Raw genomic sequence first — 57,284 nt, forward strand, 5'->3', positions numbered from 1 at the left:
CAGCCCGTCCAACAATTCCTCGGTCAGGTCCGTGTCATTGCTCACGCCGCCATCGTGGCCACTGAGGACCCTGGAAACTCTTTCACTTGAGCGAGAGTCCCAGCGGCCCCTACATGCCGATCCAGCCCGCCATGTTCCGCAACGGCTCCGGTGTCCGGCGGGAGAGGTGAACGAGCCCGCGGATCGTCTCCCTGGCACCAGGGTGATAGCGGGTCTGCTCCGGCGCTGCCCGCCGCGCCGCCCAGAGCGACCTCAACGACGCTTCTGCTTTGCCCAGTTCCATCTCGACGCGGGCCCGGTCGATGAAGAAGTGCGCGCGGCGGGACGTCGCGACCGAGGCCGGCAGCTTGATCGCCTTGGCTTGCCGCAGTGCCTCGTCATACTGACGCATCTCCATCGCCACAGTCATCTCGTGCAAGGCCACGTTCACCGGACCGAAATTGAGCCAGTGCACCTTGCTGGCGTCTCCGACCCGCCCCGCGTACTCGCGGGCCCGTGCGATGTGGTCGGCGGCCGCGCTAGCGTCCTCCGCCCGCGCGGCAAGCACGGAGCCGCCGAGGTGAAGCTGGCCGGCGACGGTGAGGGCTTCGCGGGTCGCGTCGCCCGGGCCAAGCAGCCTGTGGCCAGAGCCGACCAGGCGCAGGCCGATGCCATACTCCCCTTCGCGGAAGTAGACCAACCCCCGGAAGTACTGCCGCATGGCCGCCAGGCAGGGGTCCGAGGCCCGCTCCGCGGCCCAGCCGAGCCGGTCGAGGGCGACGCTGGCAAGATCGAAGTACCCCAGCTTCACCGTGACGTCGTGCGCGGTGCGGTAGGCGGAACCAAGGGCCCGCCACAGCTCCGTCGTCGGCGAGCGCCAGCACAGGACGGTCAGCTCCGTAATGACGTCCGGAAGGGCTGCCGCCGCCGCGTGCAGGTGGGTGGCGCGGACGTGGGCGCACAATTCCTCGGTGGCGGTGATGAGCTCACCGCCAGTGCGCGTGGTGACCCGAGGGTCATCGCCGAGGTCGTACAGATCGAGGGACTCACGGATCGGCCGGATCAGCTCCGCCAGTCGGTCCTCCTGCATCTGGGTCACGTACGGTTGGCCCGTCAGCACCGTGACGTCGATCCGCAGCGCCCGTGCGACCGCCGCGATGAAGTCCACAGACGCTGGCCTCGCCCCGCACTCGACTTGGGTGAGCCAGCTGTACGAGTACGGAATCCGGTCGGACAGCTCCCGCTGCGTCAGTCCCGCCAGCCTCCGCTGCTCCTTGATCCGCGTACCGGTGTGGTCGTCGTCCCGCGTCGGCATGCCGGCCTCCCGTCTCTGACCCGTCACCCGGAACGCTACGCGCTGCTCTATGCCGCGACAGGTGGATTCACAAGGGGCGCCGCCAAGTTGGTGGCCGCCTGACTGTGATCGGATACCCTCATGACCACTCCGACCCTGTACCTGTTCAGTAGCGCGGCCCCGCCCGTCTTCGACGTTGCACGCGTCATCGAGGAGGCGCAGGCCGACGGCTGGGACGTATGCCTCGGTCTCACCCCGACGGCCGCCCGCTGGCTTGCCGACTCCCTCGACGGCCTCGCCGCCCTCACCGGCCACCCCGTCCGCTGGGACTACCGCCTCCCCGGACAGCCGGACGTGTGGCCGAAGCCGGACGCCGTCATCGTCGCGCCGGCGACCTTCAACACGATCAACCAGTGGGCGCTCGGGATCACGGACAAGTGGCTCGTCGGCGTAGTTGCCGAGGGCATCGGCAAGGGCATCCCCATGGCGATGATGCCGTGCGTGAACCGGGCATACGTTGCGCACCCGCAGTTCGAGCGCTCGATCGACGCCCTCCGGAGCGCTGGGGTCCGGGTGCTGTATGGCGAAGGCGGCTTCATCCCGAACGAACCGGGCCAGGGTAATCCCGCCACGTACCCGTGGCGGGCAGCCCTGGACGCCGTCGTCGACAGCCTTGGCCCGACCTCCATTGCATAGAGCCTGTCCAGCCGATCACGTACGGAGCCAGATGGACAGGGCCGCTGCGGTGAGGGTGCTGAGGTAGACGTCGACACGCGTGTCGTATCGGGTGGTGATCAGCCAGACAGGTCCTATCCGTCCGTGCTCGTGACGAACGGGTCAGTCTGGTCCGAGGCGCACATGATGAGCGGCTGGCAGGCGATCGAGTGGCGGGCGATCGCCCCCAGTGCGCGCGATCGGATCACGCGAACAAGGGCACATCCTCCCGCTCGGAGGGCCCTAGACGGCGTCTCATCTCTTCGCCTGATTGCAGCAGGGTGTTGATGTGTTGTTTGGCGAGCTCCTTGTGCCCTTCATCGATCAGCTCTTGTACGACATCTACCGCAGCCTGGTCGTGGCGAACCCACTGGTAGAGAGGACTGTTGGCTCTGCGGACGATGCAGCTGGCCGCTCGAGCGACTGCCACGAGGAGATCACTGTCAAGGTCTACGAGGTGGGTATGTGCGACTGTCTCCATACAACCGTCTTGAGGTCTCCCTCTGGGGCAGTCGATCGGTGGCTCCGCCTCAGCGATGGCGGAGTCGATCTCGGGGATGTGTGTGTCGAGCAGCTCACGGACGGTTGCGCATGGCGGTATCCCACCGTCAGGACGGCCGGCACGTCGTAGAGCTCGTCCTCGCCGCACAGCTGTTTAGCAAGCCTGTGTCCGCTCGACGGCGGGCAGCTTCGATTCGCCGACGAGGGTGATGGACGCGACCCACGGCCGCTCGCCGGCAGTCCCGCCGAGCGGCACCACTCGTGACTCGTCAGTCACCATCTGCAGGCATCAGGAAACCGTCCGCTTCACGGACCGCCCCCTTCGCGACGAGCTCGTCCACATCGCGCGTGAGCGCATCCCTGATATCAGGACCCAGCCGTGTCCACCCGAAGAAGCGTGCGACCTCGCGGAGCAGCTCCTCTCGGTGGACGCCCGGACTTTCCTCGACCACATGTCCCACGACGAGCCGCCGCTCGACCGACGGGACCTGCCCGACCTTGCGCGCCACGGTTGCTGTCGGAGTACGAGCGAAGGCCAGCTCCCGGCCAGGAACGTCGTACGCCTCGCCGACTCGCACGATCTGCCCCGCGGAGGAGACCCTCCGCAGCGCTCGACGAACCGAGTCCCGGACCACCGCGCCCGCCCTTGAGATGCCCCAGGCCGAACGGACCCGGGTGAAGATCAGGTCCTCCGTCATCGGGCCCTCAGCCTTGATCACGGAGAGGGCAACGTCGGCGACGACTCCCACGGCGTCCGGGTCTTGCAGCTCCGCATCCCGCATGCCGCGACGCTTGGCGGACGTGACCCGCAGGTTGATCAGTTGAACGTCGACGACCTCCTCATACACCCGGCTCCACGCGGGGGGCCCGTCGTCCACCGCCACGAACGTCACCGACGGCCCCATGTCCACCGTCGTGTCCGGCGCGGCAGATCCCTCTGCAGGAGCCTCCTCGCTGACCAGCTCCTCCGGTCTCACCCGAAACGGGTACCGCGCGCACGCCTCCTCTACCGCGGCGCGCAGGCGGGCCATCGCGTCCCGGCGGTTGCGGTACCAATCCGTGCCCCAGATGCGGTGCAGATTCCAGCCGAGGTCGCGCAGTACGGCCTCCCGCAGCCGGTCGCGGTCGCGGGCCGCGCGCGAGGAGTGGTACATGACACCGTCGCATTCGATGCCGAGGGCGTAGCTGCCTGGGGCGGCAGGGTGCCGTACCGCCATGTCGATGCGGAAACCGGCGACGCCGACCTGGGGCTGTACGGAGTAGCCCCAGTCGCGCAGGACGCCCAGGACTTCTTCCTCGAACGGGCTCTCCGGCACGGCGTCCGGGTCGGCCGCGGCCGTCTCCAGGATGTGGGGGCCGTGCTCGGCGTACTGGAGGTAGCGCTTCAGGTGCTGGACGCTCTTATTGCTACTGTCGGCCAGCTCGGAACCATGGAAGGAGGCGACGACCTCCATACGTCGCCGGGCGCGGGTCACGGCGACGTTGAGACGGCGCCAGCCACCGTCCCTGTTGATGGGGCCGAATGCCGAGAGCAGCTTGCCTCGGTGGTCCGGACCGTAGCCGACGGACAGGATGATGACGTCGCGCTCGTCGCCCTGGACGGTTTCCAAGTTTTTGACGAAGAAGCCGTCGAGACGATCTTCGGTGAAGAAGCGATCGAGGTCGGGTCGGGTGGTTCGTGCCTTCTGGACGGCTTCCTCGATGGCCTCGGCCTGTGCCTTGGACAGGGCGACCACGCCCAGACTGAGCCCCGGCCTGGTGGCGAAGTGGTGGATCACGCGCTGTGCGACCGCCGCCGCCTCGCCTGGGTTGTTGCTTCGACCACCCCGGTCGTAGACACCGTCGGCCTTGAAGAACTCGACGCCGAGGTCCGGGCTCTGCTCATACGCACCCGGGAAGGTCACCATGGTGTTGTCGTAGAAATCGTTGTTGCTGAAGGCGATGAGGTTCTCGTGGCGGCTCCGGTAGTGCCATCGCAGCGGCAGGCCACGCAGCACGCCGCTGGCCTTGCAGGCGTCGAGCACGGATTCGAAGTTGTCCGCGCCCTCCTCGTCCCATTCGTCATCGCCGTCGCCGTCGCCGCCGGCGCTGAAGAACGAGGTCGGCGGGAGCTGCTTTTGGTCGCCCGCCACGATGAGCGCGCTGCCGCGGTAGACGGAGTTCACCGCGTCCTGCGGCAGCACCTGGGACGCCTCGTCGAAGATGACGACGTCGAAGCGGAAGTCCGGCGGCAGGAACTGGCTTACCGTCAGGGGGCTCATCATGAAGCAGGGCTTGATGAGTCGCACGACATCCCGCGTCTCACCCAGCAGCTGCCGTACCGGCTTGTGACGGCGTTTCAATTGCGACTGTCGGCGCAACTCAGCCGCGGGGCCGATGTTGGTCCTCCGGGGGCGGCGGGCATTACACGCCGCGATGACCTCAGCGTGAGCAGCCTCCACAAGGGCGCGATCCGCGTCTCGGAATCGCTCGACGAGCTGATCACGGTCCGCCGCGCGCATGGGCTTGAGCCGGGCGTCGAGCCCGAGGCGTCGCTCGATCCAGGCGGTAAGGACGGCGCGTTCGACGGAGGCGGGGAAGTCGGCCGCGGACACGCCGCGCTGCGCGAGCTGGGAGGGCAGCCCGTCCAGGCCGTACCGTCGCAACTGCTTGAGAGCCTCGGAGCACGTGGTCCATGCCTCGGGGCCGAAGGGGTCGTTATCCAGCTGGGACAGACAGGTCGCGGCAGCGGGCAGCGACTCCCGGAGCTCGCGCTGCAGAAGACGGCTGCGTTGCGCGTCGAAGTGGGCGACGAGGTTGTCCCGCTGGCGCTGCCAGTCGTCGTGGCGGTCGGCCACGGACGTGTCGGCGGGGGCATCCAGCATCAGCCGGGCTGCCGGGGCGGACAGCGGAGCTCCGTGGCCTCCATGTGCTGTCCTGCGTACCTGCTGGGCCCAGTCCAGGGCGTCGAGCACAGCTCCCTTGTCGGTCGCCGCCCCCTGGTAGAGGTCACCGAGCAGCTCCTCGTGGCGTGGGGCGTCCTCGGTGAACCGCGCAACGACCGCCCGCGCGTCGACCACCGCCGTCACTGCCTGGCGAGCCCGTGAGAGGGACAGCCCGCTGTCGGCGTCGGCGACGCGCCCCACAGAGCGGAGGAGGTCGGCCGCGTCCTCGAAGGGTTCGACGTGGGCGCGTAGCCAGCGCGCCGCGTCGTGCAACGGTCCGGCCAGCAGCTGCGCGCCTGCGGCTGCCAGGTGCGGCTGACCGGCGTACTCCTGCCAGGCGCGCAGGTCGGTACGGAGCTGTGGCTCCGTCCGTCGCACAACGGCGTGCGGAACGGGCCGTTCGTCCGCTAGGAAGCCGATAAGACGTGCCCGTCGGGCGGGGTCGGCGAGCGTGTCCGGCGCCAGCCGCTCAACGGTGTGCGCGGCTTCCAGGGCGTCCTGCAGTGCGGCAGTGTCGACGCCGCTGTCGGGTGCGTACCGACCGAGCAGCCTGCGCTGCTCCTCGTCGGCGCGGGTGCCCGGGGTGGATTCGTGGATGGTCCAGGCGCGGTGCAGGAGTTCGAGGATGCCGCTCGGCCCCTGTTCTGCACCGAAAGAAAGTGCACGCAGTTCGGCGGGATCGGTGTCCAGCCCCTGGTACCAGGAACCGCAAAGACGACGGTGAGTGTCCTCCTCGGAAGCGAACCTGACGGTCTCTCGCCGGCTCTCCTGTGCGGCGCCGACCGCCGCCCGGGCGCCTGCGAGCGTGTACGCGAAGTCAGGTCCGTCGTCGCGACGGCCGACGGAAGCGACCGTGTCGATGACGTCGACGGCCCGAGCGAGTGGATCCAGGTGGGCGCGCAGCCAGCGGGCGGCGTCGGACAGAGAGCACTTGGCGAGCTCGTCCGCGACGGCCGCCAGGCGGGGACGTGCCAAATCCTGCCGCCAGGTGTCCAGATCCTCGCTCAGGGCCCCGCAGTGCTCCAGCAGTTCCGGGGCAGGAGTACGACCGTCCGCGACCTGGGCGGCCATCAGGCCGCGACTATGCGGGTCCAGGACCGTGTCCGGCGCGAGCCGGTGCACGGAACCGGCGTGCGCCAGTGCCGCCTCCAGAGCAGGCACGTCGGGCAGTTCCGTCCCCGCGTAGCGTCCGAGAAGAACGGCATGCCTACGGGTGAGAGCCCGCAGGTGGTCGTGGGCCGTATGCCAGGCCAGGGCGTGCGGCAGCCGGGCGTACAGCTCATTGCGCCACGAGCCCGCGATCGTCAACGCACCGAGTGCCTTGCGGTCTGCGCGTACCGCGCTGGACAGCAGGCCGCCAATTCCGCGTGAGCCTTCGGACAGGCGGCCTATCAAGTCCGGCAGCCCGGGGGTGACGGCGGTCTCGGGCCTGAAGACGTCCTGCGCAGCCTGCTCGGCCTCAGCTAGCCGGCGCGCGGCGTCGGTGATCTCCCCGCAGGCTTCCCGCACCTGAGACATCACCTCAGGGGCGAGCCACGTGTCCAGCATCCGGTGGGGGGCCGTGGCCAGCTTCACGAGGACGAGCAGCTCTTCGGCCTCCTGCATGCTCCTCGGCCGGTCACGCCCGAGAAGCCTGGCCGTGGCTGCGGCATGCCGCTCGGCGGATTCGAGGGTCGCCCCCAGGCTCGCGAACCAATCGGAGAGCCCCGCGGCCTGCGTACGTGTCAGAGGGCTCAGGTCCAGGCCGGCCGGCTCTAGTCCGGCAAGGTCCTGCTCGGACGCCGGTGGTTGCGTGTTGAGCGTGGCGGGAATCGAGGCCCAACCAGGGCCGGCCTCTACGATCGCGTGTGCCTGTGCGGACAGAACCGTGTCACGTCGGGCGAAGAACGTGCGCAGACCGTCGGCGACGACGTTGACCGCCGCTCTGTCCGCCTCGGATGCTCCCCCGGGCACTAGCCACTGCTCGAGGGGCTGGTGGTCGGCTCCCGCCAGTGCGACGACGTCGCAGAGATCTTCCGCTGCCGCAGCGCTGCCCGGGATGTTCAGCCCCAGCTGCTGCGCAACCTCGGCAAGGGTGCGGTGCGTACGCTCAAGACTGTCCGCGGTCGTCTCGAACTCGTGGGCCAGCTCGTTTGCGTGCTCCTCCGACAGTTCGGAGGGATCGATACCGGCCGGAGAGAGAGTGGCCAGGGCGCGCTCGGCTTCGCTCGGCGCGGGAGTGAGACGCGGTGAGAGTTCCTCCCAGCGGTCCCCTGCCACGGAGCGGGCCGTGGCCTGCGCTCTGACCACCTTCTTGAGAGCGGAGACGAAGTCGTCGACCGGGCTCTCCACCGTGTCGGCGAAGTCGGCACTGGTCAGCCATGTCTCGGGCACCGGGCGGCGTGACTCGATCAGCGCGAGGAGGTCGATGAGCCGACGGACGCCACCTTCCTCATCGATCGGCTCGCCGTCTTGCGAGAGATCCTGGTAGTGCGCCACCGCCGCGGCAAGCCCGTCCCGTGCGGCCATGGCCTGGTCGAGCGCCGGTCGGGGATGGGGACTTCCGGCCTTCAGGTCACGCCAGGGAAAAGACGGATCGGCGACCGCCTGCCAGGCACCGGCGATGGCCTTCGTCGCCTCGATGACGAAGTGCAGGTCCTGTCCGCTGATTGCTGCGGCGTCGAACACCTTCTGCTTGCGGGCACCGCCGTCCGCATCCGAAGCCAGGAAGGCCACGTGCGCCTCGGACAGCTGCCCGACCCTGCCGATCACATCGTGCAGGCTCTGGCCGAGTGGCTGGCGGATCTCGTTCATCGCCTCGGCATAGGCGCTGAGGGCCTCGCGCGCCTCGCGGGCTCGGGCGACCGCCTCCTGGGAGAGCCGTGGGGCTCGCGGCTCCTCTTCCAGGGCCCTTCCCAGCTCCTGAGCGACGGCTCGGCGGCTGGTGTTGTGGCTGTGAAGAGGAAGGGCGTACGAGTCGAGACCAACGGATTTCAGCCGATCCAGCACCACGTCGAGCGCGGCAGCCTTCTCACTGACGAACAGCACGCTGCGTCCCGCGTGCATCAGACCGGCGATCATGTTGGTGATCGTCTGGCTCTTGCCCGTACCTGGCGGGCCGTCGAGCACGAAGGACCGCCCTGCGACAGCGGCCGCGACGGCCTGCCGCTGCGACGCATCGGCATCGAGGACGAGCGGGCTGTCCTCCGGCGGACTGAGCTCGTCGATCCGGTCGGCGTCGATCTCTTCGAAGTCGAAGCGGTCCGACGCCAGTCCTGCCTTGGGGCCGAGCGCCACTGCCCGTACGAGATCGCTCTTCAGGATACGGGCCTCGTTGTCCAGCAGGTCCTGGTACATCGACTCCTTGTGGGAGGCGAAGAGCGCCAGAACCACGCGCCTCGAAACCTCCCAGCCCGATTTCCCCGCCACCGCGGTGTTGACCGCGTCGATCACGGCGTCGAGGTTCGTCGGATCCTGTTCCGTGACGGGCGACCAGTCGATGTGGAACTGCTCCAGCTTGACCTTGAGCGCAGGGTTGAGACGCGGTTCCTCGTCGTCGTTGGCCACCAGGCGGATACGTCCGTTGGCCAGTCGCTCGATACGCACGGGAAGAAGGAGGAGGGGCGCATCGCTGCTCGTCGATGCGCCGTCCTCACGCCAGCGGAGGATGCCGACACCCAACTGGAGCGTCCACAGACCGTAGTCGTTGAAGAGTTGGGTGGACTTGCTGCGCAGGCTTGTCAGCGCACGAAGGAGCGCCGGGCCCGTCGTCTTCTGGGTGACGATCCCGTACGCGGCACCATGCCGTTCGGCGAAGCGTGTTTGCGCCTGGCCCCCCTCAGAGTCCTCGGTGGCGGGCTCCTCGTCGGGCAGCGGCGCGAAGTCCCAGCCGCGTTCCAGACCCTCGATGAGTTCCTCGGCCGACGGATGCGCGATCTCCAGGGTCGCCGCCTTGGTGTGCCTGAAGTTGAGGAGCCGATTGCGGCCACTCAGGTCGACGAGTGACGTCCGCCAGTTGGCCAAGATCGCTTTGAACCGCTCCAGCTCTTCACCGCCACCAAAAGCACTCGGGTTTGCCACTCTCGTCCTAGCTGCTCGTGTTCTCTCACTGGGCCTCCGAGAAGCGATGTGCCCTAATGAAGCCGCACAAGCCCAGGGCGAAGCCACTCCCGAGAGAGTGGTGCCCTCCGGCTGCTCCAGTCCCGCCGACCCCCTGATTGGAGAATCCTATGACTCGGGCCCCATGGCGTGAAGAGCGGTGCCCCCCTGGCTCCGCCGTCAGCGACGCGGCTTCTCACGTGTTAACTCACCGCACGCGGAGCATCTCCGGGAACCAGGAGTCCAGCGCCGTTCACTTCGTGTGCCCGGTCGACGACTTGCACGGCGCGCCTGTGCTTGCAACCCGGGTGTCGGTGGCTGCACGTACGGTTTCCGCATGTCTGATGAGTGGTGGGTAGGCGTACGTCGGCGGGTTGAGGCGGCGGGTGCGGGACCTGGGGGGCAGCGAGGTGTTCGGGGCGTCAGGGCACAAGTGGGTCGTGGAGGAGCCGCTGACCCAGGACCAGCTTGCCGAACTTGAAGCTCAGATAGGCGTGGGGCTGCCGGAGGAGTACCGGGCCTTCCTGCTTTACGTGGGTGCGGGTGGCGCCGGCCCCGCGTACGGCCTGTTCCCGGTTCGGCGCGTACAAGGTCGCTGGCGTTGGGAAGGCGACGGCGCGGATCTGGCCGACCTGTCGAGGCTTGCCGAACCATTTCCCGACCAGGGCCCGAGCCCGAAGCTGCTCGCCGATCTCCTTGCTCAACGCCCAGAGGAAGAAGACTTCGATGACATCGAGGACTTCGACGACGCCATCGAGGCGTGGGACGAGCGGTGGGAGGCTGTCATGTTTGCTTCGGAGCGCACCGTCGGTGCCATCGCGATCTCCCACCTGAGCTGTGCCCAGAGAGAGTGGCTGATCGTCAGTGGCCGACACCGCGGCACGATCTGGTCCGATAGTCGAGTGGACGATGTCGATCTCACCCCGCTCCTCGACGATGAAGGTATGCCGGTGAAGTTCGCTCGCTGGTACACCGACTGGCTGGAGAAAGCCGAGAGTACGGCCCCGTAGGCCCGTCGCCTGGTGTGGAGCTATGAGGGGCCGTCCGGGGAAGTCGGCCACGGCAGCCTGTCCGCTCCGAGTAGAAGGGACGAACTGGGCCGTGACGCTCGTTTGACGCTCTGGGCGCCCACCAGTAGGGCGATGAGCAAAGAACGTGGCTCTGACCTGGGATTTTCCGAAGATCGCTCAGGCCGACATCTTTCCGATGACTCAAGCACGGCGCCTCCAAGCCGTCTTACCGCCTCGGCAAGCTCACGGTGTCCACAGAGGGGAGACCCGCTGCGGCGTCGAGGAGCCGGCCAGCAGCGATGCGACACCGTGGGGAACACCCAGCTTCCCCAGAGCCCAGTCGAGCGCATTAGCTTCGGCGTCGCACATTCGGGCGATCAGGCTGGTCTGTTCAGGCAGAAGGATTCGTCGGGGGATCACGATCGTTTCCCGGATCCGGTCGAGGGGCAGTCCCCGCCGGAAGCCCTGTGCGGCGGGGCGGAGCGCGTCCTCGTTCGGCGGAAGCGGCAGGCGTCGGCGGGCCGCGTTCGAGACGACGATCCCGGCGACGTGGACGTACTCCGCCAGGAGCGGCCCCAACAGGTCCGCGAGCGCATCGGTCTTGGCGGCGAGCGACATCTCGGCGAAGGGCGTCGGGAAGTGGAAGAGACCACTGTGGTCCTCCACCCAGATCCAGGCGGTGCCTGCCCCCGCTGTTTTGGCGCACTTGCCGTGCACCTTGTTTAGGAGCCGCCTGCCCTGGTCGCTCTCCACGGTGTCCCCGGTCAGGGTGGTGCCCTGGGGAGCCGTGCCGGGGTGGACGGTCAGCCGCCTCCCGGCGCTGCTGAGGACATCGACCGCGGCCTCCAAGGCCGCGCACTGTTGGGCGGCCTCCTCGGTCCGCTTCTTCCAGGTTTCGAAGTCGCCGCCGCTGAGGAGTTCGGGGAGGTCACCTTCCCAGTAGATGTCACGGCCCCTGTCCAGGGCGAAGAGGTGAGCCCGGACGTTCTCGCGGAACCTTTCGTAGTCCTGGAACTTCTGATCTTCGGCGAAGGTGACGACCTCGATGAAGACGGGGCCGATACGAACATCGCCGGGGCCGCCACTGGCCTTTGCCGGCTCCAGCTCGACCCCGAGTCCGTGGGCCGCCCCCATGAGCGCGAGCCGGGCCTGTGTCTGGGAATGCAGGAACCGGGACAGGGTGACGTCGCAGCGTGCATCCCGCTTGACCGAGGCAATGCCCGGCACCGCGGCTTCCTCCAGATAGGCGTATGCGGCCCACCACCGCACTGCTTCCACCCATGCTCCCGGGGCGGCTCCGTTCATGAACTGGAGCACCGGGGCGTGTCGGCCGAGACCGACGAAGGTGTCGCTGGCCCGCCCCGGGGCGGGGGAGGGGATCACGGCCTTGGGCAGCCAGCGGCTGTTGAAGAACGCGGTGAGTCCGGCCACGGCGCGTGCGGTCACCTGATGACCTGCGGGGGAGAGGTAGCCGGCACCCTCCGGGCAACCGAACCACGCCTCCCAGTCGATCGGCCGGCGGCCCTGGTCGATCGCCCGCCATATCTCTTCGTCACGAGGGTGCATGCCCGTGATCATGGCGCATCCGCAGGCGAGGATGCGGGGATTTTCCCGAACGTTCGGTGCTTCCTCCCGGCTGGCCCTGGACCAGTCCCTCGTCCGGTCCGCATTACAGCAAAAGCGGACAGCGACTGCGGATCGCGACCGGTGCCCCCCCCCGCATGCTCATTTGCGGGGAATTCTTATCGCGCCCAAAGTGGCCGACTTCCCGGCGGGGTGGTAGCGGGCATTCGCTTACGGCAGACGAGGATTGACGGCAAGAGACTGGAACCTAGGCCGGGAGCATGTCAACGTACAACATGCCGAAAACGCCAAGTCGGACGTGGAGGTGCTCGGCAGGAATGGAGGGAGAGATTGCAATCCCAGGCTTGTGCGATTGGCAGCCTGGAGTGGTTCCTGTGTAGGAGTTCCGTGTGTCTGGGGTCGCGACCGCGCCGTTCTCGTGCATATTGCGGCGCCCCCGGGCCACGAGGAGGCATGTGGCCCGGGCTGTGAATGTTCCCGAGCGCCGCGTAGCGAGAAATCTGGATCGCCTAGTAGCTGACGGTTTGCTGGTGCTCGTTGCAGACGGTGCCTCACCGGCCCTGAGCTCGTACCAGTTGCCTTACTGACGGCAACCCATCCGAGGTACTGCGAGCTCATCGGCGGGGCGCGCGGAACATAGCCGACGATCGCCGGTTAGCCAAACCGGCGATCGTCAGGATCATTCAGGTGTTCGCATTCGACTGTGCTTGGCGGTGGAGTCGTCGTGGACGCGGGCTGTCTGAGCCCGTTCTCTTCTGTCCCTCACAGGAAGCGCTCTATGCCTGCACGATCGCTGCTTGCTCCCTCAGCTATGCCTGACCCCGCTATCGCTGTACGCGCTGGCTTTCTCAACGTAAAGGACGCCGCTGCGTACCTCGGCATATCACCGCACACGCTTTATGTATGGCGGCACCGACGGCAGGGGCCGCCAAGCTTCCGCATGGGCCCTCGGGGGCGGGTCATGTATCGGCGGACAGCTCTCGACGCCTGGATCCATGAGCAGGAACGCGCAGACTCTCGCTCTAACCCTGCCTTGAACCCACTGAGCGCGGCTCCGCAGCAACGTCGGAACCCCGGCGCTTGACACATCGAACGTGGTCGGGCGTTCGCATCCTCTTGAAGGGAGACCTTTTTGGCCGGCTATATCGAGGATCGTTGGCTCAAGAAAAAGAAGGATCCGGTCACCGGGAGAAGGGAGAAGACCGCTCGCTACGGTAAAGGCAAGCGGTACAAGGTCGCTGGCATACCTGGGGTTCGAGACCGATCCTTTGATGTGCTGGAGGATGCCAAGGCGTGGCTTCGCCGGGCGGCCACGGACGAGGAGCGAGGCGAGTTCGTAGACCCGCGCGACGGGTCCATCACGCTGGCCGACTACATCGCGATGCACTGGGCACCAGGGCGAGGCGGTGCTCCGAAAACCCAGGACAGCCAGGAGCGTAGGTGGCGTCTCCATATCGTCCCGCACCTGGGCCAGATTCCGCTGAGGAGCATCGCTGCAACGGATCTGCGCGCGTTCATAACCAAGCTGGAGTCGACAGTCTCGTCAGTCGACTACCAGCGCGGCATCCTGTCCGAGCTTTCCTCCATCCTGGAAGCGGCCGTCGACGACAGGCGCCTCGCGCGCAACCCCATGCACGCGAAATCCGTGCGGTGGCCCAAGTCGCCACGGGAGCGGCGCGACGCGTGGCCGATGGACACAGCACTTCGAGTCCGCGATGCCATCAGCGAGCGGAACAGGATCGCCGTCGTAGTCGGCCTGGGGTGCGGACTCCGCCAGGGGGAGGTCTTCGGGCTCAGTCCCGAGGACATCGACTACGAGCGCGGCCTGCTGCACGTTCGGCGCCAAGTACAGGCGATTCACGGAAGGCTGTACTTCGCCCTGCCGAAGGGGAAGAAGATCCGCACGGTGGATCTGCCCCCTTCGGTAGCCGAGGAACTCAAGCGTCACATCGAAGCGTTCCCGCCGGTAGAAGTGGAGCTGCCGTGGGGGAAGCCGGAAGGGGAGAGGAAGAAGTTCTCCCTGCTGCTCACCACGCGCTTCGGCAACGCTGTCGCGGTGAACACATGGAACACCTACACCTGGAAGCCCGCCTTGGCCAAAGCGGGCGTCATCCCGTCGCGCGCTGAGGGGGCGAAAGCCTGGCAGTGGGCGGCGGCCCCGAAGGACGGCTTCCATGTGCTTCGGCACACCTACGCCTCGATCATGTTGGAAGCCGGAGAGTCCGTTGTGACCCTGGCTCGGTGGCTTGGACACTCCTCGCCTGCGATCACTCTCGGTTACTATGCTCACTTCATGCCGGAGGCCGGCAGCAAGGGGCGCGGCACCATCGACGGTCTGCTTGGGGAGCGCGGGAGATTAGCTTGCTAGCCGAAACTCCCCAGATTCTCCCCAGCGCTATCGACCCGTGTTCCCGGCCTCTACGCTCCGGATAAGCCTTCCGTGGATTGCAAGGTTGAAGAGATGGGTGGCCTGGGAAAGTGTTGCAAGAGGTCGTAGCGACCCGCTATGTCACGCCCCTACGGGAGGGTGGATCGCTCCCGGGGATCGTCGAGGCCGATGATCTCGGCACGTACGTCATGAAGTTCACCGGAGCCGGGCAGGGTCGCAAGACCCTGGTGGCCGAGGTCGTCTGCGGGCAGCTGGCGCGCAGGCTGGGGCTGCGGGTGCCCGAACTGGTCGCCATCCAGCTGGACCCGGTGATCGGGCTGTCGGAACCGGACCAGGAGGTGCAGGAGCTGCTCAAGGCGAGCGGCGGGCTCAACCTGGGCATGGACTTCCTGCCGGGGTCGCTGGGCTTCGACCCGCTGGCGTACGAGGTGGACCCGCGGGAGGCGGGCAGGGTCGTCTGGTTCGACGCGGTGATCAACAACGTCGACCGGTCGTGGCGCAACCCGAACATGCTGGTGTGGCACGGGGAGTTGTGGCTGATCGACCACGGCGCCACGATGATCTGGCACCACAACTGGCCGGGCGCCCAGGCCTCCGCCGCCAAGCCGTACGACGCGTCGGACCACGCGCTCGCCCCGTTCTCGCCGGACGTCGCCGCGGCCGCCGCCGAGCTCGCGCCCCTCGTCACCCGGGAACTCCTGGAGGAGGTCGCCGCCGACGTGCCCGACGAGTGGCTGGTCGACGAGCCCGGCTTCGCCACCACGGACGAGGTGCGGGCGGCGTACGTCGACGCGCTGCTGCCGCGCGCCGCCACCATCCACGAGCGGATCACGCTCGGCCCGCGGACCGAGAGCCGCCCCCAGCAGCCGCCCGGCTGGCTCGCGGACCGTCTCGCGCCCCGGCCGCACTCCACCGAGAAGGACAGCACCACGTGACCGACCGCGATGTCTTCGAGTACGCGCTCCTGCGCGTGGTGCCCCGCGTCGAACGCGGCGAGTGCTTCAACGCGGGCGTGGTCGTCTACTGCCGCGCCCGGTCCTTCGTGGCCGCCCGTACGCACCTGGACGAGGCCAAGCTGGCGGCCCTCGACCCCACCGCGGACGTGACCGGCGTCCGGGCCGCGCTGCGCGCGGTCGAGGGCGTCTGCCTGGGCGGCGACGCGGCCGGCCAGGCGGCGCGGGACGACGCGGGGCGGCGCTTCCGCTGGCTGATCGCGCCGCGCTCCACCGTCGTCCAGCCGGGGCCCGTGCACACGGGGCTGACGGCCGATCCCGAAGCCGAGGTGGAACGCCTGCTCGACCTGCTCGTCCGCTGAGCGCACCCGTCCGTGGTCGGGCAGTGACGCGGTGCACCCGGTGGGCCGTTGACACCGGGTGCCAGGGCTTCTAGCGTCTCGTCCTGCGGACGATACTAAGCGGTCGCTCATGTGCGGGACGCAGGAGCGCGCGACCGGTTCGGCCGCCACCAGGGACGATCCAAGGGCGAGGAGAACCAAGCATGTCCACCACCGAGCAGCGCGTAGCCGTCGTCACGGGTGCCGCACGGGGCATCGGAGCCGCCACCGCGCTCCGCCTGGCGGCCGAGGGCCGCGCCGTCGCCGTACTCGACCTCGACGAGGCTGCCTGCAAGGACACCGTCGAGAAGATCACCGCAGCGGGCGGCACCGCCCTCGCGGTCGGCTGCGACGTCTCCGACAGCGCCCAGGTGGAGGCCGCCGTCGCGCGGATCGCCGCCGAGCTCGGCGCGCCGACGATCCTCGTCAACAACGCCGGCGTGCTCCGCGACAACCTGCTCTTCAAGATGTCCGAGTCCGACTGGGACCTCGTCATGAACGTACACCTCAAGGGCGCCTTCCTGATGGCGAAGGCCTGTCAGAAGCACATGGTGGACGCGGGCTTCGGCCGGATCGTGTCGCTCTCCTCCTCGTCGGCCCTCGGCAACCGCGGCCAGGCGAACTACTCCGCGGTCAAGGCCGGTCTGCAGGGTCTGACGAAGACCCTGGCCAAGGAGCTCGGCAAGTTCGGCATCACCGCCAACGCCGTCGCGCCGGGCTTCATCGTCACCGAGATGACCGCGCAGACCGCCGAGCGCGTCGGCATGGGCTTCGAGGAGTTCCAGGCCGCCGCCGCCTCCATGATCCCGGTCCAGCGGGTCGGCCGCCCGGAGGACGTCGCCAACGCGATCGCCTTCTTCGCCGGCGACGACGCGGGCTTCGTCTCCGGCCAGGTCATGTACGTGGCCGGCGGCCCGCTCAACTGACGCACGGCAGCAGCGAGAGGAGGAGGCGGACATGACCGCGAACGAAAGGCCGGAGCTCTCCGGCAAGGTGGCCCTCGTCACCGGCGCGAGCCGGGGCATCGGCTACGGCGTCGCCGAGGCGCTGGTCGCCCGCGGCGACCGGGTCGTCATCACCGGGCGTGGCGAGGAGGCCCTCAAGGAGGCCGTCGAGAGGCTCGGCGCCGACCGGGTGATCGGCGTCCCGGGCAAGGCGCACGACGAGGTCCACCAGGCCGCCGCGGTCGAGGCGGCGATGGACGGTTTCGGCCGGCTGGACTTCCTGGTCAACAACGCCGGCACGAACCCGGTCTTCGGACCCATCGCCGATCTCGACCTCGGGGTCGCCCGCAAGGTCTTCGAGACCAACGTGGTGTCCGCGCTCGGCTTCGCCCAGCGCAGCTGGCACGCCTGGCAGAAGGAGAACGGCGGCGCGATCGTGAACATCGCGTCGATCGCCGGCGTGTCCGCCTCGCCCTTCATCGGCGCGTACGGCATGAGCAAGGCCGCGATGATCAACCTGACGCTGCAGTTGGCGCACGAATACGCGCCGCTCGTCCGGGTCAACGCCATCGCCCCGGCCGTCGTGAAGACGAAATTCGCGCAGGCCCTCTACGAGGGGCGGGAGGCGGAGGCCGCCGCGGCCTATCCGCTCGGCCGGCTCGGCGAGCCGCAGGACATCGGCGGCGCCGCCGCCTTCCTCACCTCGTCCCAGTCCGAGTGGATCACCGGCCAGACCCTCGTCGTCGACGGCGGGATTTTCCTGAACGCCGGAGTCGGGTGACCGATAACCGGACACTTTCCGGAAATTAGTGTCCGGATTGACCCCGGTTATACGTTGAATGCCTCAAGTGCCCCGTCGGACTCAGACATTGACCTGACGGGGTGCTGCGGTATCGTCGGCCGACCCCTGGCTGAACGAGGAGCGTGCACGTGTTCAACCGGACCAGTCTGCAGGCCGCTGCAGCCCTTGTGTCCATATCCCTGGTGTCCGGATGCGGTGTCTTCTCGGACAGTGATTCCGCCGGGGATCAGAGGATCGTCATCGGTACGACGAGTTCTCCTACCACGCTTGATCCGGCCGCCGCCTGGGACAATTCCTGGGAGCTCTTCCGGAATGTCTTCCAGACCCTGGTGAGTTTCCCGACCGGCAGTACGACCCCGCAGTCGGATGCCGCCGACTGCAAGTTCTCGGACACCTCCAGCCGGGTCTTCGAATGCAAGCTCATCGAGGGCCTGACCTTCTCCAACGGGCACAAACTGGACGCCAAGGCCGTCCAGTACTCGATCGAGCGCATCCGCACGATCGACCAGGAGGGCGGCCCCAACGGGATGCTCGGCTCGCTCGACAAGATCGAGACCGTCGGCGACCGCACCGTCGTCTTCCGGCTCAACAAGCCGGACGCCACGTTCCCGTACGTCCTCGCCACCCCCGCCATGTCGCTCGTGGACCCGGCCGAGTACCCGGCCGACAAGCTCCGCAAGGACGGCAAGATCGTCGGCTCCGGCCCGTACGTCCTCGACTCGTACGAGGAGCGCAAGACCGCGGAGCTGACGAAGAACCCCAGCTACAAGGGATTCGCCGACCGCAAGAACGGCGGCGTGACGATCCGGTACTTCGACGACTCCGACGCCATGGTCGCCGCCCTGAGGAAGGACGAGATCGACGCCACCTACCGCGGCCTCACCGCCGAGGAGGTCATCGGGCTCCAGGACGACAAGCCCGAGAACAAGGGCCTCCAGCTCGTGGAGTCCACCGGTGCCGACATCCGCTACCTCGTCTTCAACGCCCAGGACCCCTCGGTCGCCAAGCTCCCCGTCCGCAAGGCGATCGCCCAGCTCGTCGACCGCGACGAGCTGGTCAACAAGGTCTACCAGGGCACCGCCGAGCCGCTGTACTCCATGGTGCCCAAGGGCGTCGCCGCCCACACCACCAAGTTCTTCGACCGCTTCGGTTCGCCGAGCGCGTCCAAGGCCAAGAAGATCCTCCGCGACGCGGGCATCGACGAGCCCGTCGAGCTGACCTTCTGGTACACCACCGACCGGTACGGCTCCTCGACGGCCGCCGAGTTCGCCGAGCTCAAGCGGCAGCTGGAGGAGCAGGGCCTCTTCAAGATCACCCTCCAGGGCAAGCCCTGGAAGGAGTTCCAGGAGGGCTACCAGAAGGGGCAGTACCCGGTCTTCGGCCGCGGCTGGTTCCCCGACTTCCCGGACCCGGACAACTTCGTCGCGCCGTTCGTCGGCAAGGAGAACGTCCTCGGCACGCCGTACGTCAGCCCGCGGATCACCAACGAGCTCCTCCCGAAGTCCCGCCGCGACAGCGACCGCGGGACGGTCACGGACGAGTTCGTGGAGGCCCAGGAGATCATGGTCCAGGACGTCCGCCTGCTGCCGCTGTGGCAGGGCAAGCTGTACATCGCGGCCGGCGAGGACATCGGCGGCGGCGAGCGCGCGCTCGACCCGCAGACGGTCATGCAGCTGTGGGAGCTGTACCGCAGGGCCAGCTGGTAGAAGGCCGCCGGGGGCCGCTGTCAGTGGCCCCCGGTAGGTTCTCGGACGGAGAAACAGGAACGTCCACCGGAGGTTGTTGACCGTGACCGACACCAGCATGCTGCCCGAATCCTGGCGGGGTGTTCTCGGCGACGAGCTGCAGAAGCCGTACTTCGCACAGCTCACCGAGTTCGTCGAGGAGGAGCGCGCCGCCGGGCCGGTCTTCCCCCCGAAGGACGAGGTCTTCGCGGCCCTCGAGGCCACTCCGTACGACAAGGTGAAGGTCCTGATCCTCGGTCAGGACCCCTACCACGGCGAGGGCCAGGGGCACGGCCTCTGCTTCTCCGTCCGGCCCGGCGTGAAGACGCCGCCCTCCCTGCGGAACATCTACAAGGAGCTGCAGGCCGAGCTCGGCCACCCCATCCCGGACAACGGCTATCTGATGCCGTGGGCCCAGCAGGGCGTCCTCCTGCTCAACGCCGTGCTGACGGTCCGGTCCGGCGAGGCGAACTCGCACAAGGGCAAGGGCTGGGAGAAGTTCACCGACGCGGTGATCACCGCGGTCGCCTCGCGGCCCGACCCCGCCGTCTTCGTCCTCTGGGGCAACTACGCGCAGAAGAAGCTGCCGCTCATCGACGAGGAGCGGCACGTGGTCGTGAAGGGCGCCCACCCCTCTCCGCTGTCCGCGAAGAAGTTCTTCGGATCGCAGCCCTTCACCCAGATCGACGCGGCCGTCGCGGCCCAGGGACACGAGCCGATCGACTGGCGCATCCCCGACCTCGGCTGAGCCTCGGCCCGATCCGGGTCCGGGGCGGCTAGCGTCGGCCCTCCCAGTGGATGAGCGGGTGGAGATCGCGGTGACCGAGCAGCAGCAGGTGTCCGACGACGGGGTCATGACCAGGATCGGGCAGGCCCTGATGCTGCTCCACGGCGGCGACCGCGAGGAGGCCAGGAACCGCTTCGGGCTGCTCTGGCAGGAGATCGGCCCGGACGGGGACCCGCTCCACCGGTGCACCCTCGCGCACTACCTGGCGGACGCCCAGGACGACCCGGACACCGAGCTGGCCTGGGACCTCCGGGCCCTCGGCGCCGCCGAGGGCCTCGCCGAGGAACGGCTCGCCGCCCACGGCTCGGCCGTCGCGCTGCGGGCCCTCTACCCCTCGCTCCACCTCAACCTCGCCGCCGACTACGCCAAGCTCCAGCGTCCCGACGCCGCACGGGTCCACCTGGACCGGGCCCGCGCGGCCTCGGAGACGCTGGAGGACGACGGCTACGGGAACGGGGTGCGGGCCGCCATCGAGCGGCTGGAGCTGCGGCTCCGGGGCGACTGACGCGGGCGGCTCACCGGCCGTACGCGTCGCGGCAGATCCTGGACGGGTCACCCTTCGGGTCCCAGCCCCCGTGCCGCTCGCCCAGGCCGCAGACGTCCGGGTGGGGGACCCGCGGGTCCTTCGGCAGGGCGGTCAGGTCCGGCAGCTCGGGCAGCTCGGGCACCTCCGGGCGGACCGCCGGGTGCGGATGCTCCCGCTTCGGCGGTGCCGCGTCGGGGCGGGGCACCCCGGGCCGGGGCGGAGCCGCCGCCCTCCGGTGCTCGTCGGGCGGTGGGGTCGCGCGGGGCGCCGCGGACGGCGGGGGAGCGGGGAGCGCAGCCTCCAGGGCCTCCAGGGCCGGGCCGTCGACGATCTGCGGTGCCACCTCCGGGGCGGGGGTCACCGTCTCGGCCGCGGGCGCGGGGACGGGCGCCGTGGGCGGCGCGTCCACCGAGACGCAGCCGGCCAGAGCGGCCACCGCCGCCCCGACCAGGATCTTCGCTGTGGTTCGGGTTCCATGCACCCGCGCAACTCTGGCGCCCCGGTGGCGATCTTCGTACCCCTACCGACGGGGAATGCCCCGCACGGGTGCCGTCGCGGGCCCGGCCTTGACCGGCGGACCCGTGGACCCCGGCCGTCCCGGCGAGCCGGGCGGGTTCCGGCGCAGGCCGCTGCCGGGCCGTCGCGACCGGTCGGCCGAGGGACGGCGGCCGACCGGAGGCCGACGGCCGGTCAGTCGCCGGTCGCGCCGTCGACGCGCTTGCGGATCAGGTCCGCGTGGCCGTTGTGGCGGGCGTACTCCTCGATCATGTGCAGGTAGATCCACCGGAGGTTGAAGCGCTCTCCGGTGCGGTACTCGCCCAGGCCCAGGTCGTCGAGGTCGCGGGTGGCGGCCAGGGTGCGGGCGCGGGCGATCTCGCCCTGCCAGGTGGCGTAGGCGTCCTCGTAGGTGTCCGCGTCCGTGACGCGGATGTCCCGGTCGAGGTCCTCCTGGGTGGAGTAGATCCAGGGGGCGTCCTCGCCGGCCAGGACGCGGCGGAACCAGCCGCGTTCGACCTCGGCCATGTGCCGGACGAGGCCCAGGAGGCTGAGGTCCGAGGGCGGAGCGGACGGGGTGCGCAGCTGGGCGTCGTCGAGCCCCTCGCACTTCCGCGCGAGGGTGACGCGGTGGAAGTCGAGCCACTGCTCCAGCGCCTCCCGCTCGCCCGAGGTGGTGGACGGGGCGACGCGGGTGGTGGTCTCGGTGCGTTCGGTGGTCATGCGCGGCATCGTCTCTCATGATCACGGGGGGCGCCAGGCGTTTCGCGGTCGTCCGGAGCGCGCGCCGGGTCCGGGCGCCGGCGCCCAGCGCCTCCGCCGCCGGCCCGGGAGGGGTCCTGCTCGGGCCGGGGACGAGCGGCGGGGCATCCCTACCCGGCGGGCCGGCTTCCGAGCATCCCGCCGAGCAACTCGGCGAAGCCGGTGCGCAGTTCCGCGAGGCTCGGCACGGAGGCGTGGAAGGAGCCCGCCGCGCAGGAGAACATCAGCCCCTCGCACCAGGCGATCAGCGACAGGGCGTGCCGTTCGGGCTCGGGGGAGCCGGCCGCCGTCATCATCGCGATCAGCGGGGTGTGGAAGGCCGAGCCTGCGGTGTCGAAGAAGCTCCGCAGCTCGGGGCGGCGGGTGGCCTCCAGGGCCAGTTCGTACCGGGATACCAGCAGCGAACGGTGGTCGGTGAGGTAGCGGTGCAGCGCGAGGGCGAGCGCGTCGAGGAGCGCCGCCCCTCCGCTCTCCGGGCCCGGGATCTCGTGGGGGGTCAGGACCTCCGACTCCCGCTGTACCTGGCGCCGTACGGCCGTCTCCAGGAGGGCCTGCCGGGTGCGCGCGTGATTGGAGGTCGAACCCTGCGGAAGTCCCGCCTGCTCGTCCACGGCGCGGTGGGTCAGGCCGCGCATCCCGCGCTCGACGAGGAGGGTGAGGGCGGCGTCGCCGATCCGGTCGGCGCGGGACGCGATGGGCTCCGGGGCCGGGATCGAGGCGGGGGCTGAACTCATGGGGACAACCTACCGGCGACCACCAAGGTGACTACACCTGTAGTACGGTCAGGGGGTCGGACTCACTACACCTGTAGTCACCTGATCCGGGGAGCAGTCATGGAACAGCACCGCGCCGTCGTCGTCGGAGCCGGCATCGGCGGGCTCACCGCCGCCGTCGCCCTGCACCAGCGCGGCTGGCACGTCACCGTCCTCGAACGAGCCGCCGACCTCGCCCCCGTCGGCGCCGGCATCGGCCTCGCGCCCAACGCGCAGCGCGCCCTCGACGTCATCGGGCTCGGGGACCGCGTCCGCTCGCTCTCCGCCTGGCAGGGCGACGGCGGCATGCGCACCCCCGGCGGCCGCTGGCTCGCCCGCACCGACTCCCGGGCGGCCGCCGACCGCTTCGGGGGACCCCTGGTCCTCCTCCACCGGGCCACCCTCGTCGAGATCCTCACCTCCGCCCTCCCCGCGGAAGCCGTCCGCACCGGGGTGCGCGCCGCCGTCACCGACCCCGGCGACGACCACCGACCCGCCCGCGTCACCCTCTCGGCAGCCGGGAACGGGTGCCCGGGCGGACTCGCGGACGAGTCCGGGGCCGAACTCGAGGCCGAACTGGTCCTGGCCGCCGACGGCATCCACTCGGCGACCCGCCGCACGCTCTTCCCCGACCACCCGGGCCCCCGCTACTCCGGCGCCACCAGCTGGCGCGTCGTCGTCCCCGGCCCCGCACGGGCCTTCGCCCCGCACGAGACCTGGGGAGCCGGCCGGCTCTGGGGCAGCCAGCCCCTCAAGGACGGCCGGGTCTACGCGTACGCCATGGCCGTGGCACCGGCGGACGCCCACGCGCCCGACGACGAGCGGGCCGAACTCCTGCGCCTCTTCGGGGACTGGCACCACCCCGTCCCCGAGATCCTCGCGGGCGTCGCCCCCGACCGGGTCCTGCGGCACGACGTCCACCACCTGCCGGACCCCCTGCCCGCCTTCCACCGGGGGCGCGTGGCCCTGCTCGGCGACGCGGCGCACGCGATGATGCCCAGCCTCGGCCAGGGCGGGAACCAGGCCGTCGAGGACGCCGTCGTCCTCGCCCACCACGCCTGCGCCGCCCCCGACTTCCTGCCGAGCCGGGCCCTCGCCGCGTACACCGCCGACCGGCTGCCGCGCACCACCGCCATCGTCCGCAAGGCCGCCCGCACCGGCGCGATCACCATGCTCTCGGCCCGTCCCGCCGTCGCCCTGCGCGCCGCCCTCGTCAGCGGTGTCTCCCGCTTCGGCCCCGGACTCGTCCTGCGCGGCTTCGACGGCATCTGCGACTGGCACCCGCCCGTCGGGCCGAGCCGGGCCGCCGGGGACGCACAGCGGCCCCGCGTAAGCTGACCAGCGCGAACGGCCCGCCCGATCGGCCGGGACCGGTGAACGACGACAAGGGAGATCCCGTGAAGGTTGGCTGCATCGGACTCGGCGACATCGCGCAGAAGGCCTACCTCCCCGTCCTCTCCACCCTTCCGGGCGCCGAACTCCACCTCCAGACCCGCACCCGCGCGACCCTGGACCGGGTGGCCGACACCCTTCACCTGCCCGCCGGACAGCGGCACGGGGACCTCGACTCGCTGCTCGCCGCCGGACTCGACGCGGCGTTCGTCCACGCGTCCACCGCCGCCCACGCCGAGATCGCCACCCGCCTCCTCGACGCCGGCGTGCCCACCTACGTCGACAAGCCCCTCGCGTACGAGTACGCCGACTCCGAGCGGATCGTGGAACTCGCCGAGAAGCGCGCGGTGTCCCTGGCCGTCGGCTTCAACCGGCGCCTCGCCCCGAGTTACGCCCAGTGCCTCGACCACCCGCGCGACCTGATCGTGATGCAGAAGAACCGGATCGGGCTGCCCGAGGACCCCCGCACCTTCGTCCTCGACGACTTCATCCACGTCGTCGACACCCTGCGCTTCCTCATCCCGGGCGAGATCGAGCACGTCGACGTGCGCGCCCGGCTCCGCGACGGGCTCCTGCACCACGTCGTGCTCCAGCTCTCCGGCGACGGCTTCACCGCCATCGGCATGATGAACCGGATGAACGGCTCCACCGAGGAGGTCCTCGAGGTCTCGGGTCAGGACACCAAGCGCCAGGTCCTCAACCTCGCCGACGTCGTCGACCACAAGGGCCAGCCGACCGTCCGCCGGCGCGGCGACTGGGTCCCGGTGGCCCGTCAGCGCGGCATCGAGCAGGCCGTCCTCGCCTTCCTCGACACCGTGCGCGAAGGCCGGGTCCTCAGCGCCCGCGACGCCCTCCTGACCCACGAACTGTGCGAGCGCGTCGTCACCGAGGCACTCGCCCAGGCGTCCTGAACACGCCGGAGAGCCCGGCGGCGGCCACCGCACCGACCACCGTGAGCGCACCGTACAAGGGCCGGTCGCCCCAGCGGGCATAGGCCGTCGTCGTCTCCGACAGCGGCAGTTCGCGCACGACGGCGGCACTCGCCTCGGTGCCGAGCACGGGGCCGATCCGGCGCCCGTCGGGACCGTACGCGGCACTGATCCCGGTCAGCGTCGCGTGGACGACGGGCCGGCCCGTCTCGGCCGCCCGCAGGGCCGCGAGCGAGGCGTGCTGGGCAGGCGCCCAACTGTCCTGGAAGGTACTGGTCGCCGACTGCACGACCAGGAGGGCGGCGCCGTCGCGGGCCAGCCGGCGGCTCATGTCCGGGAAGGCCGACTCGAAGCAGACCAGCGGTCCCACCCGGAGCGGGGCGGCGCCCGGGTCCCGGGCAGGCAGGGACATCACCACCGGCTCGGCCCCGCGCCGCCGGTCCTCGTCGGCGGCGCGGCCGACGGACGTCACCCAGCCGAGGAGACCGCGCGCGGGGAGGTATTCGCCGAAGGGGACGAGCCGCATCTTGTCGTAGCGGTCGCCGGTGAGCCCCGCCGGGCCGACCAGGACGGCGCTCTTGTGGATGCCGGGACGGTCGGCACCCCGCGCGTCCACGTTCACCAGGAGCGGTGCGTCCACCGCGCGCGACAGCGCGGCGAGCCGGGCCGCGAGCACCGGGTCGCCCGTCGGATCGGCGCCCACTCCGCTCTCGCCCCACACGACCAGGTCGAGCCGGTGCCCGACGAGGGAACGGGTGAGCACCTCGGCCCGCGCGAGGCGTTGCTCGGGCCCGTCGGATCCGCCGAACACGCCCGGCTGTACGAGGGCGACCCGTACCGTCCCGGTCTCGCGCGGGGCCGGCACGCCCCAGAACGCCGTCCCCGCCGCCAGGGCGCAGGCGGCGAGCCCCGCGACCCCGACGGAACGCGGCCCGGGCGCCGCCACCAGGAGGACCACGGCCGTGTTCACGGCCACCACCAGAAGGCTCACCGACCAGACCCCGCCGACCGAGGCGAGCCGCAGCGCCGCCGGGACCTGCCACTGGCTCGCGCCGAGGAGCCCCCACGGTCCGCCGAGACCCTCCCAGGACCGGGCCAGCTCGACCAGCAGCCAGCCCGAGGGCACCGCGAGCAGCGCCACGGTCGCCCGGAGCACCGACGGGGTGTTGCCGAGCAGGGCCCGTACGAGCCACCCCCACGGCAGCCACAGCAGGCCGAGCAGTGCGGCGAGGGGGAGCAGGAACACGTGCAGGCTCGGCAGCAGCCAGTGGTGCAGGGCCAGCACGAAGCCGATGCCGCCGAACCAGCCGTCGAGACCGGCACGGCGGGCCCCCGGTGCCGTACGGATCAGTTGCAGCCACGGCACGAGCGCCAGGTACGCCCACCACCAGAGTCCGGGAGCGGGGAAGGCGAGTGCGGGCAGGGCGCCGCAGCCGACGGCGAGTGTCGAACGGCCCGCGGCGCGGCGCGCGCTCCGGCCGTCGCCGAGGCCTTCGGCGCCTCCTCGGTCGCGGCCCGCGCCCCGGTCCGCGCCCCCGGTCCGGCCTCCGCGGCTGCTCCCGAACGGACCACACATGACGTGCCTCCCGTCGCTTCCTCCCGTGTCCGCGCTCCGGAATTCCAGGATCCTCCGCGGCGCGGGCCGGGGCCCGCGAGCCGTGGATCGCCGGTGTCGTGCGTCCGGGCGTCAGCGGTGGTGGCGCCACCGCTCGTCGACGACGACCGAGTGGAGGCGCCAGCCGTCGGCGGTGCGGCGTGCGGTGAAGGCGTAGCGGCCGCCGCAGACGAAGTCCTCGCCGGAGGCGAAGCGCATCGGGTTGACGTAGTCGGCGCGGACGTCCGCCTCGTCACCCGGCTGCGGATAGCCGCCCGGTTCACGGAAGAGGACCCGCCGGTTCACGATGAGGTGTTGGCGTACGGGGAACAGGGTCATCGTCTCGGCGAGCCAGTCGGCCACCTCGGCGACCGGCCCCTCGATCCCGCCCGACCCCCGGTAGTCGGCCCGGCCGCCCGGGCCGAACAGCGCCCGGTAGGCGGCCCAGTCGGCGTCGTCCACGGCTGCCGCGTACCCGGAGACCAGGTCGTCGACGGCCAGTCGGTCCATCACGGTCGCGAGGTCCACGCGCTGCGTCATCGGCTCAGTGTCCGGCAGAGGGGGCCCGGGGCCAAGGGGCGTGCGTCAGGGGAGTTCCGGAGCGCGGTCATACTGTCCGACATGCGTGTGAACATCGACCCCGACCTGAGCGACGGCCCCTCCTTCTACCGGCTGCTCACCGCCACCGTGGTCCCCCGGCCGATCGCCTGGGTCTCCACGACCTCCGCCGACGGCACGGACAACCTCGCCCCGCACTCCTTCTTCACCATCGCCTCGGTCAACCCCCCGGTGGTGCAGTTCACTTCCGTCGGCCGCAAGGACTCGCTGCGCAACGTCGAGGAGACGGGCGAGTTCGTGGTCAACCTCGCTCCCCAGCCGCTCTTGGAGCAGATCAACGCCACCGCCACCGACTTCCCCCGCGGCATCAGCGAGTTCGACGCCTGCGGCGTCGAGCGGGAGCCCAGCCTCCGCGTCAAGCCCCCGCGCGTCGCCCTCTCACCCGTCGCCCTCGAATGCGAACTCCACAGCACCCTCCGCATCGGCGACTCCACCGTCGTCTTCGGCCGCGTCCTCCACGCCGCCATCGACGACTCCGTCCTCGTCGACGGCCACCCCGAGATGTCCCTCCTCCGCCCCCTCTCCCGCCTCGGCAAGAACGAATGGGGCACCCCGGACGGCATCGAGGAGATCGCCAGGGTGCCCTACCGGACGTGACGCGTCAGCCCGCCGACTCGCCCGCGTGCGGGCTCAGGACGTCCGTGCCGACCAGCACGAACAGCAGGATGCCGAGCAGGATCCGGTAGATCACGAAGGGCATGAAGCTCTTGGTGGTGATGAACTTCATGAACCAGGCGATGACCGCGTAGCCGACGCCGAAGGCGATGAGGGTGGCGAAGACGGTGGGGCCCCAGGAGACGTGGCCCTCGCCGGCGTCCTTGAGCTCGAACACGCCGGAGGCGAGGACGGCGGGGACGGCGAGCAGGAACGAGTAGCGGGCGGCGGCCTCGCGGGTGTAGCCCATGAGGAGGCCGCCGGAGATCGTGGCGCCGGAGCGGGAGACGCCCGGGATCAGGGCCATCGCCTGGCAGAAGCCGTAGATCAGGCCGTCCTTCACGCCGAGGTCCTTGAGCGTCTTGCGCTCGCGGACCACGCGGTGGCGGCCGCCGATCTCGTCCCGGGCGGCGAGCCGGTCCGCGACGCCGAGCACGATGCCCATCACGATCAGGGTCGTCGCGATCAGCCGCAGGTCGCGGAAGGGGCCCTCGATCTGGTCCTTGAACGTGACGCCGAGGACGCCGATCGGGACCGATCCGACGATCACCAGCCAGCCCATCTGGGCGTCGTGGTCGGAGCGCATCGCCTTGTCGGTGAGCGAGCGGAACCAGGCCGAGACGATCCGGGCGATGTCCTTGCGGAAGTAGATGAGGACAGCGGTCTCCGTGCCGATCTGGGTGATCGCGGTGAAGGCCGCGCCCGGGTCCTCCCAGCCGGCGAAGGCGGCGGTGAGACGGAGGTGCGCGCTGGAGGAGATGGGAAGGAACTCCGTCAGTCCCTGGACGAGCCCGAGGATGAACGATTCGAACCAACTCATGGGGCTAGGGCCGTCCCGTTATGTACGTGTGCGGTCAGAAGGTCGTGCGCAGCGTACCGTCCCAAGATGACGGGCAGGTGATCAGATCTCGACCCCGTCCGGGCCGGTCTCCACCGGGCCCGTGGTGGTCCAGCCGGGCGACCTGACGTGGTGGCGGAGGCTGCCGCGGTCGGCCTCGCCGCCGCAGTGCGCGCAGACGAGCCGGGGGCTGAGGACCTCGCCGCAGTCGTGTTCCAGGACGACGGGGCGGGCGTCCGCGTTGAGGTGGCGGTCGCCCCACGCCATCAGCGTCACGAGGACCGGCTGGAGCTCCGCGCCCGCCGCCGTGGCGCGGTACTCGTAGCGCGGCGGCCGTTCGCTGTACGGCACCTTCTCCAGGATCCCGGCCTCGACGAGCCGCTTGAGGCGGGCGGTGAGGATGTCGCGGGGCGCGCCCGTGTTGCGGGCGATGCGGTCGAAGCGGTGCACGCCGAGGAACACCTCGCGGAGCACGAGGAGCGCGTATTTCTCGCCGACCAGCGCGAGGGTGTCGGCGATCGAGCAGGGGCGGGGGGCGGCCTTCATGGGGTCAGCCTAGGGCAGCGGCCGAGTGAAGGGTTTGGAAACAGGACCCACTCACGGGCGAGAGGGTTTGAAAAACCTACTCACTGAGCTAGGTTACCGATGAGTGTCGGTCCACTTCTCCCACTCAGGAGCCTGTCATGCGTGACGCCGTCATCGTCGAAGCCGTCCGGACCCCGATGGGGAAGGGCAAGGCGGGCGGAGCCCTGTCCCACGTCCACCCCGTCGCCCTCCTCTCGCACACCCTGCGCGCCCTCGTCCGACGCAGCGGCATCGACCCCGCGCTCGTCGACGACGTCATCGGCGGCACCGTCGACCAGGTCGGCGAGCAGGCCATGAACACCACCCGCTACGCCTGGCTCGGGGCCGGCTTCCCCGACTCCGTGCCCGCCACCACCGTCGACCGGCAGTGCGGCTCCTCCCAGCAGGCCGTCCACTTCGCCGCCCAGGGCGTGCTCTCCGGGGCCTACGACATCGCCATCGCCTGCGGCGTCGAGTCCATGAGCCGGGTCCCCATGTGGTCCAACGTGCCGCCCGGCGCCGACCCCTTCGGCCCCGGCGTCGCCGAGCGCTACCCCGAGGGCCTCGTCCCGCAGGGAGTCAGCGCCGAACTCATCGCCGCGAAGTGGTCGATCGGTCGCGAGGCCATGGACGCGTTCGCCACCGCGTCACACGCCAAGGCGGCCCGCGCCTGGGAGGCGGGACTCTTCGACGACGAGGTCGTGCCGTACGAGAACGTCCGCCGCGACGAGTCGGTGCGCCCCACGACCACCCCCGAGATCCTCGCCGGCCTCCGCCCCGCCTTCGAGGACCCCGCCTTCGCCGACCGCTTCCCGCAGATCGACTGGTCGGTCACCGCGGGCAACAGCAGCCCCACCAACGACGGCGCCTCCGCCGTGCTCGTCATGGCCGCCGACACCGCACGGACCCTCGGACTGCGCCCCCTCGCCCGGCTCCACGGCTTCGCCGTCACCGGCTCCGACCCGCTGCTCATGCTCACCGGGGTCATCCCCGCCACCGAGAAGGTCCTGCGCCGCACCGGCCTCGACCTCGCCGACATCGACCTCTTCGAGATCAACGAGGCCTTCGCCAGCGTGGTTCTCGCCTGGCAGCAGGAGACCGGCGCCGACCCGGCCAAGGTCAACGTCCACGGCGGCGCCATCGCCCTCGGCCACCCCCTCGGGGCCAGCGGCACCCGTCTCACCACCACCCTCGTCCACGCCCTGCGGGCGCGCGGCGGACGCTACGGCCTCCAGGCCATGTGCGAGGCGGGCGGCCTCGCCAACGCGATGATCGTCGAGGCCCTCTGACGTCCGGCACCCCGCGAGCCCGGCCTGTCGGCAAGCCACCGCCAAGGGATCGGCGGACGCCGCCCACCGGCTCCGGTTCCGGCGCCGGGTCCCGCTCCGGGGCCGGAGCCGGGGCGCGCAGTCCGTGGCGCTTGCGCCAGGCCACGACCGCCCCGCCGAGACCGGACAGGACGATGAACCCCGCCGAGAGGAGGAAGGCGGGCGAGCCCGGCGTACCGGCCTGGGCTCCGGCCACCACGTACGCCGTCGTGTTCGGCACCGAGCCGAGCGCCGTCGCCAGGAGGAACGGCGCGTACCGCATGCGGGAGACCGCCGCGCAGTAGTTGGCCGCCGCGAACGGCACACCGGGGAACAGCCTGATGGCCAGCATCGAGCGGAAGCCGTGCCGGCTCAGCTGCCCGTCCGCCGCCGTCAGCAAGCGGCCGCGCAGCAGCGGCCTCAGCGCGTCCTGCCCCAGGAACCGCCCGAGCGTGAAGGAGATCCCCGCGCCGAGCACCGTCCCCGCGACCGCCGCCGTCAGGCCGAACGCCGTACCGAAGAGCGCCCCCGCCGCCAGGTTGAGCACCGGCCGCGGTACGAAGGCCGCCGTGCACATCCCGTACGCGAGACCGAAGAGCAGCACCGCCCCGGCGCCGCTCGTCCGCGGCGGCCAGCCCGAGGCGAGCAGCCGCTGCGGTTCGTAGAGCACCACCAGGGACGCCGCCGTGAGCAGCAGCAGCGCGAGCAGGGAGAGCCGCGAGCGGGGCGAGAGGAGGGCCCGGGAGCATCGGACGGCGAGGGAGCCCGGCGGCCGGGGGACGGGGGCGAGCATTCGGGGAGAGTAACGGACGCGTCCGGGTGATCGCCGTAATGTGCGTCATGTCCGTCCGGGCCGCCCCGGAGCGCCGTGACCGAGAGGGCCCCATGACCCGCCCCGCCCCCACCACCGGCGCCGCCGCGCCCGCCCCGCCCACGTCGGTCACCGGCGCCGCCCCGCCCACGTCGGCCACCGGCGCTTCCGCCGCCCCCGCGTCCGTCGGTCCCGCCCCCCGCGACTCCGCCGGGCCGGTGCCGCCCCCCAGCCCTCTCGCCGACACCGTCCTGGAGCGGCTCACCACCGTCTATCCCGCGGCGGGGAACCCCTTCCGGGCGCAGGAGATGGTCGCGTACATGAAGGGCGCGGCCCCGTTCCTCGGGGTACGCACACCGGAGCGCCGCGCGCTCTCCCGTACCGTCCTGGACGGCACCCCGCGCCCCGACGAGCGCGACTGCGAGGCGATCGCCCTGCGGTGCTTCGCCCTGCCCGAGCGCGAGTACCACTACTTCGCCGTCGACTACCTGCGCCGCCACGTGAAGCGCTGCTCCTCGGGTTTCCTGCCCGTCGCCCGCCGGCTCGTCACCACCGTCTCCTGGTGGGACACCGTCGACCACCTCGCGGCCCATGTCGTCGGAGGCCTCGTCGCCGCCGACCCGTCCCTGGCGGCCCGCATGGACGAGTGGATCGAGGACGACGACCTGTGGGTCGCCCGCACGGCGCTCCTGCACCAGCTCCGCTTCAAGGACGCCACCGACGCCGACCGGCTCTTCTCCTACTGCCTGCGCCGTGCGGCCGACACCGACTTCTTCCTCCGCAAGGCGATCGGCTGGAGCCTGCGCGAGTACGGCAGGACCGCCCCCGCCGAGGTCCGCGCCTTCGTCGCCGCCCACGACTCCCGGCTCTCCCCGCTCTCCGTCCGCGAGGCCCTCAAGAACCTCTGACGCGTCGGCCTCGGCCGGGGGCGCCCGGGTGGCGGTGATCGTCCCCGAGGCCGCGTCCCGCGCCGCGTTCTGCGGCCGGGGGTCCGGCCCGGGTCCGCCCCGCGCCCGCCGCGACCCGTGCGGGGCGGACCCGGGCCGCCGGTCACGCCGAGGCGGGCGAGCCGTGTGGACCGGCTGACGGGCCGGTGCCCGGCACCGGCACAATGAGGGCGTGAACGAGCACATCCCCGTCATCCGTGAGGTCGACCAGGGCACCGCGCGCCTCATGCCCGATGTGGACCGGGAGCGGGCGTGGCTCCTGACGGTCGACGGCGCGCCGCAGTCGTACGTGGACCTGGACGATCCCGCCCACCTGGAGTTCGAGTACGCGCGGCGCCTCGCCCACGTCGTCGACGGCGCGGCCGAGGAGGGCGAGCCGCTGGACGTCCTGCACCTGGGCGGCGGCGGCCTCTCCCTGCCGCGGTACGTCGCCGTCACGCGGCCCGGCTCGCGGCAGGACGTCGTCGAGGCGGACCGCGGTCTCCTCGACCTGGTCGCGGAGCACCTGCCGCTGCCCGCGGGCTCCGGGGTCGCCGTGCACGGAGCGGACGCGCGCGGCTGGCTGGAGGCGGCGCCGGACGCGTCGGCCGACCTGATCGTCGGCGACGTCTTCGGGGGCTCGCGGGTGCCCGCGCACCTCACCTCCGTGGAGTACGCGCGCGAGGTGCGGCGGGTGCTGCGTCCCGGCGGCGTCTACGCGGCCAACCTGGCCGACGGGGCGCCTTTCGCGTTCCTGCGCTCCCAGGTCGCCACGTTCGCCGACGTCTTCACCGAGCTGGCGCTCGTCGCCGAGCCGTCCGTGCTCCGCGGCCGCCGCTTCGGGAACGCGGTCCTCGTCGCCTCCGGCCGGGGGATCGACACCGCGCACCTCGCCCGCCGGGCCGCCGCGGACGCCTTCCCCGCGCGCGTGGAGCACGGGGCGGCCCTGGACCGGTTCACCGGGGACGCGGAACCGGTCGGGGACACCGGGGCCGTACCGTCACCCGTTCCCCCGGACGGCGCCTTCGGCATCGGCTGAGGGCTCCGGCGCGGCGCCCGCGACCTCCTTGGTGTGCGGACGCCGGGTCAGGTTCCGCACGTCCGGCACCAGCAGGACGAGCGCGGTGACGAGCACCATCAGGGCCGCCGCGCCCCACAGCGCGGTGCTGCGGCCGAAGGCGGACTCCGCCGGGCCGGCGAGCGCGGTGGACAGCGGCAGCAGGGCCGTGGAGCCGAACCAGTCGTAGGCGGTGACCCGGGACAGCTTCTCCTCCGGGATCTCCTGGTGCATGGTCGTCATCCACGAGACGCCGAAGACCTCGATGGCCATGCCGCTGACGAACATCGCGACCGTCAGCCCCGCCGCGTCCAGCGGTACGGCGAGCGCCGCCGAGGGCAGCGCGATGGGGAAGACGCACAGGGTTCCGACGAACAGCAGCCGGCGGGGCTTCCAGCGGGTCATCAGGACGGCGCCCGCGACGGTCCCGACGCCGTACGCGGCGAGCGCGAGGCCCCAGGGGCGCGAGCCGCCCAGGTGGTCGCGGGCGACCAGCGGTCCGAACACCGAGTCGACCGCGCCGATCAGGGCCACCACCACCGAGAACTGGGCGACGATCGACCACAGCCACGGGCGTCCGATGAACTCCTGCCAGCCTTCCCGCAGATCGGCGAAGAGGCCGGCGCTCGGGGCGCGCTCGGGGATGCCGCCCACGTCGAGGAAGGCGCGGAGGCCGCCCGCCACGGCGAACGCGAGCGCGTCGATCGCCAGGACCCAGCCCGGGCCGACGAACGCCACCAGCGCTCCGCCGAGCGCGGCCCCTCCGATGCTGGCGCCGTGCATGGCCATCCGGTACACGGCGAAGGCCCGGCTCGCCTGTTCCCCGGTGACGCTGGCCATCAGCATGGCCTCGGCCGCGGGGTTGAAGAAGGCCTGGCCGGTGCCGCAGAGCGCGGTGAGGGCCATCATCTGCCAGATCCGTGCCTCGCCGGAGAGGACGAGGGCCGCGAAGACGGCCTGCGAGACGCAGTTGAGGGCGTTGGCGGCGACCATGACCCGGTGCCGGGGTATCCGGTCCGCGACGGCGCCGCCGATGAGCAGGAAGAGGACGAGCGGGAGGAAGCGTGCCATCGCCACGAGTCCCACGTCGCCCGGGTCGCCGCCGGCGTCGAAGACCGCCCACGCCGTGGCGATCAGCGCGCCGTTCGCGCCGAGGTTGGTCACGACGGTGGCGGCGGTCAGCAGGATGTAGTTGCGGCCCGCCCATTCGGGACGCCGGCTGGGGGCGCGGCCGGGGGAGGCGGGGGAGTCGGCGGGTTTCGTCACCCCGGGACTATCCCTGCCGCCTCCCCCTCCTGCCAAACCGATAACCGGACGGGTCCGGTGCGGAACCGGACGGATCCGGACGGAGCCGCCGGGACCGGAGGCGACCCGTCAGGATCCGGAGGAGAGCCGGACCGTGGAGAGGATCTGCTGGATGGTGGCGTCGGGCAGCTCGTCCTTGACGCCGTCCGCCGCGTACAGCACCCAGGTGCTGAAGTCGCCCGCCGCGTTCTTGAACGTGAAGGCGATCGACTTGCCGTCCGTCTCGCACTTGTTGCGCTTCTTGACGTTCGGCGCCGTGGCGGTCGCCATGTGTCCGGTGAGGCCGGACTTGGTCGTGTACGGCACGGGCTTGCTGATCTTGATGGTGCTCTGCGGCATGTGCTGCGCGTAACCGCCCCACACCCACGTCCCGGCCTCGCTGCGCGCCGCGTCGGAGGTGCTCTTGGCGCCCTGGCCGCCCTTGGTGCCGGCGGTGCTCAGGCCCCAGGTCTCCTCGGTGCCGTTCTTGTCGGTGTCGTAGGTGCACCACTTGCTCTTGTAGCGGGTGGGGCTGGACATGGTGACGAGCGGGCTGCCGTCGTTCTTCTTCTCGTCGTCGAAGTACGTGATCATGCCCGGCTTCAGCACCTCCCACTCGGGCGGTACGTCGAAGAGCGTGCCGTACTTCGGGTTGAAGACGACCTTCCAGCCCGGGATCGTCGGCTGCTGGGCCGCGCCGTCCCGGGGGTTGTCGAGCGACGGCGAGGCGCTGGGCGTGGCCGTCGAGGCGCCGGCCGTCACCGACGGCTTCTTGTCGTCGGCGTTCGGCTTCTTGTCGTCGTCCTTGCCGAGCACCAGATAGCCGGTGACGCCGGCCGCGACGACCACCGCGGTCGCGGCGACGATCGCCACGAGCGTCGTCTGCTTCTTCCTGCCGTCGCCGGGACCGCCGGGCTGTCCGGGGGCCGGCACCGCGTACTGCTGCGGCACGGTCGGCTGCTGGTAAGGATTCGGCTGTCCGTAGCCGGGCTGCTGGGTGTACCCCTGCTGCGGATACGCCGGCGGCTGCTGCGGGTACCCCGGCTGCGTCGGCGGCTGCTGGTACGGGTTCGGCTGCTGGTACCCCGACTGCTGGTAGGGGTTCTGACTCTGGTCCTGCGGGTTCTGCTCGCCCCCGGGCGGCTGCTGTCCTGGCCACATGGCCAGTAACCATAGAGGTGCGGGGCCGGCCGGACCACGAGAGGGATGGCCAACGCTGCTACTGGTGGGTAACATCACGGCCATGAGCGCAGACCAGATGACCGTCGGCGAGATGCTCGCCGCCACGGTCCCCATGGCCGGAACCCTCAACCTGGAGTTCCTGGAGACCACCGCCGAGCGCGCCGTCGTGCGCCTGCCGGACCAGCCCGCGTACCACAACCACGTCGGCGGTCCGCACGCCGGAGCGATGTTCACCCTGGCCGAGTCCGCCAGCGGCGCCATCGTGCTCGCCGCCTTCGGCGACCAGCTGACGCGCGCCGTCCCGCTCGCCGTCAAGGCCGAGATCGGCTACAAGAAGCTGGCCATGGGCGTCGTCACGGCCACCGCCACCCTCGGCCGCCCCGCCGCCGAGGTCGTCGCCGAACTCGACGCCGGACAGCGCCCCGAGTTCCCGGTCCGCATCGACATCACCCGCGAGGACGGCGCCGTCACCGGCGAGATGACCGTCGTGTGGACCCTGCGCCCGAACGCCTGACGAAGACCGCCGCGCACCGCCCCGCACCCCCTTCCGGGTGCGGGGCGGCCGTGTTCCCGGCTCCGGGACCCGCATCGGACGAACCGTCACCGTCCGCGACACCGGCCGGCGCGCACTCCGGGTCGGCGCGTCCCCGGGTGACCCAGGACTCACGGTGGCCGTCGAGGTCGGTCCGTCCCGACCGGATAGGCTGCCCGGGCGTGCCCGACGCGGTGCGCGCCGGGCGGCCGACACGGGAGGAACCGCGTTGCACGTGCAGGAATGGCTGGAGACGATCCCCGCGGTGGCGATCTACGCCCTGGTGGGAGTGGTGATCGGCCTGGAGAGCCTGGGCATCCCGCTGCCCGGCGAGATCGTCCTCGTGAGCTCGGCGCTGCTCGCCTCCCAGCACGGCGAGATCAACCCGTACGTCCTCGGCGCCTGCGCCACCGCCGGCGCGATCATCGGCGACTCGATCGGCTACGCGATCGGCCGCAAGGGCGGCAGGCCACTCCTCGCCTGGCTCGGGAAGAGGTTCCCCAAGCACTTCGGCGAGGCCAACATCGCCCTCGCCGAGAGCTCCTTCCAGAAGTGGGGCATGTGGGCGGTCTTCTTCGGCCGCTTCATCGCCCTGCTGCGCATCTTCGCCGGTCCGCTCGCGGGCGTCCTGCACATGCCGTACTGGAAGTTCCTCATCGCCAACGTCTTCGGCGGCATCCTGTGGGCCGGTGGCACCACGGCCGTCATCTACTCCGTCGGCGTCGTCGCCGAGGCCTGGCTGAAGCGCTTCTCCTGGCTGGGCCTCGTCCTCGCCGTGCTGATCGGCGTCGCGTCGATGCTCGTCGTGAAGAGCCGCGCCAAGAAGGCGGCGGCGGGGCGCGCCGCCTCCGCCGAGGCGGAGCCGGTCCCGGTCGCGGACTGACCCCGCCGCGCACGCGCCGGAGGGCGGCACCCGGAGACGGGCGCCGCCCTCCGGCGTACCGGGGCTCAGGCCTCGAAGGCCTCGGCGTGCCCCTTGGCGAGCAGCAGGTACATCTCGGCGTTCAGCTTGATGCCCTCCTTCTCCTCGTCGGTCAGCGGACGGCGCACCTTCGCCGGCACGCCCGCCACCAGCGAGCCCGGCGGGATCTCCATCCCCTGCGGCACCAGCGCCTGGGCGGCGACGAGCGAGCCGGCACCGATCCGGGCCCCGTTCAGGACCGTCGCGCCCATGCCGACGAGCACGTCGTCCTCGATGACGCAGCCGTGCACGGTCGCGTTGTGGCCGACGGTGACGCGGTCGCCGATGGAGACGGGGAAGCCGGGGTCGACGTGGACCGTGCTGTTGTCCTGGATGTTGGAGTCCTCGCCGATGGAGATGGGGCCGCAGTCCGCCCGCAGCACCGCGTGGTACCAGATGCTGGCGCGGGCGCCGAGCGTGACCTCGCCGAGCACCACGGAGGTCGGGGCGGTGAAGGCGGTCGGGTCGATCAGCGGCTCCTTGCCGCCCACACCCTTGATCAACGCCTCTGTCATGGTTCGCTCCTGATCGTCAGCCGTCGTGTCACGCCCGGTGGACACCCTCGGCCGCAGCCTATTGCGTGCTCATGACCGACATCACAGCGCACCGCACTGATCAGGCACGACGGGGCCGACTACGGTGGCCGGGTGCCCAGGAACAGAAACACGTTCTCATCCCTCGCCGCCTGGCGGCGCCGGGTCGTCGCCCGTGCCGTGCAGGGCGGCTGGCGCTGGGCGCAGCGGGCTGGCTCCGTCACCGCCGAGCACCCCGGGCGGCTGCGGTTCCGCCGGCTCGGCGCCGGCACCCGGCTCGCCTTCCCGCAGGGCACGGTCTTCGGCGAGCGGTGGATCGAGATCGGCGAGTGCTGCATCATCGCCGAGCAGGTCACGCTGACCGCGGGCATGCTGCCGGACCTCGACCTGGGCACGGAGACCGTCCTGACCCTCGGGGACGGGGTGGTCCTCGGGCGCGGCAGCCACGTCATCGCCGACACGACGGTGACGATCGGCTCGAACACGTACTGCGGCCCGTACGTCTACATCACCTCGACCAACCACAGCTACGACGACCCCGACGAGCCCATCGGCCGCCAGTGGCCCCGCTCGGAACCGGTCTCGATCGGCCCCGGCTGCTGGCTCGGCACGGGGGCGGTGGTCCTCCCGGGCGCGCGGATCGGCAGGAACGTGGTCGTCGCGGCCGGCGCGGTCGTCCGCGGCGAGGTCCCCGACCACTCGGTCGTGGCCGGCGCCCCGGCCCGGGTCGTCCGCAGCTGGGATCCCGAGAAGGGCTGGCAGCCGCCGCTGCGGACCCCGGCCCCCCGGCCGATCCCGCAGGACGTGACGGCGGCGCAGCTCGCCGCGCTCGCGGCCTGGGAGGCCGAACAGACCACGACGCCCCCGGGCGCCGTCCTGCGCGACGCGTAAGCCGGACGTGCCCGAGGGGGCGCCCGTCGACCGGGCCGGATCGGGCCGGATCGACGAGACGCCCCCTCGGGGTCCTGCGCGCTGCTACGAGGCGCCGCGCCGCGCGAAGGCGTCGACGCTCGCCAGGCGCTCCGGTGCGAACGCGTCGATGGCACCGGCACCCTGACCAGGGGTGTTCCGCCACTCCCGCAGCTTGCGGGCCACGCCCCGCACCTTCGGGTGGGTCGGCCCGAGCACGATGCCGAAGTACGACTCGTGCGGTGAGGCCAGGTCGCCGCCCCAGGCGACGACGCCGTCCAGCTCGGCGACGATGTCCCGCACCACGACGAGCTCGTGCGGGTACAGCCCGCCCCGGACGCCCAGCGGGTAGGCGGACGACCGGATGGCGATCGCCGTGCCGGACAGGTGGTTCGACTCGTGCGGCCCGCGGACCTCGCGGGACGTGGTGTGACCCGTCACGTCCCCGATGCGCAGCTCGTCGATCTCGTAGTGGAAGCGGCGCGCGACGTGCAGCAGGATCGTCGCGGCGTCGCCGTCGGCCAGGCGTGCGGAGAGGCCACTGCCCTCGACGGGGTGCGCGGCGGCCTCGTCGAGGATCTTCCAGCCGTTGGCCGAACGGCTGCCGCGCCAGGTGGTGGCCGCCGGGGCCTGGGCGCCCTGGGCGCCCGGAGCGGCGGCCGCCGCCGGCGCCACGTCCAGGAGGCCGAGGGCTGCGGCGCCGGCCACACTTCCGGCGACGCCGAGCACACGGCGCCTGCTCAGATCGTTCATCACGTGCCCTTCTTCTCGGTACGGCGTCGGGTGACGGCCAGTCGTACGGCGTACGCCAGGCAGAGGAGCGCCAGGGCGGGGAGCACGACCAGGGTCGGGTTCACCCACGCCGGGACCAGGTCGTACCCCGCGTGGCACTTGTCGTGCAGCGGGAACCACTGCGTGTACTCGTCGAAGTTCGCCCTGCGGTATGCGCGGTCGTAGGTCTGGCCCGCCTTGTGGCAGGCCTCCTCCGGGTCGAGCGACGCCCCGGCCAGGGAGCCGACGAGGTACGTGACCCCGGTGACCACCAGGAGTAGTAACGCGCTCCAGGTGAACCACCCGGGGCTGCGCCGCCATGTCCCGGAGAACAGCGGACGGCTCCAGAACCAGAGCCCGACGAGGAGGGGGAGGAGGATCGGTAGGAGGAGGATCAGCATGGGCCAAGCCTGCACGTTCCGTGTGCTGTCCCGGCCCTATCGCGCCACCCCTCACCGATCGCGCACTTCGTGTCTATCGCGCGGCTCCCCGCTGTGCCGCCCGCTGTGCCGCCTGCTTGCGGTAGACGGCGAGGTTCTCCTTGTACTGGGCGGCCAGGCTGTTCTCCAGGCCGATCAGGGAGAGCTGGCGGTCGGTGAACCCCTGGCAGAACTCGGCCAGTTTCTCCGTGCCGCCCGGCAGCAGGACGTAGTCCGCCGGGAGGGCGGCGCCGGCGCCGGTGATGAGCGCGAGCCGGGCCGCGTTGACGGTGAGGTCGGAGGGGCCGGCGAGGACGTCCCAGCAGCAGGCGCGGCAGTCGGTGGCGGTCACCCAGCGCTTGTCGAAGTGGCTGCGGAAGCGGGTCAGGCCGCCGCCGCCGTTGTAGTGCGCGTTCATCCAGGAGACGATGTTGCCGCCGCCGGCGACGTACTTGGCCAGCAGGTAGCCGTCGACGTCCTCGATCATGTCCGTGTAGCCGAAGCTGGACACCTTGCCGGGCACGGCGAGTTTGGCCTGGGTGAACGTGAGCGGCGAGGCGTACTCGTTGACGGAGTTCCGCCAGTCCGCCCAGAAGGTCATGATGTCGCCGCCCCAGCCGGCGATGTCGCCGCCGGTGGACTCCTTCTTCTCGGCCGGGTCGGAGTTCTCCAGGAAGCCGTTCGCCGTGGCCATCAGGTGGGTGGCGTCGAGCTGGTAGCCCGTGATGGGGTCGGTGAAGGAGTCCTGCACCGACTCGCCGCGGGCGTTGCAGTACGACACGAAGCCCTCGTCGTAGCTGTCGGCCAGCCACCACCACTGCAGGCCCCGGTACTTCTCGTGACGGATGTACTCCATCACCAGGCGGCTCGCGTTGGTCCCGACGTTGTTCGCCGACTTGTAGGCGTTGGCGTGGTTGAGGAGCCGCTGCACGTAGGCGATGTACCCGTCGGCGGGACCGCCCGTGTTGTTGACCGAGCCGACGCCGGGCTCGGCCCCCGTGCGCCAGACGTCCCGGTCCAGGTCGAAGACGTCGGCGCCGTTGGTGACCTGGAACTCCTTGATCTGGTTGATGGCCCAGTTGGAGGGCAGCGGGTAGCCGAGGTTGCCGGAGAAGCCCCAGGACATGCCGGAGACGAAGGAGAAGCGCGCCCCGGTCTTGGCGGTGACGTTGATACAGACGTTGCGGGAGCCGTAGACGCCGTGGAAGTACTTCTTGCCCCTGCTCGCGAGGCCGGCCACCACGCCGTTGAAGTAGGCCACGATGCCCTGCGGCTGGCCGTCGATCTCCCACTGCTGGGCGTCGTAGTCGACCGCGAAGTAGATCGTCGTGCCCCGGTTGAAGCCGTACCCGGAGGCCAGGTCGTGCGCGTTGAGGGCGTGCTGGTAGCCCTGGCTGTAGGTGAAGTCGGAGAGCTGGCGCGCGTTGTCCTGGTAGATCGGGAAGACCCGCAGGCCCGCGCTGAAGATGGTGTTCAGCTCGCCGGGCTTGATCTCCTTGTCCAGGGTGGACCCCGGCGGGTCGTACAGGTAGCGGCCGACCATGCGGTAGCCGTTGTCCCACAGCCAGCGGGCGCGGGACGCGGTGATCTCGAACCGCGTGTCCGAGGCGGTCGCCCTCCGGTCCGGGTTGCCCATGGACACCAGCAGCTGCGCCCAGGTGTCGAACTCGCCCACGCCGTAGTTGGCGTCGCCCTGGCCGTACAGCTGGGAGAACGACTGGAAGATCTGGACGAACTCCTTCGTCTTCGAGTCGAAGGTGCTCTTGAAGGTCGTCCGGACCTCCTGGTCGTCGAGGCCGCGCATGATCACCGGCTCGTTGAAGACGCAGGCGGCGGTGAAGAGCTCGACGAAGATGCCGGAGTTGCCCTCGCGCACGGTGTGGGACTTCAGGCCGGCCTGCGTGCCGGGGCCGAAGTTGCCGTTGGGGGTGAGGCCCAGTTCGTACTGGATGGCGATCACCAGGGACTTCTGCACGTCCCGGGAGTAGATGCCGTCGCACGGGCCGATCGAGTAGGCGTCCCGCTGCCAGTAGCGGCTGTTGAGCCACTGCTGGATGGCCCGGATCTTCTCGGTTCCCCCGGCCACGACGACGTACGCGTCCATGTTCAGGATGCACTTGAAGATCTTGGGCGTGACCGTGCCGCCGGCGGTGCCCATGCCGCCGTCGGGAAGGCCCATGTTGACGCGGAGGGACTTGACGGCCTCGGTGGTGACCGCGCCGAACTCGCCGAATCCGTTGGCGCCCCAGTAGCCCTTGCAGAACAGGCCGTGCTGGATGATCCGCACGATGTTGGAGTTCTTGTTCCAGCCGAAGCCGATGTCCCCGAGCGCCTGGAGCTTGCTCATGGTGGTGGGACCGAAGCTCGCCACCACCGGGGAGATGCCCAGTTCGGTCTGGAGGCCCATGATCAGGGAGTTCATGGTCGACCAGCCGGTTCTGCCGTCCTCCGGGCAGCGCACGTAGCCCGCCACGGAACCGTACGTCGCGTTGACCCATTTCTGGGCGTCAAGCACCTTCTCGTCCGCCACTGCATTCCCCCAAGGTTCTCTGCCCACGCAGGGTCGCCATACGTCGCGACACCGGTCGGCAGTTCTGGAAAGAGCGCAGTGAACCTAAGCCGGTGCGGGTGCCGCTGAAAAGGGGGATCGGGGCCTGCGGCCGTCCATCAACTCTCATTGTGCTCAATGCAGTTGGGGGCAACCTGATGTGCGAGGGGCGGTACTCGGCCACTCGCCCGCAAGGGCGGGGCCGTCGGCCGCCGGGGCCCGCGGTGCGCCCGATGCCCCTGGTGTACGGCCGACGGGCGCGTGCCGTGCGGGCCGGCGGCGCGGCGCGTGGGGGGATTCCGGCCAAGTCGCGGCGATCCGAAGGTCCTTGCGAAGTCGGCGCGGAGCGCCAGTGTGCTGCGGTGTGACGTTGGTCACCTCGAAGTCAGGGGCTAGGTCACCAATAGGACCTGTCCTCCCGATCGGGTTCCAATCGGTCGCCGACCGCGTTCCGGGAGTGTCTCGTCGGTCAGGCCGGATCAAGGTGCGCGTCAGGCCCCGCGGGCCCGGCGTGATCGGCGGGACGCCCCCTAGCCGGTCGCGAGGAGCACCGTGCCCACGAGGGCGAGGCCCGCGCCTGCCGCCTGGACGGAGCGGAGGCGTTCCTTGAGGACGCCGCGGGCCGCGAGGGCGGTCACGATCGGGTAGAGGCTGGCCAGGACGGCGGCGACGGTGACCGGGCCCTGCTGCGCCGCGATCGCGTACGTGCCGTTGGCGGCGACGTCGGCGAGCCCGACGAAGGCGAGCGCCGGGAGCGCGGCGCGAACGACCTCCGGGCCGCCCTCCGGGAGGGCGTGGCCGCCACGCCTCACCGACGCGTACAGGGCGCCGCCGCCCACCAGGACGTTGGTGACGCGCTGGACGAACAGGGCGAGGAAGAGGCCGGTCACGGTGGTGGAGGCCTCGGCGATGAGCGCCATCACCGAGCCGAAGCCGAACGCGGCGACCAGCGTCAGCAGGACCGCCTGGCGCTGGACGGGCGCACCGCGCAGCTCGGGGCCGCCCGCGAGCACCACGCCGAGGATCGCCACGCCGATGCCGGCGAACTGGAGCAGCCCCGGCCGGTCGCCGACGAGGAGGCCGACGGAGACGGGGACGACCACGCCGAGCGAGCCGAGCGGGGAGACGACACCCATGGGGCCGAGCGCGAGCGCCTTGTAGAAGGCGAGCATGGCCGCCGGGCCGACGACTCCGGCCCCGACGGCGTACCAGAGCTCCGGTCCCGCCTCGGTCCAGGCCCCGGTGGCGAGGACGATCGCGCCGAGGACGACGACCGCGATGATCTGGGAGGCCACCACGACCGTGAGGGCGGGGATCCGGCGGGTGAGCAGTCCGCCGCCGAAGTCGGCGAGGCCCCAGAGCAGGCTGGTGGCCAGGGCGAACAGGGCGGTCATGGATCCTCGCAGTCGCGTACGGCGGGACGCAGTACAGTGCAGTGAACAATCGGGTGCACCCCACCGTAGTTCAGTACATTGAACTCTGTCATCCAAAATATTGGACGGAACGTGTCGGACCTCGACCAGCTCACGCAGTCGCTCGCCCGGAACCTGAAGCGCTGGCGCAAGGAGCGGGGCTTCACCCTGGACGCGCTCGCCGCACGGGCGGGGGTCAGCCGGGGCATGATCATCCAGATCGAGCAGGCCCGGACCAACCCCAGCGTGGGCACCACCGTGAAGCTGGCCGACGCGCTCGGCGTCTCCATCACCACCCTCCTCGACTACGAGCAGGGCCCCCAGGTCCGGCTCGTCCCGCCCGGCCAGGCCGTCCGCATGTGGTCCACCTCCACCGGCAGCCACACCACCCTGCTCGTCGGCACCGAGGCCCGCGGCCCGCTGGAACTCTGGTCCTGGACCCTCATGCCGGGCGACGGCAGCGCCTCCGACCCGCACCCCGACGGGACGACGGAGCTGCTGCACGTCACCGCCGGCGTCCTCACCCTCGTCGTGGACGGCGAGGAGCACACCCTGCCCGCCGGCACCTCCGCGGTCTTCGAGGCCAACGTGGCGCACGTCTACCGCAACGACGGCGCCGAACCCGCCGAGATGACGATGGCGGTCTCCATCCCACCCGTACGCTGAGACGGCCGCCCACCGCCCGGGCCCGCGTTGTTAGCGTGGGGCGCATGCGCGCACCCATCGGAGACTTCGACGACGCCCGGCCCGCCCCCGACCACCTCGACCTGCTCACCGGCCCCGTCGCCGCGGCCGTCCGCGCCTGGGCGGGCCCCGTCCCGGCCGAGCGGCTGCTGTACGTGGACACCGATCCGGCCATCGCCGACACCGCCGTCTTCGTGGAGCACTACGGCGCCGCGCTGCTCGACGCCTCCGCCAACTGCGTGGTCGTCGCGGGCAGGCGCGGCGAGACGACGACGCTCGCCGCGTGCGTGGTGAAGTCGGCGACCCGGGTCGACGTCAACGGGGTCGTACGCAAGCACCTCGGTGCCCGCAAGGCCTCCTTCGCTCCCATGGACACCGCGACCGGCGAGACCGGCATGGAGTACGGCGGCATCACCCCCGTCGGCCTCCCCGCCGACTGGCCCCTGCTCGTCGACGCCGCCGTGATCGACACCGAATGGGTCCTGATCGGCAGCGGTCGCCGCCGAGGCAAGCTCATCCTGCCCGGCAAGGCCTTCGCCCAACTGCCCGGCGCCGTCGTCCTGGAGGGCCTCGGCGTCCCCGTCGGCTGAGTCGGGGGACGGCCCCGCCCGCGCCGTTCGGGCGCCGGCGGGGCCGTCTGCCGTACGTCAGCCGAGGCGGGGGATCTCGATCGCGGGGCAGCGGTCCATGACCATGTCGAGGCCGGCCGCACGGGTGCGGGCGAAGGCGTCGTCGTCGATCACGTCCAGCTGGAACCAGACCGCCTTCGCGCCGATCGCCACCGCCTCGTCGGCGATGCCGCCCGCCTGCTCGCTGTTGACGAACACGTCGACGACGTCCACCGGGAACGGGATGTCGGCCAGGGAGGCGTACCCCTGCTCGCCGTGGACCGTCTCCGCCTTCGGATGGACGGGGACGATCCGCTTGCCGAAGCGCTGGAGGACCGCCGCCACGCCGTACGCCGCCCGCGCCCGGTTCGAGGAGAGCCCCACCACCGCCCAGGTGTCGCCGGTGGACGTGAGGATCCGCCGAACCGTCTCCGCCGCGGAGTAGGCGGTCGGCTCGGTCGCTCCGGTGGTCGTCGTGTCGACACTCATCGTTACTGCTGCCTCTCCTCGGCGCGGCCCGTCTCCGAGGTGAACGAGCCGCGCCGCGCGGTGATTCCCGCCGGGCCGTTCAGGCCTCCCAGGCCCGCCGTTCGGCCTCGCGCGGAGCCTCGACGAGGGACGGTGCGCCCGGGCCGAAGGTCATGACGGGGCGGGCCGGGTCCCAGGCGCGCCAGCCCGGGTCGCCCGTCGTGGCGAAGGCCACCCAGGCGGCGTGCATCGCGGTCGCCAGGTCCTGGGGAGCGTCCGGGCCCGTCAGCGCGCGCGTCTCCGGCAGGTCGAGCGTGTCGAAGACGAAGCCGAGCTCCAGCGCGTGACAGGCGCGGAGGTCGAGCACGGGGGAGCGCCAGCCGAACTCGTACAGATACGTCGCGGCGGACCCGGCGGAGTTCAGCCGGGCGTCCGCGAACATGTTCAGCGGGATCCGCAACAGCTTGTCCGCCGCGATCACGCCCAGGACCTCGCCGGGCTTCTCCTGCGGCCGGCCCGCTCGGTACACCTTGGCCACCCGGGGCGATATGCGCCCCCTCCGGAGCAGGAACCGCTGCGCCAGGGACCCCACCCGTTCGGCGTGCCCGCCCGGCACGAACCACAGCCGGTACTCGTCCGTGTTCGTGCCCATCAGCAGCTCCACGTCCGCCGAAGCGCCGTCCGCGAGCAGGTCCCCCGGATGGTCCGGCAGGACCTCGCCGTCCACGGCGACGTGGAAGGCGTGGCCGCTGAGCACCGGATTGCCCTTGCCCGTCACCGCGGTCTGCGCCGCGAGCAACTGCTCCGGGTCGACGCCGGCGAACGCCTCCGCCGTCGCCGGCACCCTGAGCCGCGCGGCGATCGCCTCCGTGGTCCTCCGGGCGACGCCGATCGACCGGGCGCTCGGCGCCCCGCTCTGGATCACGGCCCGCCGGAACAGGCCCTTCGCGAGCGGCGAGGCCAGCAGGGCGGCGATCGATATCGCGCCGGCCGACTCGCCGAACACGGTGACCCGGTCCGGGTCCCCGCCGAAGGCCGCGATGTTCTCCCGTACCCAGGTCAGCGCGGCGATCTGGTCGCGCAGACCGAGATTGGCGGGCGCGTCGGGGAAGACCCCGAACCCCTCGATGCCGAGCCGGTAGTTGATCGAGACGAGGACGACGCCGTCCCGGGCGAAAGCGGTGCCGTCGTAGACGGGGACCGCTGAGGAGCCGTGGATCAGCGAACCGCCGTGGATCCAGACCATCACCGGGCGCCCGCCTGCGCCGGGATCGCCGGCGTCGGGTCCGCCCCCCGCAGCCGGCCACGGCGCCCACACGTTCAGGTTGAGGCAGTCGTCGCCCGCGACGTCGGGATCGGGGAGCAGTGCGTCGAGCGGCGGGGCGTACGGGCGCTTCGGTGCCGTCGACCCGAAGGCCGTGGCCTCCCGTACCCCCTCCCAGGGCTCGGCCGGCTCCGGGGCGCGGAACCGCAGCGCCCCGACGGGGGCCTGCGCGTAGGGGATACCGAGGAAGGCGGCCACGCCGTTCTTCAGGGCGCCACGCAGAACGCCGTTCCGTATGCGGGTCTCGGGACTGTGCTCTGACATCAACTCAAGCCTTCCCTAAGGGCGATGGTGGCAAGACCGTACGGACACGACCTCGCCTCGCGCCACCAGTGCGCGCTTGAGGACCTTGCCCGTCGGGCCGAGCGGCAGGGCGTCGACGAAGCGCACGATCCGGGGGTACTTGTGGCGGCCGAGCCGCTCGCGGGCCCAGTCGACCAGCTCGTCCTCGGAGAGCGGGGCGGAATTCTCCCGGCGTACGACCACCGCGCACACCTCCTCGCCCTTCGCCTCGTCGGGGACACCGATCACCGCCGCCTCCGAGACCGACGGATGACGGACGAGGACCTCCTCGACCTCGCGCGGGTAGATGTTGAAGCCGCCGCGGATGACCAGGTCCTTCTTCCGGTCCACGATCCGCAGGAAGCCGTCCTCGTCGCGGGCGCCCAGGTCCCCCGTGCGGAACCAGCCGTCCACGACAGCGGCGGCCGTCGCGGCCGGGTCGTCGAGGTACCCGGCGAACACGTTGTGCCCGCGCACCACGACCTCGCCGACCTCGCCGTCCGCGAGCAGCCGGATCTCCCCGTCGACGGCCGCGTCCGCGACGCCCACCTCGACACCCCACACCGGATGCCCCACCGTCCCCGGCCTGCGGCCCAGGTGGGGCTGGTTGAAGGTGGCGACCGGCGAGGTCTCCGTCAGGCCGTACCCCTCCAGGACCCGGGTGCGGAAGGCCTCCTCGAAGCGCTCCAGTACGGCGACCGGCAGCGCCGCACCGCCCGACACGGCGGCGCGCAGGGCCGCCGGGCGCAGCTCCGAGCCCGCCGCCGCCTCCACCAGGGCGTGGTACATGGTCGGCACGCCCATGAAGACCGTCACGCCCTCGTCGGCGAGCACCCGGAGCGCCGCGGGACCGCTGAACCGCGGCATGAGCACCAGCGTCGCGCCCTGCCGGAGCGTCCCGTTCATCGCGCAGGTCTGCCCGTAGCTGTGGAACAGCGGCAGACAGCCGAGCACCACGTCGCCGGCGCCGAGACCCAGCAGGTCCTGAGAGGTCACGGAGGCGTTCATGACGATGTTGAGGTGCGTCAGGAGGGCGCCCTTGGGGCGGCCCGTCGTCCCGCTCGTGTACAGGATCACGGCGATGTCGGAGGCCTCGGCCGGCTCCGGGGCGGCCAGTGGCTCCGGAGCCGACGGCGCCCCCTGGAAGGCGCGCACCCCGGCGGCCCGCGCCGCCTCGTCGGCCACCGCCCAGAGCGGCCCGCCGCTGACGATCCCGACCGCGCCGCTGTGCTCCAGGACGTGGCGCACCTCGTCGGCGACGAGCAGCGCGTGCACCGGCACCACCGTCGCACCGGCCGCGAGCGCCCCGTAGTACACGCGCAGGAACTCGGTCGTGTTCGGCAGCAGCACGGCCAGCCGGTCGCCCGGCTTCACCCCGGCCTCCCGCAGCCCCGCGGCGCAGCGCAGCGCCTGCGCCCACAGCTCCCCGTAGGTGAGCCGGCTCGCCCCCTCGACGACCGCGATCCGGTCGGGGAAGTGGCGGGCGGACTCGCCCAGCACACCGGCGACGCTCAGTGACATGACACGCTCCAGGGACACGGAGTGGACGACGCCGCGGAACCGCTCCGGGAACGCGGGTGCGAGGCGCCGCCGACCATCGGCCGACACGGCACAGAATCCGCCGCGACCCCGCCCGCACACCATGTGCAGACGCCCACCATGTGACGGACCGAGCTGGGCAGCGGCCCCACCGTCCGGCGCGACCCGTGGCATTCGCCAAATCCCGGAGCTACGGTGCCTCGCATGACGCACAGCTCGGCCGCACCCGGCGAGCCCGCGGGGGCGCGCTCCGGCGGAAGCCACACCCCCCTGGGCGGCGCCGGAGGCTCCGGCGCGCTCCGCCGCTCCCTCGCCACGACGATGCTCGCCGACGTCGACCGGCTCACCGACCGGGCCGTCGACGACATCCGCGCCCATTCGGGTACGTACGCCTCCGGAGCCCCCGTCACCCGCGAGGACCTCTGGGAGATCTGCCGGGACAACCTCCTGCGCGCCCTGGAGGACTTCGGCGGCCTGGAAGCCACCGGCGGTGACTTCGAGTGGGCGGCGCGCGAGACCGGCCGGCGGCGTGCCGAGCAGGGCGTGCCGCTCGACACCGTGCTCCAGGCCTACCGGCGCGGCGGCCGGGTCCTCTGGCAGGTCATGTCCGAGCACCTGCGGGTCCGCGCCGGACGGGAGTCCGACAGCCGCGACATCGAGCTCGACATGGCGAGCGGCGTCTGGGAGACCATCGACCGCTACTCGGTCGCCATGGCCGACGCGTACCGGATCGCCCAGCTGGAGCTGCAGAGCCGCCAGGACACCCGGCGCGTGGCCCTCTTCGAGGCGCTGCTCGACGGCCGCGCCGACGACCCCGCCGTCGCCTCGGCCGCCGCCGCCGCGCTCGGCGTCCCGGCGGTCGACCGGTACGTCGTCGTGGTCGCCGCCCAGGACCCGGCCGCACCGCCGCACCTCGCGCCCGTCCTGGAGGCCCACGGGCTGTGGTCGTTCTGGCGGCCCCGCTCCGGCCGGTACGCCGGCGTCGTCCGGCTGCCCCGCCGCCTCGCCCCTCCGGGCCGGCCCGGAGGCGGGCCCCCGGCCGCCGATCCGGCCGTACGGACCCTCCTCGCGGCCCTGCGCGAGCGCACCGGCGCGACCGCCGGCGTCTCCCCGGAGTTCGAGCGGCTCTCCCAGGCCGGCCGCGCCCTCCGGCTCGCCGAGCAGACCCTCCGTACCCTGCGGCCCGGCAGCGGTGAGGTCGCGGGCTTCGACGCCCGGCTCGCCGAGGTCCTCCTCAGCGGCCGCACCGACATCGCCGAGCGGATCGTCACTGTCCACCTCGGCCCCGTCCTCGCCACCGGCGGCGAGCGCGCCGCGCTCCTCACCACCCTGCGGGCCTGGCTCGACCACGGCTGCTCGGCCTCCCGGGCGGCCGAGCAGCTCTACTGCCACCGCAACACCGTCCTCAACCGCATCGGCCGCGTCGCCGAGCTCACCGGCCGCTCCAGCGAGTCGGGCGAGGCCCGGCTGGGCTGGGCCCTGGCGCTCCGCGCCCTGCCGTACGCAGGCCTCGCGGCCGCCCCCGAAGCGGCCGCCTCGGAGCGCGACGCCGACGGAACGTAGGCTGGCCGGATGCAGGAGCAGTACCGCACGCCGGCCCGCGAGGGCGTGTACGAGACCGAGATCAACCGCTCGCGCTTCCTCTGCGCGCTGGCACCCGTCGCCGACGAGCGGGAGGCGCAGGAGTTCGTCGCGCGCATCCGCAGGGAGCACCCGACCGCCACCCACAACTGCTTCGCGTACGTCCTCGGCGCCGACGCCTCCGTCCAGAAGGCCAGCGACGACGGCGAGCCGGGCGGCACCGCCGGCGTCCCCATGCTCCAGATGCTGCTCCGCCGCGAGACGCGGTACGTCGCCGCCGTCGTCACCCGCTACTACGGCGGCGTGAAGCTCGGCGCGGGCGGCCTCATCCGCGCGTACGGCGGCGTCGTCGGCGAGGCCCTCGACGCGCTCGGCACGGTGACCCGGCAGCGCTTCAGGCTCGCCACCGTCACCGTCGACCACCAGCGGGCGGGCAAGCTGGAGAACGACCTGCGCGCGACCGGCCGCGCCGTCCGCCAGGTCCGCTACGCCGACGCCGTCACCATCGAGATCGGACTCCCCGACGGCGACGTCCCCGCCTTCCGCGCCTGGCTCGCCGACACGACGGCGGGCACCGCCGCGTTCGAACTCGGCGGAGACGCGTACGGCGACGCGTGACGCTCGCCACCTCCCGGCGACGCGTGACGCTCGCCACCTCCCGGCGGCGCGGCCGGGCGTGCTCTCCCGGTCGGCCCCGGCCATCCCCCCGGCCGGGATAGCGTGGAGCCGCACACGGCGGGAACAAGCGGCGAGGAGCGGCGCACATGCGGGGTGGGACGGCATCGTGAGGCTCCTGCACACCTCGGACTGGCACCTCGGCCGGTCCTTCCACCGGGTCGGTCTGCTCGCCGCGCAGGCGGCCTTCCTCGACCACCTCGTGGCGACGGTCCACGCCCACGAGGTCGACGCCGTCCTCGTCGCCGGGGACGTCTACGACCGGGCCGTGCCCCCGCTGCCCGCCGTCGAGCTCTTCGACACCGCCCTGCACCGGCTCGCCGAGGCCGGCGTCCCCACCGTCATGATCTCCGGCAACCACGACTCCGCCCGCCGCCTCGGCGTCGGCGCCGGACTCATCCAGCTGGCCGGCATCCACCTCCGCACCGACCCGGCCGGCATCGGCACCCCCGTCGTCCTCGCCGACGAGCACGGCGAGGTCGCCCTCTACGGCCTGCCCTACCTCGAACCCGCCCTCGTACGCGACCGGTTCGGCGCCGCCAAGGCCGGCCACGAGGCCGTGCTCACGGCGGCCATGGACCGGGTCCGTGCCGACCTCGCCACCCGGCCCGCGGGCACCCGCTCGGTCGTCCTGGCCCACGCCTTCGTCGCGGGCGGCGAGCCCAGCGACAGCGAGCGGGACATCACCGTCGGCGGCGTCGCCGCCGTCCCCGCCGGGATCTTCGACGGCGTGGACTACGTCGCCCTCGGCCACCTCCACGGCAGCCAGACCCTCACCCCCCGCGTGCGCTACTCCGGTTCCCCCCTCGCCTACTCCTTCTCCGAGACCGACCACCGCAAGACGATGTGGCTCGTCGACCTCGGCGCGGACGGGACGATCACCGAGGCCGTACGCCTCGACTGCCCCGTCCCGCGCCCCCTCGCCCGCATCCGGGGCCGGCTCGACGACCTCCTCGCCGACCCCGCCCTCACGGCCCACGAGCAGGCGTGGGTCGAGGCCACCCTCACCGACCCGGTACGGCCCGCCGAACCCATGGCCCGGATCGCCGAGCGGTTCCCGCACACCCTTCACCTCGTCTTCGACCCCGAGCGGACCGCGGACGACACCGGAGCCTCCTACGCCCAGCGGCTCCGGGACCGCAGCGACCAGCAGATCGCGGAGGACTTCGTGGCCCATGTGCGCGGCGGCGCCGCCCTCGACGGGGCCGAGCGGAGCGTCCTGTACGGCGCGTTCGACGACGTACGGGTCGACACGGCCGAGCGGGAGGCCGGCCGATGAGGCTGCACCGCCTGGAGATGACCGCCTTCGGGCCCTTCGGCACCACCCAGTCCGTCGACTTCGACGCCCTGTCGTCGGCCGGGCTCTTCCTCCTCCACGGGCCCACCGGCGCCGGCAAGACCTCCGTCCTCGACGCCGTCTGCTTCGCGCTGTACGGCAGCGTCCCCGGCGTCCGCCAGACGCCCGGCGCCTCGCTGCGCAGCGACCACGCCGCCGTCGGCACCTCCACCGAGGTCCTCCTCGAACTCACGGTGGGGGAGCGGCGCCTGGAGATCACCCGGCGCCCCGCCCAGCAGCGCCCCAAGAAGCGCGGCGGCGGCTTCACCACCGAGAAGGCCCAGACCTGGCTGCGCGAGTACGACTCCGCCACCGGCGAATGGGCCGGCCTCAGCCGGTCCCACCAGGAGATCGGCGAGGAGATCACCCAGCTCGTCGGCATGAGCCGCGAGCAGTTCTGCCAGGTCGTCCTCCTCCCGCAGGGCGACTTCGCGAAGTTCCTGCGCGCCGACGCCGAGGCCCGCGGCCGCCTCCTCGGGCGCCTCTTCGACACCCGCCGGTTCGCCGCCGTCGAGGAGCGGCTCGCCGACCTGCGGCGCGCCGCGCTCCAGCAGGTGGAGGAGGGCGACACGCGACTGCTGACCCTCACCCACCGCATGACCCAGGCCGCCACCGGCCTCGACGCGGCCCGCACCCCCGTCGAGGCGCGCCCCGGTGACCCCGGACTCGCCGAAGCCGCCCTCACCTGGGCCGCCGTCGCCCGCACCGAGGCCCGCGAGGCCCTCGACATCGCCGCCGTACGGTTCACCGCGGCCGAGACCGGTCAGGCCGCCGCGCGCGCCGCCCTCGACGCCGCACACGACCTCGCGACACGCCAGGCCCGGCACGCCGACGCGCTCCGCCGCCGCGCCCGGCTCGCCGAGCACGCCCCCGAGCGCGACGAGTGCCAGGCCGCCCTCGACCGGAGCCTCAGGGCCGACCGGGTGGCGCCCGCCCTGGGCATGCGCCGGGACGCCGAGCGCGAGCACACCACCGCCCGCGCCGCCCGCGACCGCTCCCGCGCCCGGCTCCCCGCCGACCTCGCCGACGCCGGGGCCGAGCACCTCTCGGCCCTCGAACACCGGCTGCGCGAGGAGCTCGGCGGCCTCGAAGCCGCCCGCCGCGCCGAACGCCGCGCCGCCGTGATCGCCGAGGAACGGGCCCTCCTGGCCCGGGAGGCGCGTGCCGACGAGGACGCCCTGCAGGACGCGGCGGGCTGGCTCGCCGGCTGGGAACCGCGCCGCGCCGCGCTCACCGAGCGCGTCGAGGCCGCGACCGACGCCGCAGCCCGCGCCGAGAACCTCGCCGGCCGGCTGGAACCCGCCCGCCGACGGCTCGCCGCCGCCCGCCGCCGGGACGCCCTCGCCGACTCCACCCGGGCCGCGGAGGCGCGCCTCGCGGAGGCCCGCGAACACCGGAACACCGCCCACGAGAGCTGGCTCGACGTCAAGTCCCGCCGCCTGGAGGGCATCGCCGCCGAACTGGCCGTCACCCTCGTCCCGGGAGACGCCTGCCAGGTCTGCGGCTCCGTGGAGCACCCCGCGCCCGCCCGCACCACCGCCGACCACGTCGACCGCGCCGCGGAGGAGGCGGCCTTCGCGCTCTACACCGACGCGGAGGAGGCCCGTACCGCCGCGGAACGCGAGCTGGCCGGCACGCGGGAGGCCTGGTCCGCGGCCCGCGCCGAGGTCATGGCGGGGCCCCCGGCCGCCGCGGCGGCCGAGGCCGCGACGGCGCCCGCCCCGGCCCTCTTCGCGAGCGGCCCCGCCGGAACCCACGAGCCCACCGTCGACGAACTCGCCCGCGAGGTGGAGGAGCTGGCCCGCCGGCACGCCGAGGCGCACGCCCTCGCCTCCCGGACCCACGGGGCCCGGGAGGCGCTCGCCCGGGCCGAGCGGGAGTACGAGGAACGGGCCGGCGCGCGGCGCGAGGCCGAGCGGCGGGTCGCCGCGCGGACCTCGCGGCGCGAGGCACTGGAGCGGGAGCAGTCCTCGCTCGACGAGGAACTCGCGCGGGGGCGCGGCGCGTTCGCCACCGTGGCCGAACACGCCACCCGTCTGGAGCGGCGGATCGCCCTCCTGGCCGACGCCTCCGGAACCGTGCGCACCGCCGAACTCGCGGCGCAGCGGCTCAAGGAGGCCGACGACCGGCTCGCCGACGCCGCCTACCGCGCCGGGTTCACCACCCCCGAGGAGGCGGCCGGAGCCCTGCTCGGCGAGACCCGGCGCCGCGCCCTCCAGCAGCGCGTGGACGCCTGGCAGGCCGAGGCGGCCGCCGTCGCGGACCGGCTCGCCGAGCCCGGCACCGCGGCCGCCGCCGGCCTCCCGCCCGCCGATCCCGCCGCCGCCCAGGCGGCCCACGTGACGGCCGAACGCGCCCTGCGCGACGCCGCCTCCGCCCTCTCCGCCGCGCGGGAAAGGGCCGACGGACTGACCGCCCTCTCCGGACAGGCCGCCGCCGAGGTCCGCCGCCTCGGGCCGCTGCGCGAGGAGTACGACCGGGTGGCCAGGCTCGCGGCCCTCACCGCCGGCACCTCCGCCGAGAACGAGCGCCGGATGCGCCTGGAGTCGTACGTCCTGGCCGCCCGGCTGGAGCAGGTCGCCGCCGCCGCGACCGCCCGCCTCCAGCGCATGTCCTCGGGCCGCTACACGCTCGTCCACTCCGACGCCCGCGCGGGCGGCAAACGGGCCGGCCTCGGACTGCACGTCGTGGACGCGTGGACCGGCAACGAGCGGGACACCGCCACCCTCTCCGGCGGCGAGACGTTCTTCGCCTCCCTCGCCCTCGCGCTCGGACTCGCCGACGTCGTCACCGACGAGGCGGGCGGCGTCCGGCTCGACACCCTCTTCATCGACGAGGGCTTCGGCAGCCTCGACGAGCAGACCCTCGACGAGGTCCTCGACGTCCTCGACTCGCTGCGCGAGCGCGACCGCAGCGTCGGCATCGTCAGCCACGTCGGAGACCTGCGCCGCCGCATCCCCGCCCAGTTGGAGGTCGTCAAGGCGCGGGACGGCTCGGCGGTGCGGCTGCGGACCGGCGCGGACGCGCTCAGCGGCTGACGGCGCGCCGGGGGAGCGGCGAGGAGTAGACGACGCTCGTCGTCACCGAGCCGAGCGTGGCGACCTTTCCGGAGATCTCCTCCAGGTGCTTCATGGACCGGGCGGCGACCTTGAGGACGAAGCAGTCGTCGCCGGTGACGTGGTGGGCCTCGAGGACCTCCGGCGTGGTGTCGAGCAGGTCGTGGAACGGCTTGTAGTTGCCGTGCGGGTAGCGCAGCCGCACGAAGGCGAGGATGGGCAGCCCCAGCCGGTCCTGGTCGACGATCGCCGTGTATCCGGCGATCACCCCGGCCTCCTCCAGGCGCCGCACCCGGTCCGTCACCGCGGACGGCGACATCGACACGGTACGGGCGAGCTCGGCGAAGCTGGCGCGGCCCTCCGCCTGCAGTGCTTCGAGAATGCGCCAGTCGGTGGCGTCCGGGGTGTAATCGGTACTCATGGAGCAGACAGTGCAGGGGAATCCCCGGCCGATCAAGTGATCAGCCGGGGATTCCCATGATCCGGAAGGCGAGCCTCGGAGCCCCCTCAGAGACGCGACAGCTCGTCGACGAGGTCGTCGAGGCCCAGCGAGCCCTGCGAGAGGGCCGCCATGTGCCAGGCCTTCGCGTCGAACGCGTCGCCGTGCGCCGCCATCGCGTTGGCGCGGCCGAGGAGCCAGGCGCGCTCGCCCAGCTTGTAGCCGATCGCCTGCCCCGGCATCGAGAGGTAGCGGGTCATCTCGCTCTCCACGAAGGCCGGCGGGCGGCTGCTGTGCAGCTGGAAGAACTCCTGGGCGAGCTCCGGGGTCCACGTCTCGCCCGGGTGGAACGGCGACTCGGCGGGGATCCGGAGACCCAGGTGCATGCCGATGTCCACGATCACCCGGCACGCCCGCATCATCTGGCCGTCGAGGTAGCCGAGGCGCCGCTCCGCGTCGGGCAGGAAGCCGAGTTCGTCCATCAGGCGCTCCGCGTACAGCGCCCAGCCCTCCACGTTGGCGCTGACCTTGCCCAGGGTCGCCTGGTACCGGGAGAGCCGGTCCGCGACGTGCACCCACTGCGCGATCTGGAGGTGGTGGCCGGGCACGCCCTCGTGGTACCAGGTGGACACCAGGTCGTACACCGGGAAGCGGGTGGTGCCGTCGACCGGCAGCCAGGTGCGGCCGGGACGGGAGAAGTCCTCGGACGGGCCGGTGTAGTACGGCGCCGCGGCGCCGCCCGGCGGGGCGATCCGGGACTCCACCCGCCGCACGCGGTCGGCGAGTTCGAAGTGGGTGCCGTCGAGGGCCTCGATGGCCTCGTCCATGAGTTCCTGGAGCCAGACGCGGACGGCCTCGGTGCCCTCGATGTGCGTGCCGTGCTCGTCGAGGTGGGCGAGCGCCTCCCAGGGGCCGGCGCCCGGCAGGATCCGCTCGGCCTCGGTCCGCATCTCGGCGAGCAGCCGGTGGTACTCGGTCCAGCCGTACGCGTACGCCTGGTCCAGGTCCAGGTCGGTGCCGTTGAAGTAGCGGGTCCAGCGCTGGTAGCGCTCGCGGCCCACCGTGTCCGGCGCGCCGGCGACGGCGGGGGCGTACACGTCGCGCATCCAGTCCCGCAGTGCCGCGACGGCGGCGGTGGCCTCCCTGCCGGCCGCCGCGAGCTCGGTGCGGAGCCCGTCGGGCAGCGTCTCCGGGCCGGAGGTGGCGAACTCCTCGAACCAGCCCGGCTTTCCGCTCGACCCGCCGGACCACTCGGTGAGCTGGTCGACGAAGGTGGCCGTGGGGCGGGGGCCTCCGAAGAGCTTGCGCTCCAGACCGAGTTCGAGGGCGGAGCGGTATCCCTCGAGGGCGGCGGGGACGGCGCGCAGGCGGGTGGCGACCGCCGTCCAGTCCTCCTCGGTCTCGGTCGGCATCACCGTGAAGACGATGCGGACGCTGTGCGCGGGCGAGCGCAT

The 57,284-nt window shown here is 71.8% G+C and carries 50 protein-coding genes and 1 pseudogene (2 of these 51 only partly in view); 27 read left to right on the forward strand and 24 right to left on the reverse strand.

The window, feature by feature from the left end; genetic code table 11:
• Positions 1–45 carry the 5' portion of a hypothetical protein gene (locus tag AC067A_RS03365; protein ID WP_391074231.1) on the reverse strand. 210 nt of this gene lie to the left of the window's left edge, so 45 of the gene's 255 nt are visible here — the first part of the coding sequence; the start codon lies at positions 43–45; its stop codon lies beyond the left edge, outside the window.
• Positions 46–109: 64 nt separating this feature from the next.
• Positions 110–1,294 (reverse strand): helix-turn-helix domain-containing protein, encoded by a 1,185-nt coding sequence (locus AC067A_RS03370; protein ID WP_391074234.1) that lies wholly within the window; start codon positions 1,292–1,294, stop codon positions 110–112.
• Positions 1,295–1,414: 120 nt separating this feature from the next.
• On the opposite strand from AC067A_RS03370, the gene AC067A_RS03375 reads away from it, so the two are divergent.
• Positions 1,415–1,969, forward strand: a complete 555-nt coding sequence (locus AC067A_RS03375; protein ID WP_391074237.1) for a flavoprotein — start codon at positions 1,415–1,417, stop codon at positions 1,967–1,969.
• Between the two features lie 788 nt (positions 1,970–2,757).
• On the opposite strand, the gene AC067A_RS03380 is transcribed toward AC067A_RS03375, so the two are convergent.
• Entirely contained in the window at positions 2,758–9,471 is a 6,714-nt protein-coding gene (locus AC067A_RS03380) for a DUF3320 domain-containing protein (protein ID WP_478613833.1), read from the reverse strand.
• Positions 9,472–9,929: 458 nt separating this feature from the next.
• Between AC067A_RS03380 and AC067A_RS03385 the strand changes: the two genes are divergently transcribed.
• Entirely contained in the window at positions 9,930–10,499 is a 570-nt protein-coding gene (locus tag AC067A_RS03385; protein ID WP_391074243.1) for an SMI1/KNR4 family protein, read from the forward strand.
• 243 nt (positions 10,500–10,742) lie between these two features.
• Here the strand turns inward: AC067A_RS03385 and AC067A_RS03390 are convergent, their stop codons facing one another.
• Positions 10,743–12,065, reverse strand: a complete 1,323-nt coding sequence (locus AC067A_RS03390; RefSeq protein ID WP_391074246.1) for a hypothetical protein — start codon at positions 12,063–12,065, stop codon at positions 10,743–10,745.
• 407 nt (positions 12,066–12,472) lie between these two features.
• On the opposite strand from AC067A_RS03390, the gene AC067A_RS03395 reads away from it, so the two are divergent.
• The 10 genes from AC067A_RS03395 to AC067A_RS03440 all read left to right on the forward strand — a co-directional run bounded on the left by AC067A_RS03395 (position 12,473) and on the right by AC067A_RS03440 (position 20,567).
• Positions 12,473–12,670 (forward strand): winged helix-turn-helix domain-containing protein, encoded by a 198-nt coding sequence (locus AC067A_RS03395; protein ID WP_391074248.1) that lies wholly within the window; start codon positions 12,473–12,475, stop codon positions 12,668–12,670.
• A 224-nt stretch (positions 12,671–12,894) separates the two neighbouring features.
• Complete coding sequence (locus tag AC067A_RS03400) at positions 12,895–13,167, forward strand: helix-turn-helix transcriptional regulator (protein ID WP_391075777.1); 273 nt, start codon at positions 12,895–12,897, stop codon at positions 13,165–13,167.
• Positions 13,168–13,215: 48 nt separating this feature from the next.
• Positions 13,216–14,451, forward strand: a complete 1,236-nt coding sequence (locus AC067A_RS03405; RefSeq protein ID WP_391074251.1) for a tyrosine-type recombinase/integrase — start codon at positions 13,216–13,218, stop codon at positions 14,449–14,451.
• Between the two features lie 110 nt (positions 14,452–14,561).
• Positions 14,562–15,407, forward strand: a complete 846-nt coding sequence (locus AC067A_RS03410; RefSeq protein WP_478613838.1) for a HipA family kinase — start codon at positions 14,562–14,564, stop codon at positions 15,405–15,407.
• The gene (locus AC067A_RS03415; RefSeq protein ID WP_478613841.1) at positions 15,404–15,787 is read left to right on the forward strand and encodes a DUF3037 domain-containing protein; all 384 of its coding nucleotides are present in this window, start codon (positions 15,404–15,406) and stop codon (positions 15,785–15,787) included. Before AC067A_RS03410 ends, AC067A_RS03415 begins: the two co-directional genes overlap by 4 nt.
• A 182-nt stretch (positions 15,788–15,969) precedes the next feature.
• Positions 15,970–16,731 carry a 3-oxoacyl-ACP reductase FabG gene (gene fabG / locus AC067A_RS03420; protein WP_017241488.1) on the forward strand — a complete coding sequence of 254 codons (762 nt, stop codon included), beginning with the start codon at positions 15,970–15,972 and terminating at the stop codon, positions 16,729–16,731.
• Positions 16,732–16,762: 31 nt separating this feature from the next.
• Entirely contained in the window at positions 16,763–17,530 is a 768-nt protein-coding gene (locus AC067A_RS03425) for an SDR family oxidoreductase (protein ID WP_478613845.1), read from the forward strand.
• Positions 17,531–17,679: 149 nt separating this feature from the next.
• Positions 17,680–19,257 (forward strand): ABC transporter substrate-binding protein, encoded by a 1,578-nt coding sequence (locus AC067A_RS03430; protein WP_478613848.1) that lies wholly within the window; start codon positions 17,680–17,682, stop codon positions 19,255–19,257.
• 82 nt (positions 19,258–19,339) lie between these two features.
• Complete coding sequence (gene ung / locus AC067A_RS03435) at positions 19,340–20,023, forward strand: uracil-DNA glycosylase (protein WP_478613851.1); 684 nt, start codon at positions 19,340–19,342, stop codon at positions 20,021–20,023.
• Between the two features lie 70 nt (positions 20,024–20,093).
• Entirely contained in the window at positions 20,094–20,567 is a 474-nt protein-coding gene (locus AC067A_RS03440; protein ID WP_478614595.1) for a hypothetical protein, read from the forward strand.
• A 10-nt stretch (positions 20,568–20,577) separates the two neighbouring features.
• On the opposite strand, the gene AC067A_RS03445 is transcribed toward AC067A_RS03440, so the two are convergent.
• The 3 genes from AC067A_RS03445 to AC067A_RS03455 all read right to left on the reverse strand — a co-directional run bounded on the left by AC067A_RS03445 (position 20,578) and on the right by AC067A_RS03455 (position 22,579).
• Positions 20,578–21,069 carry a hypothetical protein gene (locus tag AC067A_RS03445; RefSeq protein ID WP_478613854.1) on the reverse strand — a complete coding sequence of 164 codons (492 nt, stop codon included), beginning with the start codon at positions 21,067–21,069 and terminating at the stop codon, positions 20,578–20,580.
• A 209-nt stretch (positions 21,070–21,278) separates the two neighbouring features.
• Positions 21,279–21,806 carry a DinB family protein gene (locus tag AC067A_RS03450; protein WP_478613857.1) on the reverse strand — a complete coding sequence of 176 codons (528 nt, stop codon included), beginning with the start codon at positions 21,804–21,806 and terminating at the stop codon, positions 21,279–21,281.
• A gap of 149 nt (positions 21,807–21,955) precedes the next feature.
• Positions 21,956–22,579, reverse strand: a complete 624-nt coding sequence (locus AC067A_RS03455) for a TetR/AcrR family transcriptional regulator (RefSeq protein ID WP_478613860.1) — start codon at positions 22,577–22,579, stop codon at positions 21,956–21,958.
• A 99-nt stretch (positions 22,580–22,678) separates the two neighbouring features.
• Here AC067A_RS03455 and AC067A_RS03460 point away from each other — a divergent pair, with 99 nt between their 5' ends.
• Positions 22,679–23,935: an FAD-dependent oxidoreductase gene (locus tag AC067A_RS03460; protein WP_478613863.1), complete on the forward strand. Its 1,257-nt coding sequence runs from the start codon at positions 22,679–22,681 to the stop codon at positions 23,933–23,935.
• A 59-nt stretch (positions 23,936–23,994) separates the two neighbouring features.
• Positions 23,995–24,900, forward strand: coding sequence for a Gfo/Idh/MocA family protein (locus tag AC067A_RS03465; RefSeq protein WP_478613866.1), 906 nt, complete (start codon positions 23,995–23,997; stop codon positions 24,898–24,900).
• On the opposite strand, the gene lnt is transcribed toward AC067A_RS03465, so the two are convergent.
• Positions 24,872–26,494, reverse strand: coding sequence for an apolipoprotein N-acyltransferase (gene lnt / locus AC067A_RS03470; protein ID WP_478613869.1), 1,623 nt, complete (start codon positions 26,492–26,494; stop codon positions 24,872–24,874). The two genes, AC067A_RS03465 and lnt, sit on opposite strands and share 29 nt — an antisense overlap.
• Positions 26,495–26,605: 111 nt before the next feature.
• Positions 26,606–27,052, reverse strand: coding sequence for a nuclear transport factor 2 family protein (locus tag AC067A_RS03475; protein WP_033201840.1), 447 nt, complete (start codon positions 27,050–27,052; stop codon positions 26,606–26,608).
• 81 nt (positions 27,053–27,133) lie between these two features.
• On the opposite strand from AC067A_RS03475, the gene AC067A_RS03480 reads away from it, so the two are divergent.
• Positions 27,134–27,727: a flavin reductase family protein gene (locus tag AC067A_RS03480; protein WP_478613872.1), complete on the forward strand. Its 594-nt coding sequence runs from the start codon at positions 27,134–27,136 to the stop codon at positions 27,725–27,727.
• 4 nt (positions 27,728–27,731) lie between these two features.
• Here the strand turns inward: AC067A_RS03480 and AC067A_RS03485 are convergent, their stop codons facing one another.
• Both AC067A_RS03485 and AC067A_RS03490 read right to left on the reverse strand, forming a co-directional pair.
• Entirely contained in the window at positions 27,732–28,604 is an 873-nt protein-coding gene (locus tag AC067A_RS03485) for an undecaprenyl-diphosphate phosphatase (protein ID WP_478613875.1), read from the reverse strand.
• Positions 28,605–28,685: 81 nt separating this feature from the next.
• The gene (locus tag AC067A_RS03490; protein ID WP_478613878.1) at positions 28,686–29,168 is read right to left on the reverse strand and encodes a winged helix-turn-helix transcriptional regulator; all 483 of its coding nucleotides are present in this window, start codon (positions 29,166–29,168) and stop codon (positions 28,686–28,688) included.
• A 137-nt stretch (positions 29,169–29,305) separates the two neighbouring features.
• Here AC067A_RS03490 and AC067A_RS03495 point away from each other — a divergent pair, with 137 nt between their 5' ends.
• Entirely contained in the window at positions 29,306–30,475 is a 1,170-nt protein-coding gene (locus AC067A_RS03495; RefSeq protein WP_478613881.1) for a thiolase family protein, read from the forward strand.
• A gap of 115 nt (positions 30,476–30,590) precedes the next feature.
• Here AC067A_RS03495 and AC067A_RS03500 read toward each other — a convergent pair.
• Positions 30,591–31,286: pseudogene (locus AC067A_RS03500) on the reverse strand (TVP38/TMEM64 family protein); the annotation flags it as partial.
• A gap of 92 nt (positions 31,287–31,378) precedes the next feature.
• Here AC067A_RS03500 and AC067A_RS03505 point away from each other — a divergent pair.
• Both AC067A_RS03505 and AC067A_RS03510 read left to right on the forward strand, forming a co-directional pair.
• Positions 31,379–32,212, forward strand: a complete 834-nt coding sequence (locus tag AC067A_RS03505; RefSeq protein WP_478613883.1) for a DNA alkylation repair protein — start codon at positions 31,379–31,381, stop codon at positions 32,210–32,212.
• A 211-nt stretch (positions 32,213–32,423) separates the two neighbouring features.
• Positions 32,424–33,269, forward strand: coding sequence for a spermidine synthase (locus AC067A_RS03510; protein ID WP_478613886.1), 846 nt, complete (start codon positions 32,424–32,426; stop codon positions 33,267–33,269).
• On the opposite strand, the gene AC067A_RS03515 is transcribed toward AC067A_RS03510, so the two are convergent.
• Together AC067A_RS03515 and AC067A_RS03520 are read right to left on the reverse strand one after the other, a co-directional pair.
• On the reverse strand, positions 33,231–34,553 hold the full coding sequence (locus AC067A_RS03515; protein ID WP_478613889.1) for an MFS transporter: 1,323 nt from the start codon (positions 34,551–34,553) through the stop codon (positions 33,231–33,233). The two genes, AC067A_RS03510 and AC067A_RS03515, sit on opposite strands and share 39 nt — an antisense overlap.
• A gap of 108 nt (positions 34,554–34,661) precedes the next feature.
• On the reverse strand, positions 34,662–35,732 hold the full coding sequence (locus tag AC067A_RS03520; protein WP_478613891.1) for a DUF8017 domain-containing protein: 1,071 nt from the start codon (positions 35,730–35,732) through the stop codon (positions 34,662–34,664).
• A gap of 82 nt (positions 35,733–35,814) precedes the next feature.
• Between AC067A_RS03520 and AC067A_RS03525 the strand changes: the two genes are divergently transcribed.
• Entirely contained in the window at positions 35,815–36,267 is a 453-nt protein-coding gene (locus AC067A_RS03525) for a DUF4442 domain-containing protein (RefSeq protein ID WP_478613894.1), read from the forward strand.
• Between the two features lie 247 nt (positions 36,268–36,514).
• On the forward strand, positions 36,515–37,168 hold the full coding sequence (locus AC067A_RS03530; RefSeq protein WP_478613897.1) for a DedA family protein: 654 nt from the start codon (positions 36,515–36,517) through the stop codon (positions 37,166–37,168).
• Positions 37,169–37,233: 65 nt separating this feature from the next.
• Here AC067A_RS03530 and AC067A_RS03535 read toward each other — a convergent pair whose 3' ends face one another.
• Positions 37,234–37,761 carry a gamma carbonic anhydrase family protein gene (locus AC067A_RS03535; RefSeq protein WP_478613898.1) on the reverse strand — a complete coding sequence of 176 codons (528 nt, stop codon included), beginning with the start codon at positions 37,759–37,761 and terminating at the stop codon, positions 37,234–37,236.
• A gap of 132 nt (positions 37,762–37,893) precedes the next feature.
• Here AC067A_RS03535 and AC067A_RS03540 point away from each other — a divergent pair, with 132 nt between their 5' ends.
• Positions 37,894–38,670, forward strand: a complete 777-nt coding sequence (locus AC067A_RS03540; RefSeq protein ID WP_478613901.1) for an acyltransferase — start codon at positions 37,894–37,896, stop codon at positions 38,668–38,670.
• An 84-nt stretch (positions 38,671–38,754) separates the two neighbouring features.
• Here AC067A_RS03540 and AC067A_RS03545 read toward each other — a convergent pair whose 3' ends face one another.
• The 4 genes from AC067A_RS03545 to AC067A_RS03560 all read right to left on the reverse strand — a co-directional run bounded on the left by AC067A_RS03545 (position 38,755) and on the right by AC067A_RS03560 (position 43,820).
• On the reverse strand, positions 38,755–39,441 hold the full coding sequence (locus AC067A_RS03545; protein WP_478613904.1) for a hypothetical protein: 687 nt from the start codon (positions 39,439–39,441) through the stop codon (positions 38,755–38,757).
• Positions 39,441–39,860, reverse strand: a complete 420-nt coding sequence (locus AC067A_RS03550) for a hypothetical protein (RefSeq protein ID WP_478613907.1) — start codon at positions 39,858–39,860, stop codon at positions 39,441–39,443. The genes AC067A_RS03545 and AC067A_RS03550 overlap by 1 nt, the downstream gene beginning before the upstream one ends.
• 73 nt (positions 39,861–39,933) lie before the next feature.
• On the reverse strand, positions 39,934–42,408 hold the full coding sequence (locus AC067A_RS03555) for a glycoside hydrolase domain-containing protein (RefSeq protein ID WP_478613910.1): 2,475 nt from the start codon (positions 42,406–42,408) through the stop codon (positions 39,934–39,936).
• Positions 42,409–42,956: 548 nt separating this feature from the next.
• On the reverse strand, positions 42,957–43,820 hold the full coding sequence (locus tag AC067A_RS03560; RefSeq protein ID WP_478613912.1) for an EamA family transporter: 864 nt from the start codon (positions 43,818–43,820) through the stop codon (positions 42,957–42,959).
• 111 nt (positions 43,821–43,931) lie between these two features.
• Here AC067A_RS03560 and AC067A_RS03565 point away from each other — a divergent pair, with 111 nt between their 5' ends.
• A complete protein-coding gene (locus AC067A_RS03565) occupies positions 43,932–44,504 on the forward strand; it encodes a helix-turn-helix domain-containing protein (protein ID WP_017241461.1) in 573 nt (190 codons plus the stop codon).
• 44 nt (positions 44,505–44,548) lie between these two features.
• Entirely contained in the window at positions 44,549–45,112 is a 564-nt protein-coding gene (locus AC067A_RS03570; protein WP_478613915.1) for a YbaK/EbsC family protein, read from the forward strand.
• A gap of 57 nt (positions 45,113–45,169) precedes the next feature.
• Here the strand turns inward: AC067A_RS03570 and AC067A_RS03575 are convergent, their stop codons facing one another.
• The 3 genes from AC067A_RS03575 to AC067A_RS03585 form a co-directional block, all read right to left on the reverse strand.
• The gene (locus AC067A_RS03575) at positions 45,170–45,619 is read right to left on the reverse strand and encodes a CoA-binding protein (RefSeq protein WP_478613916.1); all 450 of its coding nucleotides are present in this window, start codon (positions 45,617–45,619) and stop codon (positions 45,170–45,172) included.
• Positions 45,620–45,698: 79 nt separating this feature from the next.
• Positions 45,699–47,186 carry a carboxylesterase/lipase family protein gene (locus AC067A_RS03580; RefSeq protein ID WP_478613918.1) on the reverse strand — a complete coding sequence of 496 codons (1,488 nt, stop codon included), beginning with the start codon at positions 47,184–47,186 and terminating at the stop codon, positions 45,699–45,701.
• A 15-nt stretch (positions 47,187–47,201) separates the two neighbouring features.
• Entirely contained in the window at positions 47,202–48,725 is a 1,524-nt protein-coding gene (locus AC067A_RS03585) for a long-chain-fatty-acid--CoA ligase (protein WP_478613920.1), read from the reverse strand.
• A gap of 222 nt (positions 48,726–48,947) precedes the next feature.
• Between AC067A_RS03585 and AC067A_RS03590 the strand changes: the two genes are divergently transcribed.
• From AC067A_RS03590 to AC067A_RS03605, 4 genes are all read left to right on the forward strand, one after another.
• Positions 48,948–50,306, forward strand: a complete 1,359-nt coding sequence (locus AC067A_RS03590; RefSeq protein WP_478613922.1) for a PucR family transcriptional regulator — start codon at positions 48,948–48,950, stop codon at positions 50,304–50,306.
• Between the two features lie 9 nt (positions 50,307–50,315).
• Positions 50,316–50,942, forward strand: a complete 627-nt coding sequence (locus tag AC067A_RS03595) for a YigZ family protein (protein ID WP_478613924.1) — start codon at positions 50,316–50,318, stop codon at positions 50,940–50,942.
• 166 nt (positions 50,943–51,108) lie between these two features.
• A complete protein-coding gene (locus tag AC067A_RS03600) occupies positions 51,109–52,278 on the forward strand; it encodes an exonuclease SbcCD subunit D (protein ID WP_478613926.1) in 1,170 nt (389 codons plus the stop codon).
• Positions 52,275–55,373, forward strand: coding sequence for an AAA family ATPase (locus AC067A_RS03605; protein WP_478613929.1), 3,099 nt, complete (start codon positions 52,275–52,277; stop codon positions 55,371–55,373). Before AC067A_RS03600 ends, AC067A_RS03605 begins: the two co-directional genes overlap by 4 nt.
• Here AC067A_RS03605 and AC067A_RS03610 read toward each other — a convergent pair.
• Positions 55,363–55,812, reverse strand: a complete 450-nt coding sequence (locus tag AC067A_RS03610; RefSeq protein WP_478613932.1) for an Lrp/AsnC family transcriptional regulator — start codon at positions 55,810–55,812, stop codon at positions 55,363–55,365. The genes AC067A_RS03605 and AC067A_RS03610 overlap by 11 nt on opposite strands.
• Before the next feature lie 86 nt (positions 55,813–55,898).
• Positions 55,899–57,284 carry the 3' portion of a DUF885 domain-containing protein gene (locus AC067A_RS03615; protein ID WP_478613935.1) on the reverse strand. 318 nt of this gene lie beyond the right edge of the window, so the window shows 1,386 of its 1,704 coding nt (coding positions 319–1,704); its start codon lies beyond the right edge, outside the window — the gene reads right to left on this strand; the stop codon is at positions 55,899–55,901.

It is taken from the genome of Streptomyces sp. NPDC043176 (genome assembly GCF_056436715.1).

Coding starts and splice junctions, on each gene's coding strand:
- AC067A_RS03585 (WP_478613920.1), bottom strand. CDS start 48,725: ATGTCACTGAGCGTCGCCGGTGTGCTGGGCGAGTCCGCCCGCCACTTC.
- AC067A_RS03425 (WP_478613845.1), top strand. CDS start 16,763: ATGACCGCGAACGAAAGGCCGGAGCTCTCCGGCAAGGTGGCCCTCGTC.
- AC067A_RS03580 (WP_478613918.1), bottom strand. CDS start 47,186: ATGTCAGAGCACAGTCCCGAGACCCGCATACGGAACGGCGTTCTGCGT.
- AC067A_RS03390 (WP_391074246.1), bottom strand. CDS start 12,065: ATGCACCCTCGTGACGAAGAGATATGGCGGGCGATCGACCAGGGCCGC.
- AC067A_RS03595 (WP_478613924.1), top strand. CDS start 50,316: ATGCAGGAGCAGTACCGCACGCCGGCCCGCGAGGGCGTGTACGAGACC.
- AC067A_RS03375 (WP_391074237.1), top strand. CDS start 1,415: ATGACCACTCCGACCCTGTACCTGTTCAGTAGCGCGGCCCCGCCCGTC.
- AC067A_RS03605 (WP_478613929.1), top strand. CDS start 52,275: ATGAGGCTGCACCGCCTGGAGATGACCGCCTTCGGGCCCTTCGGCACC.
- AC067A_RS03490 (WP_478613878.1), bottom strand. CDS start 29,168: ATGAAGGCCGCCCCCCGCCCCTGCTCGATCGCCGACACCCTCGCGCTG.
- AC067A_RS03505 (WP_478613883.1), top strand. CDS start 31,379: ATGACCCGCCCCGCCCCCACCACCGGCGCCGCCGCGCCCGCCCCGCCC.
- AC067A_RS03400 (WP_391075777.1), top strand. CDS start 12,895: ATGCCTGACCCCGCTATCGCTGTACGCGCTGGCTTTCTCAACGTAAAG.
- AC067A_RS03455 (WP_478613860.1), bottom strand. CDS start 22,579: ATGAGTTCAGCCCCCGCCTCGATCCCGGCCCCGGAGCCCATCGCGTCC.
- AC067A_RS03460 (WP_478613863.1), top strand. CDS start 22,679: ATGGAACAGCACCGCGCCGTCGTCGTCGGAGCCGGCATCGGCGGGCTC.
- fabG (WP_017241488.1), top strand. CDS start 15,970: ATGTCCACCACCGAGCAGCGCGTAGCCGTCGTCACGGGTGCCGCACGG.
- AC067A_RS03495 (WP_478613881.1), top strand. CDS start 29,306: ATGCGTGACGCCGTCATCGTCGAAGCCGTCCGGACCCCGATGGGGAAG.
- AC067A_RS03475 (WP_033201840.1), bottom strand. CDS start 27,052: ATGACGCAGCGCGTGGACCTCGCGACCGTGATGGACCGACTGGCCGTC.
- AC067A_RS03450 (WP_478613857.1), bottom strand. CDS start 21,806: ATGACCACCGAACGCACCGAGACCACCACCCGCGTCGCCCCGTCCACC.
- AC067A_RS03545 (WP_478613904.1), bottom strand. CDS start 39,441: ATGAACGATCTGAGCAGGCGCCGTGTGCTCGGCGTCGCCGGAAGTGTG.
- AC067A_RS03575 (WP_478613916.1), bottom strand. CDS start 45,619: ATGAGTGTCGACACGACGACCACCGGAGCGACCGAGCCGACCGCCTAC.
- AC067A_RS03480 (WP_478613872.1), top strand. CDS start 27,134: ATGCGTGTGAACATCGACCCCGACCTGAGCGACGGCCCCTCCTTCTAC.
- AC067A_RS03550 (WP_478613907.1), bottom strand. CDS start 39,860: ATGCTGATCCTCCTCCTACCGATCCTCCTCCCCCTCCTCGTCGGGCTC.
- AC067A_RS03370 (WP_391074234.1), bottom strand. CDS start 1,294: ATGCCGACGCGGGACGACGACCACACCGGTACGCGGATCAAGGAGCAG.
- AC067A_RS03560 (WP_478613912.1), bottom strand. CDS start 43,820: ATGACCGCCCTGTTCGCCCTGGCCACCAGCCTGCTCTGGGGCCTCGCC.
- AC067A_RS03535 (WP_478613898.1), bottom strand. CDS start 37,761: ATGACAGAGGCGTTGATCAAGGGTGTGGGCGGCAAGGAGCCGCTGATC.
- AC067A_RS03610 (WP_478613932.1), bottom strand. CDS start 55,812: ATGAGTACCGATTACACCCCGGACGCCACCGACTGGCGCATTCTCGAA.
- AC067A_RS03520 (WP_478613891.1), bottom strand. CDS start 35,732: ATGTGGCCAGGACAGCAGCCGCCCGGGGGCGAGCAGAACCCGCAGGAC.
- AC067A_RS03590 (WP_478613922.1), top strand. CDS start 48,948: ATGACGCACAGCTCGGCCGCACCCGGCGAGCCCGCGGGGGCGCGCTCC.
- AC067A_RS03485 (WP_478613875.1), bottom strand. CDS start 28,604: ATGAGTTGGTTCGAATCGTTCATCCTCGGGCTCGTCCAGGGACTGACG.
- lnt (WP_478613869.1), bottom strand. CDS start 26,494: ATGTGTGGTCCGTTCGGGAGCAGCCGCGGAGGCCGGACCGGGGGCGCG.
- AC067A_RS03570 (WP_478613915.1), top strand. CDS start 44,549: ATGCGCGCACCCATCGGAGACTTCGACGACGCCCGGCCCGCCCCCGAC.
- AC067A_RS03525 (WP_478613894.1), top strand. CDS start 35,815: ATGAGCGCAGACCAGATGACCGTCGGCGAGATGCTCGCCGCCACGGTC.